Below are 56625 nucleotides of genomic sequence, written 5' to 3' on the forward strand. Positions count from 1 at the left end.
CGCCCGAGGGCGGCCCGCCCGGACCCGCTGCCGGTCCTGCGCCCGGGCCTGATGTCGAGCCCGCGGTCGGTCCTGCCGTCGTGGCCTCCGGGGAGCCCTGCCCCGGGCCCGAGGAGTGGGCACCCGGGGCGAACCCGGAAGGCGACGACGAGAGCGACGACGGGCCGGACGGCGGACCGGCCGGGGACCCGGACGGCGGGCCGGGCTGCGAACCGGGCGACGACGGCGGTGCCGTCATCGGCCCCGAGGGTGCCGCGGTGGGCGCCGACGAGGAGTCGGCGGCCGACTGGCGACGGCCCTCCCGCTCACGCCGGCGTCGGCGGACGACGTCGGCGATGAGCAGGGCGGCGGCCAGCACGCTGGCGATCACCGAGCCCCAGGCCCAGGTGGCCACCGAGGTGACCACCGCGACCACGAGGAGCCCGAAGGCCACCAGCACGCAGAGCAGGACGAGGAGCAGCACGATCGGACCCCTGTCTCAGGGCCACGAGCCCGGACCGCCCCCGCGGGGACGGCCGGGCCGCGCGGCGTCCGTCAGCTGCCGGCTTCGGCGCGCGAGCCGTAGCCGCTGGTCGCGTAGCCACCACCGCTGCCGTTGCGCCCGTTGTCCGACGGCGCGGCCGAGCCACGGCCCTCGAGGTCGCGGAGCTGCGACTCGAGGTACGTCTTCAGCCGGGTGCGGTACTCGCGCTCGAAGGTGCGCAGCTCGTCGATCTTCTTCTCGAGCCCGCCCTTCTGCTGCTCGATGAGGCTGATCGTCTCGTTGTGCTTGCGCTGGGCGTCGCGCTCGAGGGTGGAGGCCTTGTCACGGGCCTGCCGCTCGAGGGTCTCGGCGCGCGTCCGCGCGTCGTTCAGCATCGTCTCGGCGCGCGTGCGGGCCTCGTTGACCATGCTGTCGGACTTGGTGCGCGCCTCGGAGAGCAGCTGCTCGGACTTGGTGCGCGCGTCCGTCAGCATGCCGTCGGCCTCGGACTTGGCCTCGGCGGTGAGCCGGTCGGCCATCTCCTGCGCGAGGCCGAGGACCTTCGCGGCCTGCACGTGGTGGTCGCCGCCGTTGGCGCCGCCACCCTGGCCCTGCTCGGAGACCCCGAACGGCGGCGGCACGACGGCCTGCTGCGTCTGGGTCATCTGCGGCTGGGGCTGCTGCGGCGGCATCGGCTGCTGCACGGTGCGCGGGGCGTCCTCGACGGGCCGGCTCGGCGGCGGCGCCGAGACCTGCGTCGCGGGGCCGGAGCCCTGACTCTGCGCGGCAGCCTTGCTGCGCGCGTCGTCGAGGTCGGCGTGCGCCGTCGAGAGCTGCTGCTCGAGCTGCTCGACCTGCTCGCGGAGGTCGTTGTTCTCCTCCAGCAGGCGACCGAGCTCGGCTTCGACGAGGTCGAGGAACGCGTCGACCTCGTCCTCGTTGTAGCCCCTCTTACCGATCGGCGGCTTGCTGAACGCGACGTTGTGAACGTCGGCAGGGGTCAGCGGCATCGGATCTCCTCAAGCACTCCTCGGCTGCGGAACCCCAGGTACCTCGGGCTCTTCGAGCTCCGCCACCCGCAGAGTACGACCTCTGCGAGCGACAGAACCATAATGGACGGGTCCAGTGACGCGCTCCCCTCGACGCCCGAATGGTGACGCAGCGCCACATCCGGGCCTCGGGAAACCCACAGACCTACCGACCGTCGAGCCACACGGCGATCCGCCGGACGGGTCGTGACGGTCCGTGTCGCTCTACGTGCGGTGACAGGAGGGGATCCGGGGCTCGCCGGACCCTCGACACGCGCCACGGCACGTTCGGCGCACGGGGAGGGCCATCCGGCGCGCCGCAGCACGCATCGCCCGATCGGCCGCGTGGCGGAGCGTCGACGGGCCTTCTCGGACACCCCGCGTCCTCGCCCTCGTCCGAGCGAGCGCGCTGCGACACCCGGACGCCGGGCCACCACCGTACGGCCGTCCGGGACGCGCGTCAGGAGGTCTGGGCGAAGTTCTTCTCGGCCAGCTTCCGCCGGTCGTCGGCAGAGACCTCGACGTTCGGCGGTGAGAGCAGGAACACGCGGTTCGTGACCTTCTCGATGGAGCCGCGCAGGGCGAAGGCGAGCCCGGCGGCGAAGTCGACGAGGCGCTTGGCCCCCACGTCGTCCATCTCGGTCAAGTTCATGATCACCGGAATGCCGTCGCGGTAGCGCTCGCCGATCAGCCGCGCCTCGTTGTAGCTCTTCGGCTGCAGCGAGGTGATCTCGGCCGGCGCGCTCACCGGGTCGGGCTCGGGCGCGGCCTTCGGGGCGGTGGCGGGCGCGGCCGGGGCCGCGGTCGGCAGCGAGGACACCGAGGGGGCGGACGAGCCCGTGGACCCGCCAGCGCCCGACCCCGAGGACGCCGTGCTCGACAGCGACGGCGGCGTGCGCGGGGTGGTCGGGCGCACGGAGGTGTGGCTCGGCCCGGTGTTGGCCGCCCAGCTGCGGCCGCGGCCGGCGCGCGGCACGGTCTCGGTGGCGGGCTCGTCGTCGCGGCGGATCTCGGTGACCTCCGGGTCGCGCGGGCGCGGCGTGCGCCGGTCCCGGGGATCGTCGTAACGGTCGTGGCGGTCGCCACGGTCGTCGGTGCGCTCGTCGCTGCCGTACCGGCCACGCCGCTCGTCGGCGTCCCGCGTGTCGCGGGAGTCCCGGGCCGCCTCGTAGCGGTCCTGGCGACCCTCGTAGCGGCTCTCGTACCGGTCGTCGTACCGGTCGTAGCGGTAGCGGTCCGAGGAGTGCCGGTCGGCCGGGTGCCGGTCGCGCGCCTCGTAACGGTCGTCGTACCCGTCGTAGGAGTCCAGTTCGTCGGCCGGGACCATGCCGAAGTACGCCTTCACCCGGTGCAGAGTGGTCATGGCCTTCTCCCTGTCCGACGGTGGACCTCCGCACCATGCGGCACGTGAGTCACATCCGTGTCGTTCACTCACACGGAAGGTAGCCACCGCCGGCCCAGCAACGCCGTTCCGACACGCACGACCGTCGAGCCGTGTGCGACGGCCGCCTCGAGATCTCCGGACATGCCCGCCGACAGTGTCGTGGCGTGCGGGTGCGCGGCGCGTACCCCCGCCGCGACCTCCCACACCGTGGCGAAGGCCTCCTCCGGCGCGACGCCCTGCGGCGCCACCGTCATCACCCCGCCGAGGTGCAGATGGGCGCACCCGGCGACGCGGTCGGCCAGCGCGGGCACCTCGTCGACCGGGGCGCCGCCGCGGTCGGGGTCGGCGTCGACGCTCACCTGGAGCAGGACCGCGAGCGGGTCGGTGCGCTCCCCCGTGTCGACCGCCTTCGCGACGGCGGACTCCAACGCGTCGACCAGCCGTGCCGAGTCGACCGAGTCGACGGCGTGGGCCCAGCGCGCCAGCGAGCGCGCCTTGTTGCGCTGCAGGCGGCCGACGACGTGCCAGCGCGCCGGCACGTCGGGGCGCAGCGTCGCGAGCTCGGCGGCCTTGGCGGCGCCCTCCTGCTCCTTGTTCTCCCCGAAGGCGGTGAGCCCGAGGTCGGTGAGCAGGGCGACGTCGGCGGCGGGCCAGGTCTTGGTCACCGCGAGCAGGTCGACCTCGGCGGGGTCGCGGTCCGCGGCGCGGGCGGCGTCGGCCACGCGGGCACGCACCTCGGCGAGGGCCTCGGCCAGCTCGTCGCGGCGCGCGTCGGGGCCGGTCCGGTCGTGCTCCTCCTCGTGGGCCGTCACGGCCGGGCGTACTCCCACCACGTCACCGCGGCGAGGCGCCCGGTGGGCTGCGCGCGGCGGTGGCTGAAGAGCTGGTCGTCCTCGAAGGTGCACCGGCCGTCGGCGTCGACGCGGCTGAGCCCGAGGCCGATCAGCTGGCGGCGCAGCCCCGCCCGCAGGTCCAGCCCCGGGGTGCCGACGCGCGTGGTGGACGCGCTGCCGGGCAGCCGGGCCTCCACCTCGTCGCGCATCGCCGCCGGCACCTCGTAACAGAGCCCGCACACCGAGGGCCCGAGCAGCGCCTCGACGCGGGCCGGCTCGGCGCCCAGCTCCGTCATCGCCTCGAGCGTGCGGGGCAGGACACCATCGGCGGCGCCGCGCCGGCCCGCGTGGGCCGCCGCGACGACGCCGGCGTGGGGGTCGGCGAGCAGGACGGGGACGCAGTCGGCGACGACCACGGCCAGCGCGAGCCGGGGACGGTCGGTGACCAGCGCGTCGGCGGTCGGCGTCTCCTGCCCGGGCGACTCGACGACGGCGACGTCGGTGCCGTGCACCTGGTTCATCCACGCGACGCGGTCGGGGCCGAGCCCGATGCCCTCACCGAGCCGGCGCCGGTTGGCCGCGACGGCGGCGGGGTCGTCGCCGACGTGGTCGCCGAGGTTGAACGAGGCGTAGGGGGGCGCCGACCGCCCGCCGGCCCGCGTGGTCAGGACACGGCGGATGCGGGCGATCGGACGTCCCTCGTGCGGAACACCGGCAGCGGTCTCGCTGGGGGCAGGAGCCACTCCGACGGTCCGGCTCCGCTCCGCTGCGCGTCCCACGCCCTCAGCGTCTCATGAACGACGGGACGTCCACGTCGTCGTCGTCCCCGCTGCGGGCCGCGGGCGTCTCCTTGGTCGGCGCCGAGGCGCCGGACCCGTTGTCGCCGGCCGGCGGCGCCGCGGCGGCCGGGGCGGCCGGGGTCGACGGGGCGGACGGGCGGTCCACCGACGCCCGGTCGACCGCGGGGGCCTGGGGCACCGTCGGCGCCGCCGACACCGCGGGCGTGGGGCCGCCGACGTTCGCGGTGCCGTTGGCGGGCCGCTGGACCTGCCCGGCCTGGGCCGCGACCGTCGAGCTCGCCGACGTCGAGGCCAGGGCCTGGGGCTCGAGCTTCTTGTGGGTCGGCGAGCCGGAGTCGAAGCCCGCGGCGATGACGGTCACGCGGACCTCGTCGCCCAGCGAGTCGTCGATGACCGTCCCGAAGATGATGTTGGCCTCGGGGTGCGCGGCCTCCTGGACCAGCGACGCCGACTCGTTGATCTCGAACAGGCCGAGGTCCGAGCCGCCGGCGATCGAGAGCAGCACGCCGTACGCGCCGTCCATGCTCGCCTCGAGCAGGGGCGAGTTGATGGCCTTGCCCGCCGCCTCGACCGCGCGGTTCTCACCGCGCGCGGCGCCGATGCCCATCAGCGCGCTGCCCGCCCCGGACATGACGCTCTTGACGTCGGCGAAGTCGAGGTTGATCAGGCCGGGCGTGGTGATGAGGTCGGTGATGCCCTGGACACCGGAGAGCAGCACCTCGTCGGCGCTGCGGAAGGCGTCCATCAGGCTCAGGCCCACGTCGCCCAGCTGGAGCAGGCGGTCGTTGGGGATGACGATGAGCGTGTCGCACTCGTTGCGCAGCTCGGTGATGCCGTTCTCGGCCTGCGTCGCGCGGCGCTTGCCCTCGAAGTTGAACGGGCGGGTGACGACGCCGATGGTCAGGGCGCCGAGCTTGCGGGCGATGCCCGCGACGACCGGCGCGCCGCCGGTGCCCGTGCCGCCGCCCTCGCCGGCGGTCACGAAGACCATGTCGGCCCCCTTGAGGACCTCCTCGATCTCCTCGCGGTGGTCCTCGGCGGCGCGGCGGCCCACGTCGGGGGCCGCGCCGGCGCCGAGGCCGCGGGTGAGCTCGCGGCCGACGTCGAGCTTCACGTCGGCGTCGGACATGAGGAGGGCCTGGGCGTCGGTGTTCACCGCGATGAACTCGACCCCCTTGAGGCCGACCTCGATCATGCGGTTGACGGCGTTGACGCCGCCGCCACCGATGCCGACCACCTTGATCACGGCGAGGTAGTTGTGCGGGGGCGTCATGGATCCGCCTTTCGAGCTGGGGCTGGCGACGGTCGTCGTCCGGGTCCGGCGTGTCGCAACCCTCGACCTCACGTAGAGGTGTACGGTGAGGGACTGCTATCGACACGCGCACGGTAGGCAGTCGCGGTACGGCATTTCCACGAGGCGCGCCGGGCGTGTCCCCACCACACGACACCCACTCGGCGGACGGTCGTCACGCAGGCGCCGACCCTCGATCAGCACTCGAGGGTTCGGGCGAGCAGCGGTTGTTCCGAGCGGGCGGGCGCGCGCGGGGCGTCGCTCAGCGGACGACGGCGAGGTCCGGGGTCGAGACGTCGTACACCGAGCCCGGGCGGGTCAGCAGCGCGGCGAGCACGGCGGCCTTGCGCTCGTTGTCGGTGTCGGCGCCCCAGCGGACCTCGCGCGAGCCCGAGAGCACGAACGAGACGTCGAAGCGCCCGTTCGCCCGCACCTCCAGGACGTCCGCGCGCAGGGTCGCGGGCAGGGCGACGACGACGTCGGCGGCGGCGCGGGTCCCCGCCTCGTCCGGCGACGGGAGCACGCCGGGCGGCAGGGTCAGCGTGGGCACGCCCGCCGGGCGCTCGGGCAGCGTCCGGTAGCCGAACCCGGTGGCGTCGACCAGCAGGACGCCGCCCGGGGCCGGCGCGGCGAGCACCGGTTCGCGCTCAGCGACCGTGACCACGAGGGTGCCGGGCCAGTCGCGGGACACGTCGACGGCGGCGATGCGCGGGAGCGTGCGCACCCGTTCGGCCACCTCGTCCCCGTCGAGCCAGAGCAGCGAGGTGCCCGCGCCGACGCCGGCCGCGGTGCGGATCGGCTCGACCTGGTCGGGGGCGGCGCCGACGACCGCGACGTCGCGGACGTCGAGCAGCGGGGAGAACACCGTGAGCCAGACCAGGGCCGCGACGACGAGGACGCCGGCGGCGAGCCCGATCCACAGCGCCCGGCGCCGGCGTCCGGGACCCGGGCGCGTGACCCGGGCGGTGCGCCGAGCCCGGCCCGGCGAGCCCGCGGCGGCGCCCTCGGGGCGCGCGCCCGCACCGCCGGCGGGGCGGCCGCGCCGGTCGCGCTCGGGGCGCCCGGCCCGGTCGGCCTGCGCGCGGCCCGCCCGTCCCGACCGGCCCGCCCGCGCGGGGCGTCCGGTGGGCCGGGCGGGGCCGGTCACCGCGGGTCGGTCCCCACGGCACCCGGGCCGTCGGGCCCGGTGTGCTCGGCGTGCTCGGCGCGGCGCTCGAGCTCGGAGAGCACCTCGGGGCCGAGCACGGTGATGTCGCCCGCCCCCATGGTCACGACGAGGTCGCCCGGGCGCGCGAGGTCCGCGAGCAGCGCCGGGACCTGGCCCCACGAGGGCTCGTAGTGCACGTGCTCGGCGGGCAGGGTCAGCTGGCGGGCGATGAGCTCGCCGTTGACGCCGGGCTCGGGCTGCTCGCGGGCGCCGTAGACGTCGAGCACCACGACCTCGTCGGCCAGCGACAGCGCGGCGCCGAACTCGGCGGCGAAGTCGCGGGTGCGCGAGTACAGGTGCGGCTGGAACGCCACGATCAGGCGCCCGGACCCGCCCAGTACCGGGCGGGCGGCGCGCAGCTGGGCGGCGACCTTGGTGGGCGCGTGGGCGTAGTCGTCGTAGACCCGCACGCCGGCGGCCGTCCCGCGGTACTCGAAGCGCCGGCGCACCCCGTCGAACCCCGCGAGCCCGCCGAGCAGCCCGTCGAGCGGGGCGCCGAGGTCGAGGCCCGCGAGCAGGGCCCCGCAGGCGTTGAGGGCCTGGTGCTCGCCGGGCACGCCGAGGCGCAGCTCGAGCTCCTGACCGGCGACGTGCAGGCGCAGCACGCCGGTGGAGCCCTCGGCGCGGTAGTCGAGCACGCGCGCGTCGTCGGGGCCCTCGGCGGCGCGGCCGTAGCGGCGCACGCGGATCCCGGCCCGCTCGGCGCGGTCGCCCAGGGCGGCGGCGCCGAGGTCGTCGGCGCAGACCACGAGCGCTCCCCCGGCCTCGATGCGCGCGGCGAAGGCGTCGAACACCGCGACGTAGGCCTCGACGGTGCCGTGGTGGTCGAGGTGGTCGGGCTCGACGTTGGTCACGATCGCCACGGCCGGCGAGTAGGCGAGGAACGAGCCGTCGCTCTCGTCGGCCTCGGCCACGAAGACGTCGCCGAGGCCGTGGTGGGCGCTCGACCCCGAGGCCAGCAGGTCGCCACCGATCATGAACGACGGGTCCGTGCCGCAGGCCTGCAGGGCCACGACCAGCATCGACGTGGTCGACGTCTTGCCGGCGCTGCCCGAGACGCAGGCGGCGCGGTGGTCGGCCATGAGCTCGGCGAGCACCGACGAGCGGTGCAGCACCGGGATGCCGCGGGCAGCCGCCTCGAGCAGCTCGGGGTTGTCCGGGTCGGCCTGGTGCACAGCCTTCGTGGTGACGAGGCAGGTCGGGCCGCCGGGCAGCAGGTCGAGGTTGTGCGCGTCGTGGCCGACGGCGACCTCGGCCCCCAGCGTGCGCAGCGCGAGCACCGCGCGGGAGTCCTTCGCGTCGGACCCGGAGACCATCGCCCCGCGCGCGAGCAGGATGCGGGCGATCCCGCTCATCGCCGCGCCGCCGGCCCCGATGAAGTGCACCCGGGACAGCAGCCGTGGCAGGGGCGGCACGCCGGTGTCGGTGCCGGTGTCGATGGTCCGGCTCCGCTGCGCTTCGCGTCCCGCCTGCTCCTCGGTCTGCTGCGTCATCCCTCGGTCCTCCCCGTCGCGCCCGCCGTGCGCGCGCCGGCTCCCGCCGCCGCCTCCAGCACGATCCGCGCCAGTGTCTCGTCCGCCCCCGCGTGGCCCGAACGCCGGGCCGCCGCGGCCGTGGCGGCCAGCTGATCGGGGTCGCCGACGAGGTCGGTGACCAGCGTCGCGACCCGCTCGCCGGTGAGGTCGGCGTCGCGGACCAGCACCCCGCCGCCGGCGTCGACCACCGGCCGGGCGTTGAGCTCCTGCTCGCCGTTGCCGTGCGGCAGCGGCACGTACACCGCGGGCAGCCCCACCGTGGACACCTCGGCGACGGTCATCGCACCGGCGCGGCACAGCGCGACGTCGGCCGCGGCGTACGCCAGGTCCATGCGCTCGAGGTAGGGCACCGGCACGTAGCCGGGGGCCTCGACCCCGGTGATCCCTTCGGCTGGCGCGTTCTTCGGCCCGTGGGCGTGGAGCACCCACACCCCGGCCGCCGTGAGCGCCGGGACCGCGGCGGACACGGCCTCGTTGAGCGAGCGCGCGCCCTGGGAGCCGCCGAACACCAGCAGCACGGGGGCCTGCGGGTCGAGCCCGAAGTGCTCGCGCGCCTCCGCCCGCAGCCCCGCGCGGTCGAGCTCGGTGATCTGGCGGCGCAGCGGGATGCCGATGACCTCGGCCCCGGCCAGCCCGCTGCCCGGGACGGCGGCCAGCACGTCGCGGGCGAAGCGGGCGCCCACCTTGTTGGCCACCCCGGCGCGGGCGTTGGCCTCGTGGACGACGATCGGCAGGCGCAGCGACGCCGCCGCCAGGTAGGCGGGCAGCGCCACGTAGCCGCCGAACCCGACCACCACGTCGGCGCCGACCTCGCGCAGCACCTTCCGCGTGCGGTGCACCGAGCGCACGACGCGGTAGGGCAGCTTCGCGAGGTCCAGGTTGGGCTTGCGGGGCAGCGGCACCGGCGGGATCAGCTCGAGCGGGTAGCCGCGGGCCGGGATGAGGCGGGTGTCCAGGCCCCGCTCGGTGCCCAGCGCCGTGACGCGGGCGTCCGGGCGCATCCGGCGCACCGCGTCAGCGGTGGCCAGGGCGGGCTCGACGTGACCGGCGCTGCCGCCGCCGGCCACCACCACCGAGGGCGTGTCGTCGGTCATGCCCCCATCCTCCGGGGGCTCACCGGCCGCGTCCCCGGGGGGTGGGGCGGTCGGGCCCGGCGGACCGGTGGGGTGGGCTCGAGCGGACAGGACGGTCCGGCCGGTCGGTCGCCGCCGCGCGCGGCAGCGACGGCTCGGGCAGGCGCAGGGCCCGGGCGAGACGGCCCTGCCCGTGGGCGCGCAGCGCGGCGGCGGCGTCGGGCTCGTGGCGCGCGAAGTTCGCCAGCAGGCCGCCCGAGAGCAGCGCGAGCGCCAGCGACGTGCCGCCGGAGGACACCAGCGGCAGCGGGATGCCGGTGACGGGCAGCAGGCCGACGACGTAGCCGATGTTGATGCAGGCCTGCGCCACCAGCCACACGGTGAGCGTGGCCGCGACGACCCGCATCCAGGGGTCGGTGCTGCGGGCGGCGATGCGCAGGCCCACGTAGGCCAGCGTCGCGAACAGCGCGATCACCGCGCCCGCCCCGACGAACCCCAGCTCCTCGCCGATGATCGCGAAGATGAAGTCGTTGTCGGCGTTGGGCAGGTAGTCCCACTTCGCGCGGCCCTGGCCCAGCCCGGCGCCGAACAGGCCGCCGTCGGCGAGCGAGTACAGCGCCTGGCGCGCCTGGTAGGCGGGGCCGAGGGGGTCGGCGGCGTCGGGGTTGAGGAACGCGGTGATGCGGCTCTGCCGGTAGGTGGCGACGACGCCGAGCACCACCGAGGCCACGACGCCGCTGGACACGATGAACGCCATCAGCCCCAGCGGCGCGCACGCGAACCACAGCAGGGCGAACACGATGATCATCAGGGAGATCGTGGTGCCGAGGTCGGGCTGGGCGAGCACGAGCACCAGCACCAGCAGGGCCACCGGCAGCAGCGGCATGAGCGCGGCGCGCCAGGTCCGCGGGTGGGGGCGGTGGCGCACGAGGACGTGCGCGCCCCACAGCCCCAGCGCGATCTTGGTCAGCTCGGAGGGCTGCAGCGAGAGGCCGCCGACGCGGAACCAGCTGCGCGAACCGTTGATCGTCGACCCCAGGCCGGGCACGAGCACGAGCACCAGCAGCACCAGGCAGCCCGCCAGCAGCCACGGGCTCGCGGCGCGCAGGGTGCGCGGCGGGATCTTCAGGCCGAGCCAGAACAGGACCAGGCCGATCACCGCGAACACGGCCTGGCGCGCGAACACCCCGTACGACGACCCGCCCGCGGCGTAGGCCGACACCGCCGACGCCGAGAGCACCATGACCAGCCCGAGCGCGGTGAGCAGCCCGAACACCGCCAGCACGAGGTGCAGCGAGGTCAGCGGGCGCTCGAGCCACTGGTGCAGCGCCCCGCGCAGCGAGGACACCACCCCCGGACGGCCCGAGCGGGCGGGGCGACGGCCCCGGTCCCGCGCGGGCGCGCTCACGTCGTGCCGTCCGTCGTCACCTGGGGGTCGGGAGGCGAGGCGGCCCCGTCCGGCCCGACCCCGCCGGCCACGACGCGCGCCGCCGCGGCGAAGGCGTCACCGCGCGCGGCGTAGTCGCGGAACATGTCCATCGACGCCGCGGCCGGGGCGAGCAGCACGGTGTCGCCCGCGTGCGCCAGCGTCGCGGCCGCCCGGGCCGCGCGCAGCATGCCGTCATCGGTGTCGCTCACGGCGCCATCGTCGCCCCCGCCCACGTCGAGGACGGGGACCTCGGGGGCGTGTCGCGCGAGGGCGTCGCGCACACGGTCCCGGTCGCGGCCCAGCACGACGGCCCCGGCGAGGCGATCGCGGTGCTCGACGACGAGCTCGCCGACATCCGCCCCCTTGAGCAGCCCGCCGGCCACCCACACCACGCGCGGGTGCGCGGCCAGCGACGCGGCGGCGGCGTGCGGGTTGGTCGCCTTGGAGTCGTCGACCCAGCGGACCCCGCCGGCCTCCGCGACGACGGCCCCGCGGTGCGCGCCCGGCGCCACCGCACGCAGCCCCGCGGCCACGGCCTCCGGCGCCACCCCGTGGGCCCGCGCCAGGGCCGCGGCGGCCAGGGCGTTCAGCTCCCCCGGCGGGCCGGGCGGGACGACGTCGGTGGTCGCGGCGAGCGGGACGCCGTCACCGAACGCCCGGTCCACGAGCCACCCGTCGACGATCCCGAGCTGCCCCGCCTCCGGCGCCCCGCGGGTGAAGCCGACGTGCCGCGGGGCGGGCGCGGCGATGAGCAGGGCGGCCGCCTCGCGGTCGTCGAGGCCCCCGACCGCCACGTCGCCGCGCAGCACCCGGGCCTTCGCCGCGCCGTAGGCGGCCATCGAGCCGTGCCAGTCGAGGTGGTCCTCGGCGAGGTTGAGCACCGCGCCGGCGAACGGGCGCACCGACGGCGACCACTCCAGCTGGAAGCTCGACAGCTCCACCGCGAGCACCCGGTGCCCGGCGCGCAGCGCGTCCACGATCGGCAGGCCGATGTTGCCGCAGGCGACGGTGTCCTCCCCCGCCGCCCGCAGGATCGCCTCGAGCATCGTCGTGGTCGTCGTCTTGCCGTTGGTGCCGGTGACCGCGAGCCAGCGCGGCGGCCCGTCCGGGCACACCGCCGGGTCGTCGCCCAGCCACCACGCGAGCTCGGGCTCCCCGACCATCGGCACGCCGGCCTCGCGCGCGGCCAGCGCGAGCGGGGCGTCGGTGCGGAAGCCCGGGCTGGTGACGACGAGGTCGGCCCCGTCCGGGAGCGCGGCCAGCTCCCGGGTGCGGGCCACGGGCCGGTCGCCGAGGGCGTCGAGCTGGGCCTGGTCGCCGTCGGCGACCGTCACCCGCGCCCCGAGGTGGAGCAGCACGTCGACGACCGAGACCCCGGTGCGCCGGGCCCCCGCGACCAGCACGTGGCGGTCGGACCAGCTAGCCACCCGACGCGGCCAGCCACTCGCTGTAGAACAGGCCCAGCCCGAGCGCGCAGCAGATCGCCGCGAGCAGCCAGAACCGGATGATCACCGTCGTCTCGGCCCAGCCGGCGAGCTCGAAGTGGTGGTGGAACGGGGCCATGCGGAACGGTCGCCGTCGGGTCGTGCGGAAGACCGCGACCTGCAGCACCACCGACAGGGCCTCGACGACGAACACGCCGCCGAGCACCACGAGCAGCAGCTCGGTGCGCGTGACCATGCTCAGCCCGGCGAAGAGCCCGCCGAGCGCGAGCGACCCGGTGTCACCCATGAAGATCCTCGCCGGGGCGGCGTTCCACCACAGGAACCCGATGCACGCGCCCATCGCCGCGGCCGCCACGAGCGTGACGTCGAGGGGGTCGCGGACCTGGTAGCAGCCGGCCTCGATCTGCACGCCGCAGGCGTTGCGGAACTGCCAGAACGAGACGATGAGGTACGTCGCCAGCACCATCGCCGACGTCCCCGCCGCGAGGCCGTCGAGCCCGTCGGTGAGGTTCACGGCGTTCGACCAGGCCGTCACCACGAGGTAACAGAAGACGACGAACCCGACCGCGCCGAGGCTGACCACCGCGATGTCGCGGACGAAGGACAGGTTGGGCGACGCCGGGGTCAGCCCCTGCTCGTCGGGGAACTGCAGCGCGAGCACGCCGAAGAGCACGGCGGTGACGAACTGGCCGACCAGCTTCGCGGTCTTGTTCAGGCCCAGGTTGCGCTGTCGTCGGATCTTGATGAAGTCGTCGAGGAAGCCGACGACCCCCAGCGACGTCATCAGCATCAGCACCAGCAGGCCGGACGCGGAGATCGCGACATCGCCGACGAGGTGGGCCACGAGGTAGCCGGCCCACACCGCGGTGAGGATCGCGACGCCGCCCATGGTGGGAGTGCCGCGCTTGCCGCGGTGGCTCTGCGGCCCCTCCTCGCGGATCTCCTGGCCGAACCCCTGCTTGATGAACAGCCGGATCACGTACGGGGTCAGCAGGATCGACACGGCCAGCGCGACCCCCGCCGCGACCAGCACGCCCCTCATCGGGCCCCTGTCCCGTGCACGAGCGTCTCGGCCACCCGCTCGAGGCCGGCCGCCCGCGACGCCTTGATCAGCACCACGTCACCGGGCCCGACCCGCTCGGCCACCGCGACGGCGGCCGCCGCGGCGTCGGGCACGAGCTGGGCGTCGACGCCGGCCTGGGCCGCCGCCGCGTGCAGCCGCGCCACCGCGTCGTCGTCACCCACCACGACGAGCCGGTCGACGCCGGTGCGCGCGACCTCCCGCCCGATCTCGGTGTGGGCCTCGGGGGCGTCGTCGCCGAGCTCGGCCATGACGCCGAGGACCGCGGTGTGCCGCCCGCCCATCGCGCCCAGGGTGGCGAGCGCGGCGCGCATCGACTCCGGGTTCGCGTTGTAGGCGTCGTTGAGCACGCGGACCCCGTCGGGCCGCTCGGTGAGCTCCATGCGCCAGCGCGAGCGCGGCGCGGCGGAGCCCAGGCGGGCCGCGATCGTGGCGACGTCGAGCCCGGCCTCGAGCGCGACCGCGGCGGCGGCCAGGGCGTTGTCGACGTGGTGGGCGCCGTGGAGCCCGAGCGTCACCGCGGCCTCGCCGGCCGGCGTGATCAGCCGGAACGACGCGCGCCCGGCGTCGTCGAGCACGACGTCGGCGGCCCGCACCTGCGCCTCGGGCGCCCGGCCGGCGTGCACCACGCGGGCGTCGGTGCGCTGCGACATCGCGGCGACCACCGGGTCGTCGGCGCCGAGGACGGCCACACCGTCGGCCGGCAGCGCCTCGACCAGCTCGCCCTTGGCCTGCGCGATCGCCTCGCGGGACCCGAACTCGCCGAGGTGCGCCGAGCCGACGTTGAGCACGACGCCCACCCGCGGCGGGGCGACCCGGCACAGCGCGGCGACGTGGCCCGGCCCGCGGGCGGAGAGCTCGAGGACGAGGTGGCGGGTGGAGCGCGTGGCGCGCAGCGCCGTCCACGGGTGGCCCAGCTCGTTGTTGAACGACCCCGGCGGCGCGACGGTCTCCCCGAGCCCCTCGAGCAGGTGCGCGGTGAGGTCCTTGGTCGACGTCTTGCCCGACGAGCCCGTGATGCCGACGACGAGCAGCCCGTCGGCGACGAGGGTGTCGACGACGTGGCGGGTGAGCGCGGCCAGCGCGGCGAGGACCCCGGCGCCGGCGCCCTCGGTGTCGGCGGCGAGGACGTAGGAGCTCGACACAGCCTGCACGGGCGGGACGATGACGGCCGGCGCGTCGACCTCGCGGGCCGCGAGCACCCCGGCCGCGCCGGAGGCCATCGCGGCGGCCACGAAGTCGTGGCCGTCGACGCGCTCGCCGGGCAGGGCGACGAACAGCCCGCCCGGGGTCACCGCGCGGCTGTCGAACTCGACGGAGCCGGTGACGCGCTCGTCTCCCGTGGCGCCGTGCAGCCGCCCGCCGGTGAGGCGGGCGACGTCGGCGAGGGTCAGGTCGATCACGCGGGTCCGCCCTGGATCGCCCGCGTCAGCTCGTCGACGTCGGAGAACGGGATCTTCTGGTCGCCGACCTGCTGGCCGGTCTCGTGGCCCTTGCCGGCCACGACGACGACGTCGCCGGGACGCGCGGCGGCCACGGCGGCGGCGATCGCGGCGCGGCGGTCGCCGATCTCGCTGACCTCGGCGTCGTCGGCCTGCCGGGCGCCCGCCAGCACCTCCGCGCGGATGGCGGCCGGGTCCTCGCTGCGGGGGTTGTCGTCGGTGACCCACAGGTGGTCCGAGAGCTGGGCGGCCAGGCGGCCCATCACCGGGCGCTTGGCGCGGTCGCGGTCGCCGCCACAGCCCAGCACGGTGAGCAGCCGGCCCTCGGTCTGGGCGCGCAGCGTCTCGAGCAGCGCACCAACGGCGGCCGGCTTGTGCGCGTAGTCGACGACGGCGAGGAAGGGCTGGCCCGCCTCGACACGCTGCATGCGCCCGGGCACGCGGACCTCGGCGAGCCCGCGGACCAGGGCCGCCGGGTCGTGGCCCGCGGCGTGGCCGCAGGCCAGGGCGAGCAGCGCGTTGGTCACGTTGAAGGCGCCGGGCAGCCGCAGCGTCGCGGGCAGCTCCAGGCCGCCGGGGCCGTGGACGGTGAAGCGCTGGGTGCCGTCGGGCAGGGCGACGACGTCGGTGGCCGACCAGTCGGCGTCGGGCGTGCCGACGGTGACCGTGCCCTCGCGGACCAGGCGCAGGCCCCACGGCGAGTCGACGCAGACCACCTCGCGCGCGGCGCGCCCGTCGAAGAGCTGCGCCTTCGCCGCGAAGTAGTCCTCCATGTCGGCGTGGAAGTCGAGGTGCTCGGCGGAGAGGTTGGTGAACGCCCCGACCGCGAACCGGGTGCCGGCGACGCGGCCGAGCGCCAGCGCGTGGCTGGAGACCTCCATGGCCACGTGGGTGGCGCCGTCGTCGGCCATCCGCGCGAGCAGGGCCTGCAGGTCGGGGGCCTCGGGCGTCGTGAAGGCGCTGGGCAGCCGGCGTCCCGCGAGGCGGGTCTCGACGGTGCCGAGCAGCCCAGTGCGCGCGCCGGCGGCGGCCAGCGCGGCCTCGAGCAGGTAGACGGTGGTGGTCTTGCCGCTGGTGCCCGTGACGCCGAGGACGTCGAGGCGCGTGGAGGGGTCGCCGTAGATGCGCGCGGCGGCGGGGCCGAGCGCGGCGCGCGGATCGGCGTGCACGAGCACCGGCACGCCGGCCTCGAGCGCGGCCTCGCGCAGGGTCGCGCGCTCGGCGCCTGTGGGGTCGGTGAGCACGGCCGCGGCGCCGCGGGCCAGGGCGTCGGGGGCGAAGTCGACGCCGTGGGCCCGCACCCCGGGGAGCGCGCCGAACAGGTCGCCCGGGCGGACCTCGTGGGCGCGCAGCGTGGCCCCGGTGACCAGGGCGCTGTCGGGGCCGCGGAGCTCCACGGGGCCGTCGCCGGGCCGCGCCCCCTGGATGCGGGTGATCACCTCGGTGATCGTCACGGGGGTCACGTGGGCGGGCCGCAGGGGCCCGTCGCCGGCGTCACCCGACCCGCTCGCCGCGGCGTCCGGAGGGCCGACGGACACCCCGCTCCGGGTGGCTCCGGTGGCGGTCCCGTCCGAGCTGTCCTCGGTCCTCGGCGGTGCGGCTGGCACGGGGGCGAAGGCTACTCACCGTCTCCGCGGGCCTCGGCAGGCCCTGTGTCCTGCACATCGGCGATCACGGCCGGATCACGGCAGGGTCAGCGGGACGTGGCGCGGCGGCGCGGTCGACACCGGCACGGCCCCGTGCTGGGCGAGGTAGGCCCCGATCTCGTGGAACAGCGGCGCCGCGGAGTCCCCGCCCGGCGGGCGGTCGAGCATCAGCGCGACGACGTAGCGCGGGTCCTGCGCGGGGAACATGCCCGCGAAGGTGATCCAGTAGTTCGACTGGGAGTAGCAGCCGCATCCCGGGTCGACCTGCTGCGCGGTGCCCGTCTTGCCCGCCACCGGGTAGCCGGGGATCGCCGCCTGCGGGCCGGTGCCCCGGTCGGCGCCCCGCCCGTCCTGGGTCACCGACTGCAGCATGTCGCGCAGCGTCCGCGCCGTGTCCGGGCTCATCGCCCGCACGCCCTCGGGCGTCGGCGCCGGGGTGCGCACGCCGTCCGCGCCGACCTCGGCCTCGACCACCCGCGGCGGCACGCGCACGCCGTCGTTGGCCACGGCCTGGTACATGCTCGCCATCTGCAGCGTCGTCATCGACAGGCCCTGGCCGATGGGGAGGTTGCCGAACGTGCTGCCGGACCAGTCCTCGCGCGCCGGCACCGACCCGGGGCTCTCGCCCGGCAGCTCGACGCCGGTGCGGCTGCCGATGCCGAGCGCCTCGAGCATCGCGCCGAAGCGGTCGGGCCCGACGCGCTGGGCGGTCATCAGGGTGCCGACGTTGGACGAGCGCCCGAGCACGCCGTTGAGCGTCATCCGGACCGTCCCGTGCGACCAGGCGTCGCTGATCGTGCGGTCGGCGACGCGGATGTTGCCGGGCACCTCGAGCACGTCCTCGGGGCGGGCGAGGCCCGCCTCGATCGCCGCGGCCATCGTGACGACCTTGTTCACCGAGCCGGGCTCGAACGGCGACGTCACCGACGGGTTGCCCAGTTCCGCGCCCGCGGCGCCGGGGGCCGCCGGGTTGAACGACCCCGAGTTGGCCATCGAGAGGACCTGGCCGGTGTGCGCGTCGAGCACGACCGCGCTGCCGTTGCGGGCGCCGACGCGGGCGGTGTACTCGCGCAGGCGCTGCTCCACCGCGTACTGCAGGTCGGTGTCGAGGGTGAGCACGACGTCGCGGCCGGCCTGGGCAGGCAGCTCGGCGCGCGTGGTGCCGGGGATGACGGCGTCGCTGCCCTCGGCGGTGTCGACGACGCGGAAGCCGTCGGTGCCGGCGAGGGTGGAGTCGAGCGCACTCTCCAGCCCGATCGAGCCGCGGATCTTCGCGCGGTCCATGTTCCAGGACGCGCTGCCGACGACGGTGGCCGCGACCTCGCCCGCCGGGTACTGGCGGGACTCGCGGTCCTCCTCGGCGATCTCGGGGAACGCCTCGCGGACCTGGCGCGCGGCGCCCGGGTCGACGAGCGGCGCCAGCACGACGTAGCTGCGGTCGGCCATCAGCGACGCGAAGATCGGGCCGGGGTCGAGGCCCAGGAGCCGGCCCATGCCCAGGGCGATCGCCGACTTGCGCTGGTCCGGGGTCGGCGTGCCCGGGCGGTCGCGGATCGCGGGGTCGTTCCAGTCCTCGGTGATACGCCGCGGGTTGGCGACGAGCGCCTTGGCCTCGACGCTGAACGCCAGCGGGGTGCCGTAGCGGTCGAGGATCGCGCCGCGCTCGGCGGGCACGACGAGCTTGGTGGTGCGCTGGCGGGCGGCGTCGTCGGACAGCTCCCCCGCGCGCAGGCCCTGCACCTCGACGAGCTTCACCGTGCACAGGACGAGCACGGCCACGAGGATCACGCGCCCGACGCGCAGGCGCCGGCGCGGGTCCGGAGGGCGGGGCGCAGGACGGCGCGCCGGTCCCCGGGGCGGGGGCGGCGGGGGTGACGGGCGGCGGCCGCCGGGGCCGCGGACCCCGGGCGCCCGCGAGGGCGGACGGCTCAGGGTGGCCGCGGTCCGGGGCATCAGGGGGTCACCGGGGTGGCGTCGTCCGCGGTGGCGGCGGAGTCGGGGCTCGTCTCCGTGTCGGTCCCCGCGTCGGGCACCGCGACCAGCTGGTCCTCCGCGGCCGCGGCGCCGGCGGGCGCCGGGGCCGGCTGGCCGTCCGTGGCCGCCTGCGCGCCGGTGTTGGTCGTCGCGGCCGGGGCCGCGGGCGCCGCCGGGGCGGCGGGCGTGACCGGCGGGGCGATAGCCTGGGCCGGCCGCGCGTCGCCGATGACCTGCGTGGACCCGTCGGGCGCCACCAGCAGCACCGCGGGCTCCCCCGCCGGCACCATGCCCTGCGCACGGGCCGCGGCGGCGAGCGCGGGCGCCGACTGGGCGGCCTCGACGTCGCGGTGCAGGCGCTCGCTCTGCTCGGAGAGGTCGCGGGCGACCTGGCGGGCCTCGTCGAGCCGGTAAGAGTCGGCGGCCGCGGCCGTCGAGAGCCAGAGCGTCGCGACGAGCCCGCCGGTGAGCAGCACCATGATCAGCAGGACGAACGGCGCCGTGCCCTTGGCGTCCTCGGCCGGCTTCGTCGTGGTCGTGGGACGCGCGGCGGGACGGGTGCTCGCCGGGCGCCGCGTCGGGACGGCCTCGCGGGCCGGCGCGTGCCGGGTGCGCGTGCGGGGTTCGGTCAGGGTCGCGGTGCTCATGCCGCCCTCTCCCGCACTCGTTCCGCGGCACGCAGCCGCACCGACGCCGCCCTGGGGTTCGCGGCGATCTCGTCCTCGTTCGCCCGTTCCGCGCCGCGGGTCAGCATGCGCAGTTCGGGCTCGTCCTCCGGGCGCACCACCGGCATGTCCGGCGGCGCCTTCGAGCGGCTGTGCTCGGCGAGGACCCGCTTGGTGATGCGGTCCTCCAGCGACTGGTACGACAGGACGACCACCCGGCCGCCGACCGCCAGCGCGCGCACCGCGGCCGGCACGGCCTCGGCCACGGCGTCCAGCTCGCCGTTGACCTCCACCCGCAGCGCCTGGAACGTGCGCTTCGCGGGGTTCCCGCCGGTGCGGCGGGCGGCGGCCGGGATCGCGCCCTCGAGGAGGGCGACGAGCTCCGCGCTGGTGCGCAACGGAGCCCGCCGCCGGGCCCGCACGACGGCCTCGACGATGCGTCGGGCCGCGCGCTCCTCGCCGTAGTCGTGGAGCACCCGGATCAGGTCGCCGGGTGCGTAGGTGTTGAGGACGTCCGCGGCGGTCAGGCCCGTCGACGGGTCCATCCGCATGTCCAGCGGGGCGTCGCGGGCGTAGGAGAAGCCCCGCTCGTCCTCGTCGAGCTGCATCGACGAGACGCCGAGGTCGAACAGGACGCCCTGGACGCTGCGGTAGCCGAGGTCGTCGAGGACGTCGGGCAGCGCGTCGAAGACGGCGTGGACGAAGTGCGTGCGGTCGGCGTAGATGCTGAGCCGCTCGGACGCGAGTCGCAACGCCGCCTGGTCGCGGTCAACACCCACAAGAGTGAGTCGCGAGTGCCGAGAAAGGAGCGCGGCGGAGTGGCCGGCGGCCCCCAGGGTGGCGTCGACGAGCACGGCGTCGCGGTCGGCGAGGGCGGGCTCGAAGAGGGCGAGGACGCGGTCGAGGAGGACCGGGACGTGGCGCGGGCCCTGAGGGGCGTCGGCGGTGTCGTCCGCGTGCTGCTCGTCCACCCGACCCCCCTCCACCGACTCGTCGCCGGGCCGTTGCGGCCCGCCCCGTCCTGCGCAGCCCGATGCCGTCACGTCCCGGCCCGCAGAGCGACGGACCTGGCGCCGGGGAAGGTGCGCCAGGGCGGTCGCCCTGCGGACCGGGGCCTCACGGCACCCGGCAGGCGTCCCGGAGGACGCCCCGTCTGGAGTTGTCGGTGTGCGACGGCGTCAGAAGACGCCGGGCAGCACTTCCTGCTGGGCCTGCGCGTAGCCGGCCTCGTGCTCGTCCTGGTAGCGCGCCCAGGCCTCGCTGTCCCAGATCTCGAGGCGGTTGACCGCCCCGATCACCGTGCAGTCGCGCCCGAGCCCGGCGTAGCGCCGCAGCTCCGCCGCGATCGGGATGCGGCCCTGGGAGTCGGGGCGCTGCTCGTCGGTGCCGGCGAACAGGTAGCGCTGGTACGCGCGCACCCGCTCGTCGGTGAACGGCGCCTCGGCCACCTTGCGGGCCATCTGCTCGAACTCGTCACGGGGGAACACGTAGAGGCAGTGGTCCTGACCCTTCGTGATCATCAACCCCCCCGCGAGCTCGTCCCGGTACTTGGCGGGCAGGGTCAACCGGCCCTTGTCGTCCAATCGCGGGGTGTGGGTGCCGAGGAACACGGCGCCCACCTCCCCGGTGAGGCCCGTCCGCCCCACTGCTCACCACCATACCCCACCGTCCCCCACAACCAAACCGCGCCGCAGGTGTGGAGACCCCCGAATGGGGCAGTTGTCGCTGGTCAGAGCCGGTGGAGCGAAGTGGGGGGAGAGTGGCGGGCGCAGCCCCTCGTGAGCACGTCGACACGCCGCGAGGCGGGAATCGGCCGCTCCCCCACGCCGAGCCCGGGCCGCTGACCTGGGCGGGAGCCGGCGAGTGCGGGCGGGTGGGGGGCGGCGGGCCGTCCCGGGGGGCGGGTGGGGGCGCCGGTGGGGCGGGGTGGGGGTCGGCGTGATCGGGGAGCGTCCACGGTCGCCGAGGAGATCGACACCGACCGCACGGACTCCCTGATCACCCCGCATCCCGTGATCAGCAGGCCCTCGTGGTCGCGGATGAGATCGACATCGACCACCGGTGCCTGCTGATCGCCGCGGGCGCCCGTCTCGGGTGGGGCGCGGTGGGGGTCAGCATGATCAGCAGGCCGAAAGGCACGCCCAGGAGGCCTCGTAGCGACCCTTTCGACCTGCTGATCTCGGGCTCGCGCCCTGTGCGTGCTTGCCGTGCTCCAGCACGGGCAAGCGCGCACGAGCCGGAGGCAAAGCACGACGCGCCGCCGACCAGGAGGTCGGCGGCGCGTCGGGGAAATGCTGGCGGGAGGGCTACTCCTGCTCGAAGCGGCGGCGGAAGCGCTCCTCCATGCGGGAGGTGAAGCGGCTGCGCTCCTTCTCGGTCGGCGCACCGGGGTTCGCACCCTCGGCGGCGGCCTCCTTCTTGCGGGCCCCGAACGACGTGATCGCGAGGACGGCGCCGCTGAACATCACGAGGAAGCCGACGACGCTGATGATGATCCCGACGGTGGCCGTCGACGACATGAACACGACGCCCAGCACCAGCATCACGATGCCGATGACGAAGAGCGCGATGCCCTGGACACGGCGCCGGCGCGACGGGCGCCGGAGCTTGCCTCCCCGAACCGTGGACGCGAACTTCGGGTCCTCGTCGTAGAGAGCGCGCTCGATCTGCTCGAGCAGTCGCTGCTCGTGCTCGGAGAGCGGCATGGTTCTCCTCCGGCACCGGAATGGAATACGCCCGACCAGGGGAGGTCCGGCGGGCATCATCGTGATGGCCCAGGCTCCATCGTACGAGTCCGCCGTCGGTCCCACTACCCGGACCGGCGTGTTGCGCTGCCGATCATCCGTTCGGCTCCGGTGACGACGCCGCGCCGGAGGCACCCCGCTGCGCTCGGTGACCACGACGCGCCGGGTCGGCGGCCTCCACCGGCGATCGGGCGCGGGCCGGATCGCGATCACCGAGCAGGCTCGCCGGGCGCACCGCCGCCACGCCGAACCGCGAACGTGCCTGGTCAGCGGCCCGCTCGGCGTCCGACCACCCGTGCTCGGGCTCGCCGAGCAGGATCTGTTCGGGTGCCCGGTCGGCGGGGACGAGCCCCTCGCCGCGCACGCCGAGCAGGCGCACCGGGGCGAGGTCGCCCAGCGCGTCGAGGAGATCGGTCACGGTGGCGTGGAGATCGCGGGCGAGGTCGGTGGGCGCGGGGAGGGTCCGCGCGCGTGTCACGGTGGTGAAGTCCGCGAACCTGACCTTGAGCGCGACCGTGCGGGCCCGTACCCCGCGCTGGCGCAGCATGCGCGCCGTGCGGTCGGCGAGGCGCAGCAGCTCGCGGCGCAGCGCGGCCGGGTCGACGAGGTCGCGGGCGAAGGTCTCCTCCGCGCCGGCGGACTTCTCGCGGCCGTGCGGATCGACCCGCCGCTCGTCGACCCCGTGCGCGAGGGCGAACAGGTGGGTGGCGTGCGCCTCCCCCACCGCGCGGCGCAGTGTCGTCAGGCCGGCGGCGGCGACGTCGCCGACGGTGGCGATGCCGTGGCTCCCGAGCACCTCCTCGGTGCGCGCGCCGACACCCCACAGCGCGCCGACCGGCAGCGGGTCGAGGAAGGCCCGCACGCCGTCGGCGGGGACGAGGTGCACGCCGTCGGGCTTGGCCACCCGGGACGCGAGCTTGGCCACGAACATCGTCGACGCGACGCCGACCGAGCACGTGACGTCCTCGGCGGCGGCGACCTGCTCGCGGATCAACGCCGCGATCCCCAGCGGCGTGCTGCCCAGGCGCCGCAGCGCGCCCGACACGTCGAGGAACGCCTCGTCGAGGCTCAGCGGCTGCACCAGCGGCGTGACCGACCGGAAGATCCCCATCACCGCGCGGGAGACCTCGGCGTAGGTGGAGAAGTCGGGCGGCAGGAAGACGGCCTGCGGACAGAGGCGGTGCGCCCGCGCCGAGGGCATGGCCGAGCGGACGCCGAAGGCCCGGGCCTCGTAGCTCGCCGAGAGCACCACGCCGCGCTCGGGGCCGCCGCCGACCACCACGGGGCGCCCGCGCAGCTCGGGCCGCGACCGGATCTCCACGGCCGCGTAGAACGCGTCCATGTCGACGTGCAGGATGCCGCAGCCGGCGTCGGCCCCCGCCCTGGACCCGACAGCGGGACGAGACGTCGTGCTCAGGCGGGCCGCCGCGCGAGGACGTGCAGCCGCGAGGCCATGTCGCGCAGCGGCGGCGTACCGGCCGCGATGTCCTCGAGCTCGGCGAGCGCCTCGGGCGGCGTGCCGCCGGGCTCGAGCACCCCGTCGGGCACGAGGTCGGCGAGCACCCGGTGCCCCTGCACCCGCTCGACCGTGAGCTGCCCGTCGGCCTCGACGAGCGTGCGGATCTCCTCGACGTCCATGCGCCGGCGCAGCGGGTCGTCGGGACCCCAGCGGCCCGAGGGGTCGACGAGCACCCGGTGCGCCTCGACGAGACGGCCCGCGACCACCCGGGAGAGCACGGCGGCGAAGCGCCCGGTGACCAGCAGCGACACCGCCGCCCCGGGCGCCGCGGACGCGGCGAGGGCGCGGCACGCCTCGGGCGGGTCGTCGACGTACTCGAGCAGGCCGTGGCCGAGCACGAGGTCGGCCTCCGCGTCGGCGACCGCGTCGGCGAGCGCGTCGACGTCGCCCTGCACCGCGCGGACGCCCTCGGCCACCCCGGCGTCTCGGGCGCGGTTGCGCAGCACCGCGAGGGCGTTGGCGCTGGAGTCGACGACCGTGACCTCGCACCCGTCGGCGGCCAGCGGCACGGCCCACGTCCCGCTGCCGCCCCCGACGTCGAGGACACGGGGCGGCGCGCCACCCCGGCGCGCGCGGGCGGCAGTGATCTCGACCCGCAGCGTGCGCGCGACGACGTCGACCGGGGCGAACGACGGCGCACGGCTCACCGCGACACCGTAGAGCGTGCGGCGGGTGCGCGGGAGCACGGACTCCGTCGCTCTCTCCGTCCGTGTGGGTCCGCCGTCCGGCTCCGGCACGGTGCCCGCCCGGCCGGTACGTTCCCCCCGTGCACGTCACCGCGGTCCTCAGCCTCAAGGGCGGGGTGGGGAAGACGACCGTCGTGCTGGGCCTGGCCGGCTCGGCCCTCAAGGCCGGTCTGCGCACCCTCGTGATCGACCTCGATCCGCAGGGCAACGCGACCACCGCCCTGGAGCCCGAGCCCACCGAGACCACGATCGCGCAGGCGATGGAGCGGCCCTCGGCGGCGATCCTGGCCTCGTCGATCTCGCAGAGCTCGTGGGGCGAGGAGGTCGACGTCCTGGTGGGCTCCGAGGACATCGAGCGCCACAACCACCCCGACCCCACCTCGCAGCGGCTCGGCCGCCTCGCGCAGCTGCTGTCCGCACTCCCCCGCGACGACGACGCCGTGAGCGCGACGGGCCTGGCCAAGTACGACCTGGTGCTCATCGACTGCCCGCCCTCGCTGGGCCAGCTCACCCGCTCCGCGCTCGTCGCGGTGGACCGCGCGGTGCTGGTGACCGAGCCGACGATCTTCGCCGTCTCGGGCGTGCAGCGCGCCTTCGAGGCGGTGCAGGCCGAGCGGGAGCACAACCCGGACCTGCAGCCGCTGGGCGTGCTCATCAACCGCTACCGCACCCGCTCGGCCGAGCACGAGTTCCGGGTGAGCGAGCTGCGCGAGCTGTTCGGGCCCCTGGTGCTCAACGCCCTGCTGCCCGACCGCACCGCCGTGCAGCAGGCGCAGGGCGCCGGCGTGCCCATCCAGCGCTGGGACACCCCGGGCGCCCGGGAGATCTCCAGCCAGTTCGACGCGCTGCTCGGGCGGATCGTGCGGGCGCGCAACACCCGGCCGCACCGCCCGCGGGCCCGCCAGGCGCCCGAGGCCTGAGGACCGGCAGCGGGGTCAGGAGCGCCCCCGTCCCGCCACCGTGCGCGTGACGAGCGCGAGGAACAGGTCGGCCTGGCGGACCATGTCGTCGGCGTCGCGCTGCGACACGCGCCCGCGCACGCCGGCCTCGACCGCCGAGCGCGTGGCCGAGTGGGCCGCGAAGAACGCCGCCCACTCGCCGTACTCCGGCGCCACGGACGCCAGCAGCGTCCAGGCGTCGGTGGGGCGGGACGAGCGCTTCGAGCGGGCCCGCAGGGCGAGCACCGCCGCGGCCGCCCGCAGCGCGCCGAGGTGGGCGGAGCGGAAGCGCTCCGCCGGGTCGCCCTCGGCCTGGGCGGCGCGCAGCTCGTCGCGGGCGGCGCCGAGCAGCTGGACCACGGTGCGCGAGGGCGGCGGCGCCGGCGGGGCGGGCGGGGCCGCGCCGCGCGGTGTGGCCCCGCGCGTGGCCGACCTCCGGGCGGCCGGCACGTGCCGGGCGGCGTCGCGGGCGTCATCGGCGCGGGACGGGCCGGCCGGCTCGACGGGCGTGGTGTCGAACAGTCCGGGCATGGCGAGGGCACTGGTCACGGTGATCTCTCCTCGGGTCGCGTCACGGTCGGGGTCAGGCGTCGGACCAGCGCAGGTCCCACACACCGGGGCCGGAACGCATGCGCAGGACGAACTCGCCGGCGGGCAGGTGCGGCTCGTCGGTGCGGCGGGCGAGCACCCGCCAGCAGCGGCACCGGTCGCCCCCGACGGGCATGGCCGACAGGAACGGCCACCGGGACTCCTCGATCCAGCGTTCGCGCACCTCTTCGACCAGGTAGTGGCTGTCGCGCCGGTTGGGGCGGCGATGGAACTCGACCGGGTCGCCGTCCGCGCAGCGGACCTGGACCGGCGAGGGAGTGCGGACCACGATGCGTCCTCCACGGCGGGCTCGTGCTCCTCGACCCGGGACCCGGGCCGAGCGGATGCCAGCCACCGTGGGGAGCCGGCGGCGTGCCGGGCGGCGGGGCGCTTCCCCCGCCCCGCCACCCGGGGCTATCGAACACGTGTTCGATGCGGACCAGTGAACCCGCTCGGGCCGGGGGTCGTCAAGTCGGTCCGGGCGGGACACTCCCGACGGGCGCATCGCCCCTCCGGAAGGCGGTGACGACGTGGTGAGATGGCTGCGTGCCGCCCGCGTCCGACGCCTCCGCCCGCGGCGCGGGAGCGGGACCGTGACCGCCGCGCCCGCCCGGGCCTCGATCGTCGACCTGTCCCCCGACGACCTCGCGGGGCGGCTCGACGAGGCGCTGACCGTCTACGTCCGCGCGATGGGCTACCCCCCGGGCACGGTCCGCCAGCGGCGCCCGATGTGGATCGAGCACTCGCGCCGCGCCGGCTGGCACGCCGTGGGGGCGTTCGGTCCGGACCGCTCGCTCTGGGGGATCGCCTACGGCTACCCGGGGGCGCGCGGGCAGTGGTGGTTCGAGGAGGTGCGCCGCGGCCTGCTCGGGGCCGGCGCGCCGGGCCGGGACCTGGCCGCGACCGTCCTCGAGGAGTACTTCGAGCTCACCGAGCTCCACGTCCGTCCCGACGTCCAGGGCGACGGCGTCGGCGAGGCCCTCGCGCGGCGCCTGCTCGCCCGCCCCACCGACCGCCACGTGCTGCTCTCGACCCCCGAGGCCGAGCAGCCGACGCGCGCCTGGTCGCTGTACCGCCGCCTGGGGTTCCGCGACCTGCTGCGCCACCACCGCTTCACCAGCGACCCCCGGCCCTTCGCCGTCCTGGGCCGCGAGCTGCCGCTCGACCCGCCCGGGCGCCCGGTCCCGCTGCCGGACCGCGACGGCGCGGTCCCGTGGGGCCGCACCTGACCGGCGTCGTCGGGGGTGCCTGGCACCATGCGCGGGTGCCCGCGCCCGCGCCCCACCCCGTCTCCCCCGCGGCCGCCGACGCCGTGCCCGCTCATGCCGTGCCCGCCCGGCCCGGTCCGGCCCGCTCGCGCCGCGGCCTCGTCCTCCTCGCGGTCCTGCTGATGCTGGTGGGCGTCCTCGGTGCGGGGTGCGTGCGGGTGCGCGCCGGTATGGCGGTCTCGCCGGAGGACCGGGTGTCCGGCGTGGTCGACATCGCCACCCCGGACGGCTCGCCGGCCGGGCAGGGCCCGCCGCTGCAGGTGCCCGACGACCTCAGCGGCGACGTCAGCGTCGAGCGCTACGAGCAGGACGGCTACATCGGCTCGCGCGTGCGCTTCGACGACCTCTCGTTCGACGAGGTCACGCGCGTGCTGCCGGCCATCAGCCCCACGAGCACGCAGGCGATCCGCGTGCAGATGCGCCGGGCCGGCGACCGGGTGGTGGTCAGCGGGCAGGTCGACCTCACCCGGGTCGCGCCCGAGAGCTCCGACGTGCAGCTCAAGATCGCGTTCCCGGGCTCGATCCGCCAGACCGACGGCACCGCGTCGCAGGGCGTCATCAGCTGGACGTTCCAGCCCGGCACGGTCACCGACGTCAACGCCGTGGTCGAGTACCCCGACCCCGACGCCCCGTCGTGGATCGGCTGGTCGCTGCTGCTGTTCCTGGTGGTCGGGGCGGCCGTGGCGATCGTCTACGTGCTCGCCGCGTCGTCCCGCACCCAGTCGCGCAGCCGCGCCCGCCGCTGAGGGGAGAACCCGTCAGGTCTGCGCCGGCGCCAGGCCCAGCCGCTGCACCACGTCCACCACGGCGGGCGAGCGGTTCATGCTGATGTAGTGGATGTTCTCGACGCCTTCGTCGAACATCCGCTGCGACAGCTCGACGCACAGGTCGATGCCGGCCTCGCGGTAGCCCGACGCGTCCTCGGCCAGCGGCTCGAGCTTCTCGAGCATCGCCGCGGGCAGCGGGGCGCCCGAGAAGTCCGCGCCCCGCTCGGCCGACTTCGGCGTCGTCAGCGGCATCAGCCCCGGCATGATCGGGATGTCGCAGCCGGCGGCCGCGATGCGGTCACGCATCCGGAGGAACTGGTCGGCGTCGTAGAACATCTGCGTGATGGCGAACTCCGCGCCGGCCTTCACCTTCTGGATGAAGTACCGGGTGTCGGTGTCCTCGTCGATCGACCGCGGGTGCAGGTACGGGAAGGCCGCGACGCCGACGCAGAAGTCGCCGAGGCGGCGCACCATGTGCACGAGCTCCTCGGTGTAGCTCAGGCCCGCGGGGTGCGGCACCCAGTCGGCGTCCTTGTCCCCGGGAGGGTCGCCCCGGATCGCGAGCACGTTGCTGATGCCCGCCGCGAGGTACGAGCCGATCACCTGGCGCAGGTCCTCCAGCGAGGCGTCCACCGCGGTGAGGTGGGCCATCGCCGTCAGCGTGGTGTCGGTGGCGATGCGGCCGGTCGTCCGGATGGTGCGGTCGCGGCTGGAGCCGCCCGCGCCGTAGGTGACCGACACGAACGCCGGGTCGAGCGGCTCGAGCTGGCGGATCGTGCGCCAGAGGGTGGCCTCGCCCTCGTCGTTCTTGGGCGGGAAGAACTCCACCGAGAACGTGGGCACCCCGCGCTGGATGCGCTCCGTCACAGTAGCCATCCGGCGACCCTACGGTGACCGGAGGTGTGCGCGGGGGTCCGTTGTGACCGGGACCGCCCGATCAGCCGGGTACGCCGAGCGGCCCTACCCTCGGTGTCGACGGCACCCGCCCGGAGGGACAGAACGCGTATGACGGTCGGCGGAGCCTCGACGACGGCGGACCTCGGGCCCCCCGACCCGTTCGACGAGCCCACGCAGGACGGCACCCCGGCGACCCTGGCCGCCCTCGAGCGCGACCTCCCGACCGCGGTCACGGCCGACCTCGCGGACTACCTCGCCGACCGTCGCCACGCCTGCGCGGAGATCGCCGAGGAGTACGCCGGCGCCGTCGACGACCTCACCCGCTTCGTGCTCGCCGGCGGCAAGCGCCTGCGCCCGACGTTCGCGTGGTGGGGCTGGCGTGCCGCCGGCGGCGTCGACGCCCCGGCCGCGGTGCTGCGGGCCGTGAGCGCGCTCGAGCTGATCCAGGCCTGCGCGCTGGTGCACGACGACCTCATCGACGACTCGGCCACCCGCCGGAGCGAGCCGACCGTGCACGCCCGCTGGGCGGCCCGGCACGCCGACGCCGCGTGGGCGGGCGACCCCACCCGCTTCGGCGCGGCGGTGGCCATCCTGCTGGGCGACGTGGCGCTGGCCTGGGCCGACGACATGCTCCACGAGTCCGGCCTCGACCTCGCCGCCCTCGCCCGCGTCCGTCCGCCGTGGCGGGCGATGCGCACCGAGGTGCTGGGCGGGCAGTTCCTGGACGTCCAGGGCCACGCGTCGTCGGACTCGTCGCCCGAGACCGCGCTGCGCATCAGCCGCTACAAGACCGCCGCCTACACCGTCGAGCGCCCGCTGCACCTGGGCGCCGCCCTGGCCGGCGCGGACGACCGCACGGTGTCCGCGCTGCGCCGCTACGGCACCGACCTCGGCGTCGCCTTCCAGCTGCGCGACGACCTGCTCGGCGTGTTCGGCGACCCGGCCGTCACCGGCAAGCCCGCCGGCGACGACCTGCGCGAGGGCAAGCTGACCCTGCTCGTCGCGCTGTCCCGCGCGCACCCCGACCGGCGCACCGCCGCTGTCGTCGAGCGCGCCGTCGGCGACCCCGACCTCGACGTCGCGGGGGTCGACGCGGCCCGCGAGGCCCTCGTCGCGCTCGGTGTCGTCGACGACGTCGAGCGCCGCATCACCGAGCTGACCGCGTCCGCGGTCGACGCCGTGCGGGGCGCCGACGCCCCGACCCTGACCGCGCCCGCCCCGGAGCGGCTCGCCGACCTGGCCATCGCGGCCACCCGGCGGGCCCGCTGACCGGCTCATCCCACCAGGCCCACCCAGGAGCCCCGTGACCCGCACCGTCCAGTCCCCCACCGACCACGTCGTCGTCGTGGGCGCCGGCCTCGCCGGCCTCGCCACCGCCCTGCACCTGCTCGGCGCCGGGCGCCGCGTCACGGTGGTCGAGCGTGACCCCACCCCGGGCGGGCGCGCCGGGCGCCTCGACCTCCCTGGGAAAGGGCAGCACGCCGATAGGGGCTTCCACCTCGACACCGGCCCGACCGTCATCACGATGCCGGAGCTGATCGAGGAGGCCCTGGCCGCGGTCGGCGAGAAGCTCGGCGACCGCCTCGAGCTCGTCGACCTGCACCCCGCGTACCACGCGCGCTTCGCCGACGGCAGCGCGATCGACGTGCACACCGACCCCGGCGCCATGGAGCAGGAGATCCGGGACAAGGTCTCGGCGGCCGACGCCGAGGGCTACCGCCGCCTGCGGGCGTGGCTCACCCAGCTCTACCAGGTGCAGATGGCGACGTTCATCGACGCCAACTTCGACTCCCCGCTCGACGTGCTCTCCCCCGACCTCGCGCGGCTGGGCACCCTCGGCGGCTTCGGCCGGCTCGGGCCGAAGATCGGCAAGTTCCTCGGCGACGAGCGCCTCAAGCGGATCTTCTCCTTCCAGGCGCTCTACGCGGGGGTGCCGCCGGCCAAGGCGCTGGCGGCCTACGCCGTCATCGCCTACATGGACACGATCGCCGGGGTCTCGTTCCCGAAGGGCGGGGTGCGCGCGCTGCCCCAGGCCCTCGCCGACGCCGCGGCCGACGCGGGCGCCGAGTTCCGCTACGGCACCACGGTCACCGGGCTCGAGCGCTCGGGCGGGCGGGTGCGCGCGCTGCGCACCGTCCCCACCGACGACCCGACCGCCGACGGCGACCGGATCGTCGCCGACGCCGTCGTCCTGTCCGTGGACCTCCCCGCCGCGCACGCCCTGCTCGGCCGCGCGCCGAAGCGGGCGGTGCCGCTGCGCTGGTCGCCCTCGGCGTTCGTGTGGCACGCCGGTGTCCCCGCCGGCACCGGGCTCGGGCACCACACCATCTCCTTCGGCGACGCCTGGGCCGGTACGTTCGACGAGATCCTCCACCGGGGCCGGCTGATGTCCGACCCGTCGCTGCTGATCACCCACCCGACGGCCACCGACCCCTCGCTCGCCCCGGACGGCCACGAGCTGGTCAGCGTCCTGGCGCCGTGCCCGAACACCGAGGTCGCGCCCCTGGACTGGGAACGCGTCGGGCCGCGCTACCGCGACGAGCTGCGCGGCGTGCTCGCCGGGCGCGGGTTCTCCCTCGGCGAGCCGGTGGTCCAGCACACGATCACCCCCGCCGACTGGTCCGCCCAGGGCCTCGCCGCGGGCACCCCGTTCTCCGCGGCGCACACGTTCGCCCAGACCGGCCCGTTCCGGTCGGGCAACCTCGTGCGCGGCGAGGGCAACGTGGTGCTCGCCGGGTGCGGGACGACGCCGGGCGTCGGGGTCCCCACCGTCCTCGTGTCGGGCAAGCTCGCGGCGCAGCGGATCACCGGGTGAGCCAGACCGAGCTCGACGCCGCCGGCATCACCGACCCCGCCCTGCGCGAGGCCTACACCCGGTGCCGCGCGCTCAACGCCGCGCACGGACGGACGTACTTCCTGGCCACCCGCCTGCTCGCGCCCGCCCAGCGGCCCGCGATCCACGCGCTGTACGGGTTCGCCCGCATGGCCGACGACGTCGTCGACGACCCGGACGCCGACGCCTCGCCGGCGGCGATCGCGGGCCGGCTCGAGGAGGTCCGGGCCCGGATGCGCCGCGGGCTCGCCGGCACCGACCCGCGCACGCTGGTGTCCGAGGGCGAGCCGGTGGTGGCGGCGCTGGCGGACACCGTCGCCCGCCACGAGATCGCCCACCGGCACCTCGAGGACTTCATGGACGCCATGGCCATGGACCTCACGGTCACCGACTACCCGACCTTCGACGACCTGGCCCGCTACGTGCACGGCTCGGCGGCGGTGATCGGGCTGCAGGTGCTGCCGGTGCTCGGGACGGTCGGGCCGCGCGAGGAGGCCGAGCCCTACGCCGCGGACCTGGGCGTCGCCTTCCAGGTCACGAACTTCCTGCGCGACGTCGGCGAGGACCTCGACCGCGGCCGCGTCTACCTGCCCCGCGCCGAGCTCGCCGCGTTCGGCGTCGACCGCGACCTGCTCGCCTGGTGCCGGGACACCGGCCGGACCGACGCGCGCGTCCGGCGGGCGCTGGCCCACCTCGTCGCCCGCACCCGCGCCGTCTACCGGCGCGCCGACCGCGGGATCGCGATGCTGCACCCGGTGTCGCGGCCCTGCGTGCGCACCGCGCGCGTGCTCTACGGCGGCATCCTCGACGAGATCGTCGCCGCCGACTACGACGTCCTGCGCCGCCGCGTCGCGGTCGGCAACGGGCGGCGGGCCGCGGTCGCGCTCCCGCACCTGGCCCGCGCCGTCGGCACGCGGTGGCGGCGCCGTCTCGACCCCGCCCTCTCCCGCGCGGCGTGACCCTCGTCCTGGCCGTCGACGCCGCCTGCGCGCGCTGCCGCGCGGTGGGCGCGACGGTCGGGGCGACGGGGGGCGCCGACCTCGAGGTCCTGCCCCTCGGCGACTACCGCGTCGCCGGCTGGTGCGCCGACGCGGGGGTGGCCGGCGACGCACCGACCCTGCTGGAGATCGTCCCCACCGATGACGACGACCGAGTCCGGGCCTGGACCGGCCCGGCGATGGCGGCGGCGCTCGTGGCGCGGCTGGGCCCGCGGCGCACGGCGCGGCTCGTCGCGGCCCTGCGCGCGCACGGCGTGCTGGGCGCCGCGGCGAGCGGTGTGCTCAGAAGGCCATCGCCTGGGCGCGGCGCTTGACCTCGCGACCCCGGTCGGAGCGCAGCGCCTCGATCGGGGCGCCGGGCAGCGACTCGTCGTGCGCGAAGAGCCAGCGCAGGATCTCCGCGTCGCTGTAGCCGCCGTCGCGCAGCACCTGGATGGTGCCGGGGAGGCCCTTGACCACCCCCTCGTCGGTGAGGAAGGCGGCGGGCACGCTCCAGCGCTCGCCCTCGCGGACGCCCAGGAGCTGCCCCTGCTTGATCATCTGGCTGACGCGCGTGCGGGGCACGTCGAGGCGCTCGGCGACCTGGGCGAGCGAGACGACCTCGACGTCGTGGCCCACGAGCGCCGCGATACCTGACTCGGACACGGGGGTCACTGTGCCAGAGGAGGGGGTCCCGGGGGCACGTCCAGCCCCTCGCGCACCAGGACGTCGGGCTGCGCGAGCGCGAGGAGGTGGCCGCCGGGAAGGACGACCGGCTCGACGCCCGCGCGCTCGCGGGCCAGGCGCACCTGGAAGTCGGCGGGGAAGAAGCGGTCGTCGCGGCCCACCACCACGGTGACGGGCACGTCGGGCCATGCGGGCAGCGACCAGCCGTCGGCGAACGGGCCGTCGGACTGGTCACGCTGGTGCTCGGCGCCGGCGGCGACGACCTCGGGCGGGACGTCGTGGAGGAACTCGTACTCCGGGTCGAAGCCGGCGTCCTCCCGGCCGGCGGCGCGGACGGCGGCCTCCTTGGCCGCCCGGTGTCCGGAGTCGGTCCACCACTGCCCTGGCGTCTCGCCGACGGCGGGGACGGTGGCGTTGACCAGCACGAGTCGTTGCACGGGGACACGCCGCGCGACCTCCGCGGCCGTGAACCCGCCCAGCGACTGGCCCACGACGACGGCGTCGGAGCGGTCGCCCAGGGCGGCGAGGGCGACCTCGACGTACTGCGGGATCCCGGCGGAGGGGTCGTCGGCGGGCAGGTCGACGGCGATCGCCTCGTCGCCGCGCGCGGCGAGGATCGCCACGACCCGGTGCCAGTACCACGCGGCCCCGCCGGCGCCGGGGAGGAGGAGCCAGGTGGTCACGCGGCGCAGCCTAGGACCCTCACCCGACCGGGGCGCCGCGCGTCGCACGCGGGGATCCCCGCAGGTCACCGCGGTCCTCGTAGCATCGGGCGCATGGCCGCGCCGACCGCCCACCCCGCGGGGACGGTGCTGGAGGGGCGCTACCGGGTCGACGGGCTGCTGGCGCGCGGCGGCATGTCGGTGGTGTACCGCGGCTCGGACCTGCGCCTCGACCGCCCCGTGGCGATCAAGGTGCTCGACCGGACGCTCGCCCGCGACCCGGCGTTCGTGCGGCGCTTCGAGCGGGAGGCCCGGGCCGCCGCGCGGCTCGCGCACCCGGGCGTCGTCGCCGTCCACGACCAGGGGCGGGACCCGGACGGCACCGTCTTCCTCGTCCTCGAGCTCGTCGAGGGCGGCACGCTGCGCGACGTGCTGCGCGACGAGGGCCGCCTGCACCCGGCGACGGCGCTGACGGTCGCCGAGCAGGTGGTCACGGCGCTGCAGGTCGCCCACGACCGCGGCCTCGTGCACCGCGACGTCAAGCCCGAGAACGTGCTCGTGGGCAGCGACGGGTCGGTCAAGGTCGCCGACTTCGGCCTCGTCGCCGCCGCGTGGGAGACCGACGGTGCCGACGATCTCGAGAGCAGCGGCGAGATGGTGCTCGGCACCGTCGCGTACCTGGCGCCCGAGCAGGTCACCGAGGGCCGGGCGGACGCGCGCAGCGACCTCTACGCGGCCGGGATCGTGCTGTTCGAGCTGCTCACGGGCGCGCCGCCGCACGGTGGGGACGACGCGGTCACCATCGCCCGGCGCCACGTGCACCACGACGTGCCGCCGCCGTCGTCGCTGGTGGGCGGCGTCCCGCGGGCCCTGGACCGGCTGGTGCTCGCCGCCACCCGCCGCGACCCGGAGGAGCGGCTCGCCGACGCCCGCGCGTTCCTGGCCGCCGCGCGGGGCGTGCGCATCGACGCCGACCTGCCGTTCCACCCCGTGCCGCCGCCCCGGCGCCGGGCCGCGACCGGGGCGTCGCAGCCGTTGCGGGGCACGCGGCTGCTCGACCTCGACACCGGGCCGGGCGACCGGCCGCCCCGGGGCGGCGCGGCGTGGGACGAGGACGACGACCTCGACGACCGCTGGGACGACGACGACTGGGACGCCGACCCGGACGAGGAGGACGACGAGGTCCCTGCCGGGCGGCGGAGCCCCGACGCGCCCGTGGACGACGTCGACGTGGCCATCGAGAGCATCGAGCGCCGGCGTGCCCGTGCCCGCTCGCGACGCCTGCTCAGCGCCTGGCTGGTGCTGATCAGCGTCGCGACGGTGGCCGCGGGCGCCGCCGGCTGGGGCCTGGGCCTGCCGGGGTGACTAGCCCCGGAGCATCTCCGCCACGAGGAACGCGAGCTCGAGCGACTGCTGGGTGTTCAGGCGGGGGTCGCAGGCCGTCTCGTACCGGCCGGCGAGGTCGGTGTCGGAGATGTCCTGGGCGCCGCCGAGGCACTCGGTGACGTTCTCGCCGGTGAGCTCGACGTGGATGCCGCCCGGGTGGGTGCCGAGGCGCTGGTGGACCTCGAAGAAGCCCTGGACCTCGTCGACGACCTGGTCGAAGTGCCGGGTCTTGTAGCCGGTGGTGGCCTCGACGGTGTTGCCGTGCATCGGGTCGCACTGCCAGATGACCTGGTGCCCGGACGCCGTGACCTTCTCGACGATGCCGGGCAGCACGTCGCGCACCTTGCCCGCGCCCATCCGCGAGATCAGCGTCAGCCGGCCCGGCTGGTGGTGGGGGTCGAGGCGCTCGACGTACTCGACGGCCTGCTCGGGCGTGGTGCCCGGGCCGATCTTGATGCCGATCGGGTTGGCCAGCAGCTCGGCGAACGCGATGTGGGCGCCGTCGAGGTCGCGGGTGCGCTCGCCGATCCACAGGAAGTGCGCGCCGAGCGAGAACAGGCGGGTGTCCTCGGTGCTCGTCGCCTCCACCCGCGAGTCCAGCCGCAGCAGCGCGCGCTCGTAGTCGAGCACCAGCGCCTCGTGGCTGGCGAAGATCTCGGTGCCGCGCAGCGAGTGGTCGGTGACGCCGGCGGCGTTCATGAACCGCAGCGCCCGGTCGATCTCGGCGGCGACGGCCTCGTAGCGCTCCCCCGCGGCGGAGGTGCGCACGAACTCGCGGTTCCAGTCGTGGACCTCGTGCAGGTCGGCCATGCCGCCGGAGGTCAGCGCGCGGACCAGGTTCATCGCCGCGCCCGCGTTGGCGTAGGCGCGGATCATGCGGCCCGGGTCGGGGATGCGGCGCTCGGCGTGCGCGGCCAGGGAGTTGACCATGTCGCCGCGGTAGCTGGGCAGCCCGAGCGCGTCGGTGGGCGACGAGCGCGGCTTGGCGTACTGCCCCGCGATGCGCCCGATCTTGACCACGGGCATCGAGGCGCCGTAGGTCAGCACCACCGCCATCTGCAGCAGGGTGCGGATGTTGCCCCGCAGGTGGGGCTCGGTGTTGTCGGCGAAGGTCTCGGCGCAGTCGCCGCCCTGGAGCAGGAACGCCTCCCCGCGCGCGACGGCCGCCAGCTGCGTCTGCAGCCGGTCGACCTCGGCGGGCACGGTGATCGGCGGCACGTGCTCGAGGACCTTGCGGACGTCGGCGACCGCGTCCGGGTCGGGCCAGTCCGGTTGCTGCACCGCCGGGCGCGCGAGTGCCGCGTCCAGGCGCTCGCGCAGGTGGCCCGGCAGCGGGGGCAGGCCGGGCAGGGCATCCACGGGCAGGTCGACGGACCACACAGGACCGAGCGTAACCGTGCCCCGGCGGCCCCGGACGTGTTCCCCACGACGCGGGCCGGTCGCCCGTGTGCTCAGGCCCCGCCGACCCGCTCGCCCTCGTGCAGCCGGCGCCACCGTTCGTCGATCACGGCCCAGCGCGCGAGGTTGTGCCGGGCGTCCGCGAGCGCGTCGTGCGCGTCGTCCGGGGGCGGCGGCAGGTCGGGCCGGCCGACGTCCTCCCACCGCTGGCGCAGGTCGTGGGTGAAGCGCGGCAGGGCGCGGGGCAGCTCCGGCATCGCGCCCCAGAGCTGGGCGATCGTGACGTGGTCGTAGGCGGCGTACCAGGCCCACAGCTCGACCGGGCCCTCGCCCGCGCTGACGAACTCGAGGAACGCCTCGCGGATCGCCAGCCGGCTGCGCCACGCCGGGTTCGACATCGGCGGCAGCTTGTCGAGGACGTTGCGCCGCACCCAGGGGCCGGCGCGCATCGGGTCGAACTGGGTGGAGATCGCGTAGAACTCGCGGCCCTGCTCGTCGACCACGCCCACCGAGACCAGCTCGATGGTGGTCCCGTCCTCGATGAACTCGCAGTCGTAGAAGTACCGGGCCACGACGGTCATTGTCGCGAACGAGGGGTCAGGCCGCCTCCGGGGCCTCCTGCTCCTTCTTGGCGGTGCTCGCGTAGACGTCCACGTACTCCTGCTCGGAGAGCACCCGCACCGCGTCCATGATCTCGTCGGTCATGGCCCGCTCGACCTGCCGGTCGTCGGTGATGCCGTGGTAGCGGGAGAAGTCCAGCGGCTCGCCGATGCGGATCCCGATCCGGACCGGGCGCCAGTAGCGGGACCCGACGGGGTTCGCCCGATCGGTGCCGATCATGGCGACCGGCACGACGGGCACGCCCGCCTCGAGCGCCATCCGCGCGACGCCGGTGCGGCCCTTGTAGAGCCGTCCGTCGGGCGAGCGCGTGCCCTCGGGGTAGATGCCGAAGAGCCGACCCTCGCGCAGGATGCCGATGCCGGTCTCGAGTGCTGCCCGCGCGGCGCGCCCGCTGCCGCGCTCGATGGGCACCTGGCCCATGCCCGTGAAGAACCAGCGCTTGAGGGTGCCGACGAGTCCGGGCTGGGTGAAGTACTCCGACTTGGCCGGGAAGGCCATGCGCCGGGGCACCATCAGCGGCAGGACGAACGAGTCGAGCACCGCGAGGTGGTTCGAGGCGACGAGCGCCCCGCCGTGGCGCGGCAGGTGGTCGGCCCCCTCCACCCGCGGGCGGAACGCCAGCCGCATGAGCGGTCCCAGCAGGACGTACTTCATCACCCAGTACAGCACCGCGCTCCCGCCCCGAGGTCGTGCTCCGCCGCCGGGAGCAGGGTAGGCGGCGCGGGCCGCCCCGCGCACCGCCGTGGGCCGCCGGACACCCCGGCCGCGCGCCCGTCACGCACCCGCCCGGGGACCCGCGCCGACGGGCCCGCGCCCGTCCGGACCAGCGCGCGGACCGCCCGGCGCGTCGGGCCCCCCGCGACGTGACCCGACCGTGTGGGACATGCCACGATGGGGTTCCCCTCACCGCTCCCCGCCCCCCTCGCCCTCGCTCGAGGTGCGACGCGCCGTCCGGAGGACCACGTGCCCGTCATGCCCGGCGCCGAGCCGTTCGCCGCCGATCCCGGCGACGGGTCCCGGGAGATCGGGGTCGTGCTCAGCCACGGCCTCACGGGCACGCCCCAGAGCATGCGGGCGTGGGGCGAGCACCTCGCCGCCGAGGGCATCGGGGTGCGCGGCCCGCGGCTGCCCGGGCACGGCACCCGGTGGCAGGACCTCAGCCGCACCCGCTGGCCCGACTGGTACGCGACGGTCGAGCGCGCCGTCGACGAGCTGCGGGCGGAGTACCGCTCCGTGTTCGTCTTCGGGCAGTCGATGGGCGGCACGCTCACGCTGCGCCTCGCCCAGGAGCGGGCGGACGACGTCGCGGGCATCGCGCTGGTCAACCCGTCGGTCACCACGCTGCGCCGCGACGCCGCGATCGCCCCGTACATCCAGTGGCTGGTGCCGTGGGTGCCCGGCGTGGCCAACGACATCAAGAAGCCCGGGGTCACCGAGCTCGCCTACGACCGGATGCCCACGCGGGCCGCGGTCTCGCTGACCCAGCTCTGGAAGCTCGTCCGCGCGGACCTCGAGCGCGTCCGCTGCCCGGTCCTGCTGTTCCACTCCCCCACCGACCACGTCGTCGAGCCGCTGAGCAGCGACATCGTGCGGCTCGAGGTCGGCACCGACGACCTCACCGACGTGCCGCTCACCGACAGCCACCATGTCGCGACGCTCGACAACGACGCCCCGCTGATCTTCGACGAGAGCGTGGCGTTCGTCCGCCGCGTGCACGCCGCCCGCACCGCCGGACCCGCCGCCAGCACCCCAGGGATCCACGCATGACGTCGCCCGACCCGGACGAGATCCACCCCGACCCCACCCGTCCCGAGTCCGCGCGCCCCGACACGGCCAGCTCGCAGGACGGCGCCGACCCCGCCGGCCACGAGCCGGAGCACCCCGGGCTCCCCGACGACGTCGACGCCGCCTTCGCCGCGATCGTCGCCGACTGGGCGGCCGCCGGCGCACCCCGCTGGCCCGACGAGCTGCCCGACCTCCTGGCGCCCGGGCACGAGGACGGGCCGTCGTCCGGGCTGGGCACGGCCACGCCGCCCGGTGGTCAGCCCGACCTCGCCCCGGGCCGCACCGACGGCCCGATCGCCCGGCCCACGCCGCCGACCCCGCCCTCGCCGCGGCCCGAGAGCCGGACCTCGCGCACCGAGCGCCCGACGCCTCCGCGGGCGCACACGCCGCCGCCCGAGGACGAGCACTACGTGCCCCCGGAGCCGCCCCCGCTGCCGCGCCTGGGCCTGAGCAGCCTGCTCGGGCTCGCGCTGCTGGTGGTCGGCGTCGTGCTGCTCGCCGTGCCCGGCCTGCTGGGCGGCCCGGTGGGCCTGGGCATCGTGCCGGGGCTGCTGGCGATGACCGCGGGCCTCGGCTGGCTCGTGTTCGGCCTGCGGCGCGGCCGTGACGAGGGCCCGGCCACCGACCCGGACGACGGCGCCGTCCTCTAGCCCGCGCGCTCCCGGGCGTCGAGCGCCGCGCCCACCATGCCGGCGCGCCCGCCCAGCAGGGCCGGGCGCACGTCGGCGAGCCGCCGGTGGCGCCCGCCGGTGACCTCCTCGGCGTAGCGGGTGCGGGCCCGCGGCAGGTAGAGCGGCGCCGACGCCGACACCTCACCGCCCACGACGATCACGTCGGGGTCGAGGACGTCGGCGACCAGGGACAGGGCCTGGCCCAGCCAGTCGGCGAACTCGTCGACCACCCGGCACGCCAGGTCGTCGCCCCGCTCGGCGGCGTGCGCGACGTCGCGGCCGGTGATCGGCTGCGCCCGCTCCCAGTCCGCCCGCAGCAGCGAGAAGTCGTCGGTGCCGTCGAGCCGCTCCTCGGCGCCGCGGCCCAGCGCGGTGCCGCTGCAGTAGCGCTCGAGGCAGCCGCGCTTGCCGCACGGGCACGGGCGGCCGCCGCGGACGACCGTCAGGTGACCGAGCTCCGGGGCCACCCCGTACGCGCCGCGGAACAGGGCCCCGTCGACGAGCAGCGCCGCGCCGATCCCGGTGCCCAGCGCCACGAGCACGGCCACCGCCGCGCCCGCGGCCGCGCCCACGCGGTGCTCGGCCAGGCCCGCGGCGTTGGCGTCGTGCTCGAGGGTCACCGGCAGCCCGAGGCGCGCGCCGAGCCGGTCGACCACCGCGTCGTCGCGCCACGGCAGGTGCGCGCCGAAGGTGACGGTGCGCCGGTCGGGGTCGACGAACCCGGCCACCGCCAGCCCGACCGCGCCCACCGCGTGGTCGGCGGCGAGGCGCCCGACGAGGTCGGCGACGGTGTCGTCGAGGGCGTCGGGGCGGTCCGCGGTCGCCGCCGAGGCCTCGGCCAGGACCGTCCCGTCGGGGTCGACCACGCCGGCGCGCACCGAGGTCCCCCCGATGTCGACGCCGACGGTCAGCACGAGGCGCTGCTGTCGGGGCCGTCGCTGCCGGCGGCCCCGTCGTGGCGCGCGGGGCGCCGGATCGCGATCCGCTGCACCGACGGGCGCGCGCTGCCGCTCGCGGCGGGCGGCGTCGCGGCCCGGGCGCTGCGGACCGGGCGCGCGGGGGCCGGCTCGGGGGCCGGCGTGTCCTGCGCGGTGGTGGCCGCGTCGCCGTCGGTGGTGGGCACGCCCATCCCGCGGAACGCCGCGGAGCGCGGCGAGGCCCGGCGGACCGGCGGGCGACGGCGCCCGGGGACGCCGGTGGGACCGGGCGGGGTGGCGGGCTCGGCGGGATCCGGGGCTCCGGCGGACGACGGCTCGGGCTCGTGCGACGCACCGGATCCCCACCCGTCGAACGCCCCCCACTCGGCGGGCCAGCCGGGCGGCGCCGGCCGGGTCGCCGTGGACGGCGTCGCCACGGGCTCGCCCGGCGGGGGTGGCCAGGCGTGCTGGTGACCGTGGTCGTGACCGTGCCCCGGCTCCTGGTGCGCCTGCACCATGAGCCGCAGCAGCGTCATGAGACCCGAGGCCTGCTCGGCAAGGCGGGCGGTCAGCTCCGGCTGCTCCCCGCGCAGGGCGGCGACGAGCGCGCAGACCGGGCACCACGTGCAGGGTCCGGCGCTCTGCGCGGGACGGGTCGGCGCGCCGTCGGCCGGCGCGCCGCGGTCCACGCGGGTGCCGAGCCAGTCGAGCAGGGCGGACGCCGTGGCGCGCGCCTCCTGCGTCAGGCGCTCCTGCGCGGCGCGGGCGGCGTCGGACGCGGCTCCGGGGCCGTCCCCGTGCGGCGCGCTCACCGCATCCACACGGTGGGGTCGGGGCGGAAGACCACCGAGAGCACGTCCTCGTCCATGTCGGCGCCCGTGACCTCGCACCGGCGCAGCACGGGCGGGAGGGCGACCGAGCGCCGGCGCCCGTCGACGGTCACGGCGAGCTCGTCGCCGATGCGGGCGAGGTCCACCGCGGCCTCCCCGATGCCGGCGACGTGCAGGTCCAGGACGAACTCGCTCTCCGGGGCCGTCCCCGTGCCGGCCGTGCGGCGCACCGCCACGAGGGCGCGCCCGATCGGGCCGTCGAGGGGGTCGTCGTCGCCGTAGATCACCTCGGCCAGGTCGGCGAGGGCGTCGACGCCCACCGGCTCGCCCGCCTCGTGGGGCACGCGGCGCACGGGGACGTCGCCGCCGGCGCCGGCGAGGTCGGCGAGCACCGCCTCCTGCTCAGCGCGGCGCGCCCGCACCCAGGCGGCGGCCTCGCCGCGTCCCTGGCCCGCGTCGGGCACCAGGCGGTTGGCGACCATCCCGTCGACGTGCAGGCCGTGCAGCGCCAGCGCGGTGAGCGTGCGCCGGGTCTCGGCCGCGACGACCCGCTCGGGGGTCAGGACCAGGCGGATCGTGGTGGTCCGGTGGTCGGAGAGCAGGTCGCGCAGGCCCGCGAGCTGCTCGGCGAGCCGCGAGAGCGACGCCGCGGCCGCGTCCCACTTCGCGACCGTCGCGCTGCTGCCGGCGAGGCCCGCGAGGACACCCCGCACGGCGCGGCGGTGGGCGGGGAACAGCTTCTCGAGGTACGAGCCGAGGGCCTCGGGCAGGGAGAGCAGGCGCAGGGTCTCGGCGGTCGGCCCGCAGTCGACGACCACGACCTCCCACGGCCCGTCGATCGTCGCGCGCCGCACGTCCTCGAGGGCGAGCAGCTCCTCGACGCCGGGCAGGACGGTCAGCTCGTCGGCGACCATCTCGTCGACCCCGGCGCCGGCGAGGAGCGTGCGGAGCTGGGTGCGCAGGGGCTCCCAGGCGTCGTCGACGAGCGCGCGGGTGTCGATGTGCGCGGCGAACAGCCCGGGGTACGCCCGCGGCGCCACCTCGGCGGGGGTGCCGTCGAGGCGCGCGTCGAAGGCGTCACCGAGGGAGTGCGCGGGGTCCGCCGACAGGACGAGCACCTTGCGCCCCCCGCGGGCCAGCGCCACCGCGGTCGCCGCCGCCGTGGTGGTCTTCCCGACGCCACCCTTGCCCGTGAACAGCAGGACCCGCACTCAGCCCTCCACGCGCCGCTTCAGTCCCGTGAGCGCTTGGTCCATGATCCGCTTCTCGGCCCGGCGCTTGAGGAGGCCCGGCAGGGGCACCGCGAGATCCACCGAGAGCGTATAGGTCACCTCGGTGGCCGTGCCGTCCTCGGCCAGGCGGTAGCGGCCGCGCTGGGAGCGCTGCACCTGCCCGGACACGAGGTCCCACGTCACGCCGTCGGTCTGCCAGTCGTAGGCCAGGACGTAGGTGTCCTTGATCGGACCCGCGTCCAGGGAGAACTTGACCTGCTCGGGGCGGCCCTCGTCGTCGTGGGTCAGCACGGTGGCCGAGGTGATCGCGTCCGCCCACTCGGGATAGCGGTCGAAATCGGCGATGACCCCGAGCACGTCGGACGCCGGCGCCGCGATCGTGATGGATTGGGTCGACTCGTCGGCCATGGCGGGAGAGGCTACCGCTCGCGACGACGGCGATCGGCACGGGCGGGGGCGGGGTGGGGTCGTCACCGTGACGCGGACCTCACCGCTCAGCCGGACGTGACCGTGCCCTCGTCCCCCACGTGCGCGGGCGGGACGCCCGGGGGGCGGCCGGCCTCGAGGCGGTCCTTGAGCGCGAACGCGAGGACCTTGGCGCCACGCTGGCGGCGCACCACCTCACGGGTGGCGGCGCGGCGGCCCAGCGTCGCGCCGACCGGGTCGACGCGCAGGAACCAGTGCAGCACCGTGCCGTCGCCGACGGCCTCGAGCCAGACCTCCATGCTGCCGCGCCACGCGTCGCCCACGACGCTCCACCGCAGGCCCTGGGCACCGCGGTCGGCGAAGACCCGCAGGTCGAGGTCGGGCCACAGCAGCCGCCAGCGGGCCGGGTCGGCGAACTCCGCGGCCAGGCGCGCGGGGGGCACCGCGAGGAAGGTCTCGTCCACCACGTCGACGGCCGCCACGTTCCCAGCGTCGCAGGGTCCCCGGTGGGGGCCTGCGTCGGCCGTGTGGGCGATTCGTCCGGCTACTTGGAGGTAGAGGACGGGGGTGGGCGCCACTAGGGTCACGGGTCGACGACGCGACGAGGCGCGCGGGGCAGGAGTGGAACGAGATGCAGCAGTACGCGGAGCCGGCGGTCGCGAAGGTGGCCGACGACGACAACCTCACCGCGGCGCCGTGGGGCAACGCGGAGAGCCACGGGAACGACGTCGCGTACCGACACCTCGTCGACGACCAGTGGCGAGACATCACCTTCGCCGCCTTCCGCGACGACGTGGCGACGGCCGCGAAGGGCTTCATCGCGGCCGGCCTGCAGCCCGGCGACCGCGTCGGGCTGATCTCGCCGACCCGCTACGAGTGGACGCTGCTCGACTACGCGCTCTGGGCCGCGGGCGCGGTCACCCTCCCGATCTACGAGACCTCGTCGTCGGACCAGGTCGAGTGGTGCCTGTCCGACTCCGGCGCCAAGGCCGTGATCGTCGAGTCCGACGAGCACCGCGCGATCGTGGAGAACCTGCGCGAGAAGCTCCCCGAGCTGGAGCACGTCTGGCAGATCGACGGTGCCGACGGTGCCGTGGCCGCCCTGCGCGACGGCGGGGCGGACGTGGACGACGCGACGCTCGAGCAGCGCCGCACGGGCGTGCACGCCGACGACCTCGCGACGCTGATCTACACCTCGGGCACCACCGGGCGGCCCAAGGGCTGCGAGATCACCCACCGCAACCTGCTCTTCGAGGTCCGCGCGGTGGCCGACACGTTCTCCGACCTCATGCAGCCGGGCCACTCCACGCTGCTGTTCCTGCCGCTCGCGCACATCTTCGCCCGCGTCATCCAGTGCGCGGCGATGGAGTACCGCTACACGATCGGCCACTTCGCCGACACGAAGAAGCTGACCACCGAGCTGCCGCGCTTCCAGCCCGACTTCCTGCTCTCGGTGCCGCGCGTGTTCGAGAAGGTCTACAACGGCGCCAAGGTCAAGGCCCACAACGACGGCAAGGGCCGGATCTTCGACATGGCCGAGGCCACGGCCGTCGCCTACAGCGAGGCCCTCGACGCCGGCGGCCCCGGGGTCGCGCTGCGCCTGCGCCACGCGCTGTTCGACAAGCTCGTCTACGGCAAGCTCCGCGCCGCGCTCGGCGGGAAGTGCCAGGGCGCGGTGTCCGGCGGCTCGGCGCTCGGCGCCCGCATCGGGCACTTCTTCCGCGGCATCGGCGTGCCGATCCACGAGGGCTACGGGCTCACCGAGACCAGCGCGGCGATCACCGCCAACCCGAACCGGGCGATCAGGGTCGGCACCGTCGGCAAGGCGATCCCGGGCGTCACCATCGCCATCGCCGAGGACGGCGAGGTGCTGGCCAAGGGCGACGTCGTGTTCCGCGGGTACTGGAACAACCCCGACGCCACCAGCGAGGCGCTCGCCGACGGCTGGTTCCACACCGGCGACCTCGGCGGCCTCGACGACGACGGCTACCTCTCGATCACCGGGCGCAAGAAGGAGCTCATCGTCACCGCCGGCGGCAAGAACGTCGCCCCCGCGGTGCTCGAGGACCGGGTCCGCGCCCACCGCCTCGTCAGCCAGGCCCTGGTGGTCGGCGACAACCGGCCCTACATCGGCGCGCTGATCACCCTCGACGCCGAGGCCCTGCCCGGCTGGAGCTCGGAGCACGGCAAGCAGGGCTCGGACGCCGAGTCGCTCGCCGAGGACCCCGACCTCCAGGCCGAGATCGCCGGCGCCGTCGAGGAGGCCAACAAGGCGGTGTCCAAGGCCGAGGCGATCAAGCAGTGGCGCATCCTCACCAGCGACTTCACCGAGGACAGCGGCGAGCTCACCCCGACGATGAAGCTCAAGCGCAACGTCATCACCGAGCAGCGCGCCGCCGACATCGAGGCGGTCTACGAGCGCTGAGCCGCGCTTCGCGGACGAACGAACGGCGCTCTCGCTGCTTCGGAAGCAGCGAGAGCGCCGTTCGTTCTTTCAGGGTCTCCGCCGAACGGCTCAGCCGGCCGCGAGCGCGCGCAGGCGCGCGGCCCGGGCCTCCCAGGTCCAGTCCGCACGCATCCACCGGCGCCCGGCCTCGCCCATCGCTCGCGCGGCGTCGGGGTCGGCGAGCAGGCCCGCGAGGGTGTCGGCGACGTCGGCGGGGTCGCGGCCGTCGACGAGGCGCCCGGTCTCCCCCGGCTGCACCGTCTCGGGCGCACCGCCCGACCGCCCGGCGACGACGGGCACCCCGGCGGCCTGGGCCTCGAGCAGGACGATGCCGAGGCCCTCGACGTCGAGGCCCCCGCCGAGCGTGCGGCACGGCAGCGCCGAGACGTCGGCGGCCGCGTGGTGCGCGGGCACCTCGTCCGGGGTCATCGGGCCGGTGAACACCACGTCGTCGGCGACGCCGTGGGTGCGGGCGAGGCGGCGGAGGCGGTCGCGGTCCGGGCCGTCGCCGGCGATCACCAGCGCTGCCCCGGGCACCGCCGCCCGCAGCCGCGGCAGCGCGGCGACGAGGACGTCCTGGCCCTTGCGCCGCACGAGCCGCGACACGCAGACCACCAGGGGCCGCTCCCCCAGCCCGTGGCGGCGCCGGATCGCCTCGCGGGCGCCGGGGTCGGGGCGGAACCGGGCGGTGTCGATGCCCGAGGGCAGCGGCTCGAGGGCGGCGTCGGGCCCGAGGGCCGGCGCGATCCGCCCGCGCGTGTAGCGGCTGACGGTGGTGACGACGTCGCAGTCACGCCCGATGCGCCGCAGCGCCTGGCGGCTCCCGGGCAGCATCGACCAGCCGACCTCGTGCCCGTGGGTGCTGGCGAGCACCCGGTCGGCGCCCGCCCGGCGCAGCCCCGGCGCCATGAGCCCCAGCGGCGCGGCCGCCCCGAACCACACCGTCCGGACGTCGTGGGCGCGCACGAGCTCCGCGGCTCGCCGGGTCGCGTCCGGGGTGGGCAGCATCATCGTGGTCGGCAGGCGGTGCACCTCGAAGGGCTGCGCGGCGTCGAAGGCGCGGCACGCGGCGACGGCCTCGTCCGAGCGGGCCCAGGTCGACGCGAGCACGACGAGCTCGTCGGCGGGCAGGTGCGTGGTGAGCGCGTGCAGGTAGGACTGGATGCCGCCGGGCCGGGGCGGGAAGTCGTTGGTGACCAGCAGCGTGCGCGGCACGGGCCGGAGCCTCGCACGCGGTGCGGCGGGCCCCCGCCACCGGCCGTCAGGACCAGCGGCGCAGGAACTCGACCGCCGCGGCGTCCACCTCGGCGGGGTGCGAGGCGCTCAGGAAGTGCTGCCCGCCCTCGACGATCCGGAGCTCGGCGGAGTACGCGTTGACGAAGCGCCCGATCTCGTCCTCGGCGTTCGCCACCGAGTAGACCTGGTCGGCCGTGCCCTGCAGCCACAGCACCGGGCAGTGCACGCCGTCGAGGCGCCCGTGCAGGCCGTCGCGGTCGCGCAGGTTGACCGAGCTCGTCCGCAGCCGGCGACGCCCGTCGTCGCCGGTGTAGTTCTGCTGGTGCGCGGAGTGCCAGAAGGCCCGGGTGTCCGCGTCGACGTCGGCGTCGAACCCCGCCTCGAGCACGGCGTCGACGAGGTCGGTGGGGACGACCCAGTCGTCGTCGACCGGCGCGGCGAGGGTGTCGATGGCCGGCGTGCAGAACGCGACGCCGTCCCAGCACCCGAGCTCGCGGCTGCGCGGGCTCTCGGAGTCCATCGAGGTGCCGAGCGGGATGACGCCCCGGACGACCGCGGGCGCGAGCATCGCCATGCGGGTCGCGATCCAGCCGCCCTGCGACGTGCCCACCACGAACGCCTGGGAGATGTCGAGGGCCTCGAGCACCTGCAGCGCCGCGACCGCGCTGTCCCAGTAGGTGAAGTCCTCGTACCCGGCGCGCGTGCTGCCGTGGCCGTAGGGCTCGATCGCCAGGAGGTTGGCGGTCTCGTTCAGCTCCTCGTCGTCGAACTGCGGCCGATAGAGCTCCACCGACGTGCTGAACGAGTTGATCATCACGAGGGTCGGCCGCGACGCCTCGAGGCGACCGCCGAGCGCGTAGCCGATGCTCGAGGTGCCGAGATGGGGCACGGAGATGGTGTGGGCGGTGCTCACGGGCCCTCCTCGACAGGCCTCCGCCGGCGGGCGGGCGGCCGCGACGGAGCATGTGGCGTCCGGAAGGGGCTGTCAACGCGGGGGCAGGACCCCGGAGCGGCTACAGGACGACCCGGCGGACCCCGGACAGGCTGTTGCGCACGTTCGACACCTTGACCACGTCGCCGGACTGCGGGGCCTCGAGGAACTTCCCGCCGCCGACGTAGATGCCGACGTGGGTGACGGGGCTGTTGAAGAACAGCAGGTCGCCGGGCTGGGCGTCCTTCGGGGCGACCGGGATGCCGATGAGCGCCTGCTGGCGCGACACCCGCGGCAGCCCGACGCCGACCTGGCGGTAGGCCCACTGCACGAGCCCCGAGCAGTCGTAGGTGCTCGGGCCGGTGGCGCCCCAGACGTAGGGCTTGCCCTGCTGGGTGAGCGCCATCCGCAGCGCGTCCATCGCGATGCCCGTGCCGGGGAGGTCGGTGGGGTAGGCCGTGGTGCCGCCGCTGCGCAGCGCGGCCAGGGTGTCCGGCGACGCCTGGGCCAGCGCCTGCTCGGCGGCCGCGACCTCCCGGTCGGCGTCGGCCTGACGGCGAGTGGCGTCGTCGGCGGTGCGCTGCGCGTCCGCGCTCGAGCGCTCGGCGTCCAGCGCGCGGGCGCCGGCGTCGCGCTCGGCGCCCTCCGCGGCGGCCGTGGCGTCGAGGAAGCGCTGGACGATGACCCGGTTGTCCTCGGAGATGCTGTCGAGCAGCGCGGTGCGGTCGAGGTAGGCCTGCGGGGACTCGCTGCCCAGCAGCGCGCCCAGCGGGTCGAGCTGGCCGCCCTGGTAGGCCGCGCGCGAGACCTGGTCGACCTCGACGAACGCGCGGTCGCGCTCGGCGCGGGCGCCGTCGGCGACGACCCGGGCGGCGTCGGACTCGCGCCGCGTGCGGTCGGCCTCCTCCCGCCGGACCGTGAGCTGCTCCTGCGCGTCCAGCGACGCCTCCGTGGCGTCGGCCGCGCGGGCGTTGGCCTGGGCGAGGGCCGCGACGGCGTCGGAGGCTCCGGGCGGGACGATGGGGTCGGCCGCGGCGGGCGCGGCGCCGACACCCACGCCGGTGCCGAGCAGCACGGCGACGAGCACGGCCAGCAGGCCGCGCGCGGACGCCGTCGCACGGCGCGTGCGTCGGCCACCCGGCTCGGTGGCGAGCGGGGTGTGGTCAACCGCGGGACGGGGGGACGCCACGGTCTCGTCGGGTCCTCTCTGCGCTGCGCGGCACAGCCCTGCGCCCGAACCGGGGGACGGCCCTCGCGGAGCGCCCCCGGGCCGGACGGCACGGCCCCCGACGGCCTCCATCCGGGATTCACCCCGCCGTACCCGGCGGTAGGTGAGCGAGCGCACTGTAGCTGACGGGCTACCGGATGCGCCGACCGACGGCGCCGAACGGCGGGCGTCCGGGCGGCGGGCGGTCGGTCCCGGCCGGGACGCCGCGGGCTCACCCCACGCCCCGCGCCCGCCGCGGCGCCGTGCCGTCGCCGCGGGCGGGCGGCGGGGCAGGGGCCGGCGGCACCAGCCGCAGCCGCGGGATCAGCCCGTGGTCGGCCAGGACCTCGAGCGCGCGCTGCTCGACCGGCCCGAACTCCAGCGGCAGCGGGCCCCCGGGCGGGGCGTCGGACGGCGCGACGTGGTCCGTCGCGTCGGCGCCCGGCACGCTCGGCGTGCCGAGGAGCACCCCGACCACGCAGTCGTGGCACGCCACGTCGCGGGCGGCGCAGGTGTCGCAGTCGATGAGCACGGTGGCCTCCCGGCCTGGGCCCCCGGCAGGTCCGGGGTCGTGGTGCGCACGCTAGGAGCGACCCCCGACAACGCCGGATCAGAAGCCGGCTCGATGCCGCTCAGATGCGGGCGAGCCGGTGCAGCAGCACGCTCGAGGGCACCGGGTGCGCGCCCCGGCGGCGCACCGAATCGACCACCGCGCGGTCCGACGTCACGACCACCAGCGGGCGGCCCGCCGGCTCGGCCCCCACCAGCGAGCGGATCAGGTCGTCGGCCAGCACGCCCGGGTCGCTGAACAGCACCCGCACCCCGCGCACCGAGTGCGTCGGCACCCCGGTGATCCCCGCGCCGTCGAAGACGAGCGTGGTCTCGGCGCCCGTCCGCGCGGCGAGGGGCGCGACGGCGGCGACCAGCCGCTCGCGCTGCGAGGCCAGCGACAGGTCCGGCCACCCCGTCTTCGTGACGTTGTAACCGTCGACGAGCAGGTGCACCTCGGGCAGCGCGAGCAGCCGGTCGAGCGCCGCGGGGTCGGTGACCCGGGCCTTCGGCATCGTGCCGGACCCCGCCCCGACCAGCTCCGCGGGCCGCGCCCCGTTCTCCCCCGCCCGCAGCCCCAGCTCGCGGCGCAGTCCCTCGGCGGCGCCGGCCACCGTGTCGACCAGCAGCGCCAGGCGCGCGTCGTCGGCCTGGCGCGCGTCGAGGGCCGCCCGCCGGACCCCGGCCAGCTCCTCCACGGCCCGGCCGGCCCGGGCCTCGGCCGCGGCGACGGCCTCGCGGCCCCGGTCGCGCTCGCGGCGCAGCTCGTCGAGCTCGGCGCGGAGCCCGCCCTCGCCCCGCTCCCGCGCGGCCCGCAGCTCGGCCGCCTCGTCCTCCGCGCGGCGCACGCGGACGCCCTGCTCGCGCAGCCGGGTGCGCAGCTTCGCGATCTCGTCCCGGCTCTCCTGCCCCGCCGACCCGACGGCGGCGCGGGCCTCGTCGCGCTCGGCGGTCAGCCGCCGGACCTCGGCCTCGAGCTTCTCGACGCGCGCCAGCGCCGCGTCGCGCTCCGCCCGCGCGCGCCCGGCGTCGGCGCGCTCGGTGACGTCGCGGACCAGCCCGGAGCCCTCCTCGCGGCCCTCGAGCACCGCGACCGCGGCGGCGTGCACCGGCTCCGCGTCGTCGGGGCGCCAGCGGTCGGGCTGCTCCTCGGTCCACCACGTGACGACCCGGGCGGCGAAACCCTCGGCCGACCCCACCGCCGCGAGCAGCGGCCCCGCCCCGACGCGCGCCCGCTTGGCCGGCGCGAAGCGGGCCACGGGACGGACCGGGGGCGGCAGCTCGATCACCGGCAGGTGCCCGACGGCGATCGCGACCAGCTCCGCCACCTTGGCCCGCACGGGGTCCGGCGCCCGCTCGAGCAGGCGCGCACGGACGGCGGCCCGGGCGGAGTCGTCCTCGGCGTCATCCCCGGTCCCGGGAGCGTCGCCCGGTGGATCCGGGTCGCCGCTCTCGTCCGCCATGACCGAGCAGGCTAGCCCCGGTCCCGGGCACCCGGCCGATCACGGAGGGCGGGACTGTCGGGGGTCCGCCCTAGCGTCCACCGCGATGGACGCTCCCGCCCGTCCGGTCACCGGTCCGGACCCCCAGCTCTCGTTCGGCGAGCTCGGCACGCCGCTGTCGCAGGTGACGTTCGTCGTGCTCGACCTGGAGACCACGGGCGGTCCCCCCGACGGCGACGCGATCACCGAGATCGGCGCGGTCAAGGTCCGCGGCGGGCAGATCGTGGGCGAGTTCGCGACGCTGGTCGACCCCGGTGTCGCGGTCCCGCCGCAGATCGTGTCGCTCACGGGGATCACCACGGCGATGGTGCGCGCCGCCCCGCGCCTGCCCCTCGTGCTGCCGAGCCTGCTGGAGTTCCTGGCCGGGGCGGTCCTCGTCGCGCACAACGCCCCCTTCGACGTGGGACACCTGCGGGCCGCGTGCCGGCGCCACGGCCCGTCCTGGCCGCGCCCCGCCGTCGTCTGCACCGCCCGGCTCGGACGCCGCGTGCTCACCCGGGACGAGGCGCCGTCGTGCCGCCTCTCGGCCCTGGCCGCACTGTTCCGTGCCGGGACGCGGCCGATCCACCGCGCCCTCGACGACGCGCGGGCCACCGTCGACGTCCTGCACGGCCTGCTCGAACGGGTCGGCGGGCGTGGGGTCTCGACGCTGGAGGACCTGCTGGCCCTGCAGGTGGAGGTCAGCCCGGCCCAGCGGGCCAAGCGGCACCTCGCCGACGCCGTGCCCGAGGCGCCGGGGGTCTACCTGTTCCGGGGCCCGGGCGACGAGGTGCTCTACGTCGGCACCAGCGGCGACCTGCGACGACGCGTCCGCTCCTACTTCACCGGCGGTGACAAGCGGGCGCGCATCAAGGAGATGGTCGGCCTCGCCGAGCGGGTCGACTGGGTCGTCTGCGCGCACGCGCTCGAGGCCGAGGTCCGCGAGCTGCGCCTGCTCGCCGGGCACGCGCCGCGCTACAACCGGCGATCCCGCTTCCCCCACCGCGGCTGGTGGGTCGCGCTCACCGACGAGCCGTTCCCCCGGCTCTCGGTGGTCCGCACGCCGCGGGCCGACGCCATCGGGCCGTTCGGGCGCCGACCCGACGCCGTGCGGGCGGTCGAGGCCCTGCAGGACGCGGTGCCGCTGCGCCCGTGCACCCAGCGCATCCCCGCCCGCGGCGCCGCGGGCACCCCCTGCGCGCTGCACGAGATGCGCCGCTGCGACGCACCCTGCGCGGGGCACGTGGACGTCGAGGCCTACCGGCCGGTGGTCGACGACGCGCGGGCCCTGGTCCGGGGCGCCGACGACGCGGGCCTGCGCCGGCTGTCCCTCACGGTCACCGACCTCGCCGCGGCCCAGCGGTTCGAGGACGCCGCGGCCCACCGCGACCGCCTGGCCGACCTCGCCACCGCGCTCGGGCGCGTGCAGCGCCTGTCCGCCGTGGCCGCCGCGCCGGAGATGATCGCCGCGCGGCCGGACGGCGAGCGCGGGTGGGACCTCGCGGTCGTGCGCCACGGCCGCCTCGCCGCCGCGGGCCGCGCCCGCCGCGGGGTGCCGCCGATGCCCGTGGTCGAGGCGCTGGTGGCGTCGGCCGAGACGGTGCGCCCGGGCGACGGCCCGCTGCGCGGCGCCCCGCCCGAGGAGGTCGCCGTCGTCACCCGCTGGCTCGAGCGTCCGGGCACGCGCATGGTGCGCACCACGACGCCCTGGGCCATGCCGGTGGCCGGCGCCGGGGCCTGGCGCGAGTGGGTGGGCCGCGCCCGCGAGGCGCGCCACGCCGAGCACGTGGGTGCGCCCGACGAGCCGCCCTAGACTCCCCGGCCACGCGGGGCGCCCGGCCCCGCCCCCGAGGAGGAGGGCCCGTGATCACGGCCTTCGTGCTGGTCCACGCCGACGCCGACCGCATCCCCGAGACCGCGCAGGCCATCGCGGACCTCGAGGGCGTCGCCGAGGTCTACTCCTGCGCCGGCGACGTCGACCTCGTGGCCGTCGTGCGCGTCCGCGAGCACGAGGAGCTGGCCGACGTCATCGCGGGTGGGCTGAGCAAGGTCGAGGGCGTGCACAGCACCACCACGCACATCGCCTTCCGCTCGTACTCCTCGCGCGACGAGGCGACGGCGTTCTCCTTCGGGCTCGACTAGCGGGCTCGATTAGCCCTCGGCGGCCCGGGCCTCGCGGGCGACGGCCGACCAGCGCTCGAGCAGGTCGGTGGCCGCCCCGGAGTCGACGGCCTCGGCCGCGCGCCGGCGCCCGGCGGCCACGGCCTCGTGCAGGTCGGCGACCGCGCGCCCGGTGACGGCCTCCTCGTGGGCGGCCAGGGCGGCGCCGGCGTTGAGCAGCACCGCCTCGCGCACCGCGCCCGGCTCGCCCGCGAACACCGCGCGGGCCACCGCGGCGTTGTGGGCCGCGTCGCCGCCGCGCAGCGCGTCGACCCCCGAGCGGGGCACGCCCAGCGCGTCCGGGTCCAGCGTCTCCACGCGCACGCCGGCGGGGCCTGCGTGCCAGACGGTGGTCGTGCTCGCGGTGGTGACCTCGTCGAGCCCGTCGTCGCCGCGCACCACCACTGCGCGGTCGCCCCGGGCGGCGAGCACCTCGGCGAGGATCGGCGCGAATCGCACGTCGGCGCAGCCGATGAGCGCCGCCCCCGGGCGAGCCGGGTTGGTCAGCGGGCCGAGCAGGTTGAACGCCGTGGGCACGCCGAGCTGACCGCGCACCGGGCCGGCGTGGCGCATGGCCGGGTGGAAGACCTGGGCGAAGCAGAAGCCGATGCCGACCTCGGCGACGCAGCGGGCGACGGCCTCGGGCCCGAGGTCCACGGGCACGCCCAGGGCCTCGAGCACGTCCACCGAGCCGCTGCGCGACGACGCCGCACGCCCCCCGTGCTTGACCACCCGCGCGCCGGCCGCCGCCATGACCACCGCGGACATGGTGGAGATGTTGACCGTGTGCGCCCCGTCGCCGCCGGTGCCGACGATGTCGACGGTGGGCCCGGGGACGTGGACCGGGCGCGCGTGGGCGAGCATCGTGCGCGCCAGCCCGGCGATCTCCGGCGCCGTCTCGCCCTTGGCCCGCAGCGCCACGACGAACCCCGCGACCTGCGCCGGCGAGGCCTCCCCGGACATCACCTGGTCCATCGCCCAGGCGGTGTCCTCGGTCGCGAGGTCCTCCCCCGCCAGCAGCCGCCCGAGCAGGCCGGGCCAGCTCGGCGGCGCCCCGGCCTGCTCGCCCGCCCGCCCGGTCACCCGCGGACGGCCGGGCGGGCCCGCTCGCGCAGCACGGTGGCCACGGTCTCGGCGGCCGTCACCGGGTCCAGCGGCTGCACGAGCACCGCGTCGGCCTGCGACCAGGTGGCCAGCCAGTGGTCGTCGCGGCGACGCACGACGACGATCACCGGCGGCGGGTCATCGCTCTCGTTCTTCAGCTGCCGGCAGACCCCCATGCCGCCGGTGGGCTGCGCCTCGCCGTCGAGCACCGCGAGGTCGATCTCGCCGGCGTCGGCCGCGCCGAGCACCTCGGCGACGCTGGACGCCTCGACGAAGCGCAGGCGGGGCAGGTCGGGCGCGGGCCGGCGCCCGACCGCGGAGGAGATGGCCTCGCGCACCTCGGGGCGGTGGCTCATCACCACGACGGTGAGGGTGGGCGTCGGGCCGGTCACCGCGAGGCCTCGGCACCGCGTCGCTGGGCGTCCGTCATGCGCCGGATGCTAGCGGTCTCCTCCGTCACCCTCGACCGGCCGCCGGAGCGGTACGACGGCCCGACGTACGACGGCTGGTAGGAGAACCCGCAGGTGAGGGCGGTGTGACCCGACGGCGCTGCGCACGGCGCCGCCGGAGGCGCTGCGGGGGCGACACATCGGCGGCTCGCCCCAGCGGGTGGGTGTCGGGCGGAAGTGTCATCATGACCGGCGTGACGACCGCTCAGGGTGCGCCGGCGCCTTCCTTCAGCGCGAGGATTCACTCCCTCAACCGGCCCAACGTCGTGAGCGTGGGGACGATCATCTGGCTCTCCAGCGAGCTGATGTTCTTCGCCGGGCTGTTCGCCATGTACTTCGTCGCGCGCGCGAACGCCGAGGAGTGGCCGCCCCCGCCCACCGAGCTCGACGTCCCCTTCGCCCTGGTCAACACGATCGTCCTCGTGGCGTCGTCGTTCACCTGCCAGTACGGGGTGTTCGCGGCGGAGCGCGGCGACGTGTTCGGCCTGCGGCGCTGGTACGCGGTCACGTTCGTCATGGGGACGATCTTCGTGCTCGGCCAGATGGTCGAGTACCACACGCTGGTCACCGAGCACGCCACCACGATCGCCAGCAGCTCGTACGGCTCGGTCTTCTACATCACCACCGGGTTCCACGCGCTGCACGTCACGGGCGGTCTCATCGCGTTCGTGCTGCTGGTGTCCCGCACCTTCCTCAGCCGGTTCACGCCGGCGCAGGCGACGGCGGCCATCGTCGTCTCGTACTACTGGCACTTCGTGGACGTGGTCTGGATCGGCCTGTTCGCGGTCATCTACTTCATCCGCTGACCTGTGACCACCACACCGCAGGACCCACAGGACACCCAGCGAGGAGACCTCGAGGTTGGGCACCCGATGAGTGACGAGAAGCCCCGCACCGCCCGCACCCGGGCGCGCCGCGGGACGAAGCTGCGCCGACGCCTGTCCGGGCTGCTCGCCCTGGGCGTCGCCCTGGTCGCCGTCGGCGGCCTGTACACGGTGTTCACCCCGACCCCCGACCAGGCGATCGCCGCCGACCCGGCGATCGTGCGCGAGGGCCAGCAGATCTACGACAACTCCTGCATCACCTGCCACGGCACCAACCTGCAGGGCGTGCAGGGCCGCGGGCCGAGCCTCATCGGCGTCGGCGAGGCCTCGGTCTACTACCAGGTCTCCACCGGCCGCATGCCGCTGGCGGCGCAGGGCGCGGCGGCGGAGCGCAAGCCCCCGCGGTTCGACGAGGCCCAGATCGACGCGCTGGGCGCGTTCGTGGAGGCCAACGGCGGCGGCCCGACGACGCCGGTGGTCGCCAGCGGCGAGCAGCTGCGCGGCGAGGACCTCGGCCGCGGCGGCGAGCTCTTCCGCCTCAACTGCGCCTCGTGCCACAACTTCACCGGCCGCGGTGGCGCGCTGTCGCAGGGCAAGTTCGCGCCGAACATGGACCCGGCGAGCGAGGAGCAGATCTACGCGGCGATGCTGTCGGGCCCGGCGAACATGCCGACCTTCGCCGACTCCCAGCTCTCCCCCGAGGAGAAGCGCGACATCATCGGCTACATCAAGTCCGTCGGGAGCGCGAACCCCGCGAAGAACCCCGGCGGCGCAGAGCTCGGTGGCTTCGGCCCGGTCCCGGAGGGCGCGCTCGCGTTCTTCGTCGGCCTCGCCGCCCTCATCGGTATCTCCCTCTGGATCGGATCGCGCCAGTGAGCACCCGTCCCGCCGACCACGGCGCCAACGCCCCTTCGCAGCCGGACCCGAACGAGGCCACGCCGCGCATCCCGAGCGACGACGAGCTCGCGCAGATGAGCACCGACGACCTCGTCCGCCTGGGCAACCGGATCGACGACCTCGAGGTCGTCTCGGACCGCGAGCGCTTCCCCGTGCCCGGCACCCGCGCCGAGAAGCGCGCCGAGCGCCAGGTGACCCTCTGGTTCGTCTGGG

General features: G+C 76.2%; 57 protein-coding genes (2 of these 57 running past the window's edge). 16 read left to right on the forward strand and 41 right to left on the reverse strand.

Translation table 11 applies throughout. The annotated features are described in order from the left end of the window. The 21 genes from ACQPX6_RS18170 to ACQPX6_RS18270 form a co-directional block, all read right to left on the reverse strand. On the reverse strand, positions 1–463 hold the beginning of the coding sequence (locus ACQPX6_RS18170) for a hypothetical protein (protein WP_433781723.1). 947 nt of this gene lie to the left of the window's left edge; the window shows 463 of its 1410 coding nt (coding positions 1–463); it begins with the start codon at positions 461–463; its stop codon lies beyond the left edge, outside the window. Positions 464–534: 71 nt separating this feature from the next. Further along, positions 535–1473 (reverse strand): DivIVA-like cell division protein Wag31, encoded by a 939-nt coding sequence (wag31, locus tag ACQPX6_RS18175; protein WP_433781724.1) that lies wholly within the window; start codon positions 1471–1473, stop codon positions 535–537. Between the two features lie 478 nt (positions 1474–1951). Beyond that, positions 1952–2854 carry a cell division protein SepF gene (locus tag ACQPX6_RS18180; protein ID WP_433781725.1) on the reverse strand — a complete coding sequence of 301 codons (903 nt, stop codon included), beginning with the start codon at positions 2852–2854 and terminating at the stop codon, positions 1952–1954. A 68-nt stretch (positions 2855–2922) separates the two neighbouring features. Further along, a complete protein-coding gene (locus ACQPX6_RS18185) occupies positions 2923–3687 on the reverse strand; it encodes a YggS family pyridoxal phosphate-dependent enzyme (RefSeq protein WP_433781726.1) in 765 nt (254 codons plus the stop codon). Continuing rightward, complete coding sequence (gene pgeF / locus ACQPX6_RS18190; RefSeq protein WP_433781727.1) at positions 3684–4451, reverse strand: peptidoglycan editing factor PgeF; 768 nt, start codon at positions 4449–4451, stop codon at positions 3684–3686. The genes ACQPX6_RS18185 and pgeF overlap by 4 nt, the downstream gene beginning before the upstream one ends. 40 nt (positions 4452–4491) lie before the next feature. Further along, entirely contained in the window at positions 4492–5781 is a 1290-nt protein-coding gene (ftsZ, locus tag ACQPX6_RS18195) for a cell division protein FtsZ (RefSeq protein WP_433781728.1), read from the reverse strand. Positions 5782–6061: 280 nt separating this feature from the next. Then, the gene (locus ACQPX6_RS18200) at positions 6062–6946 is read right to left on the reverse strand and encodes a cell division protein FtsQ/DivIB (RefSeq protein WP_433781729.1); all 885 of its coding nucleotides are present in this window, start codon (positions 6944–6946) and stop codon (positions 6062–6064) included. Next, positions 6943–8499, reverse strand: a complete 1557-nt coding sequence (murC, locus tag ACQPX6_RS18205) for a UDP-N-acetylmuramate--L-alanine ligase (protein ID WP_433781731.1) — start codon at positions 8497–8499, stop codon at positions 6943–6945. The genes ACQPX6_RS18200 and murC overlap by 4 nt, the downstream gene beginning before the upstream one ends. Beyond that, positions 8496–9635 carry an undecaprenyldiphospho-muramoylpentapeptide beta-N-acetylglucosaminyltransferase gene (gene murG / locus ACQPX6_RS18210; protein WP_433781732.1) on the reverse strand — a complete coding sequence of 380 codons (1140 nt, stop codon included), beginning with the start codon at positions 9633–9635 and terminating at the stop codon, positions 8496–8498. The genes murC and murG overlap by 4 nt, the downstream gene beginning before the upstream one ends. A 19-nt stretch (positions 9636–9654) precedes the next feature. Then, positions 9655–11022: a putative lipid II flippase FtsW gene (gene ftsW, locus ACQPX6_RS18215; RefSeq protein ID WP_433781734.1), complete on the reverse strand. Its 1368-nt coding sequence runs from the start codon at positions 11020–11022 to the stop codon at positions 9655–9657. Continuing rightward, positions 11019–12470, reverse strand: coding sequence for a UDP-N-acetylmuramoyl-L-alanine--D-glutamate ligase (gene murD / locus ACQPX6_RS18220; protein ID WP_433781735.1), 1452 nt, complete (start codon positions 12468–12470; stop codon positions 11019–11021). Before murD ends, ftsW begins: the two co-directional genes overlap by 4 nt. Continuing rightward, on the reverse strand, positions 12463–13530 hold the full coding sequence (mraY, locus tag ACQPX6_RS18225; protein WP_433781737.1) for a phospho-N-acetylmuramoyl-pentapeptide-transferase: 1068 nt from the start codon (positions 13528–13530) through the stop codon (positions 12463–12465). Before mraY ends, murD begins: the two co-directional genes overlap by 8 nt. Beyond that, positions 13527–14972: a UDP-N-acetylmuramoyl-tripeptide--D-alanyl-D-alanine ligase gene (locus ACQPX6_RS18230; protein WP_433781738.1), complete on the reverse strand. Its 1446-nt coding sequence runs from the start codon at positions 14970–14972 to the stop codon at positions 13527–13529. The genes mraY and ACQPX6_RS18230 overlap by 4 nt, the downstream gene beginning before the upstream one ends. Beyond that, the gene (locus ACQPX6_RS18235) at positions 14969–16474 is read right to left on the reverse strand and encodes a UDP-N-acetylmuramoyl-L-alanyl-D-glutamate--2,6-diaminopimelate ligase (RefSeq protein WP_433788297.1); all 1506 of its coding nucleotides are present in this window, start codon (positions 16472–16474) and stop codon (positions 14969–14971) included. Before ACQPX6_RS18235 ends, ACQPX6_RS18230 begins: the two co-directional genes overlap by 4 nt. A 219-nt stretch (positions 16475–16693) precedes the next feature. Further along, positions 16694–18610: a peptidoglycan D,D-transpeptidase FtsI family protein gene (locus ACQPX6_RS18240; RefSeq protein WP_433781739.1), complete on the reverse strand. Its 1917-nt coding sequence runs from the start codon at positions 18608–18610 to the stop codon at positions 16694–16696. Beyond that, complete coding sequence (locus ACQPX6_RS18245; protein WP_433781740.1) at positions 18610–19278, reverse strand: hypothetical protein; 669 nt, start codon at positions 19276–19278, stop codon at positions 18610–18612. The genes ACQPX6_RS18240 and ACQPX6_RS18245 overlap by 1 nt, the downstream gene beginning before the upstream one ends. Beyond that, positions 19275–20267 carry a 16S rRNA (cytosine(1402)-N(4))-methyltransferase RsmH gene (gene rsmH / locus ACQPX6_RS18250; RefSeq protein ID WP_433781741.1) on the reverse strand — a complete coding sequence of 331 codons (993 nt, stop codon included), beginning with the start codon at positions 20265–20267 and terminating at the stop codon, positions 19275–19277. The genes ACQPX6_RS18245 and rsmH overlap by 4 nt, the downstream gene beginning before the upstream one ends. 207 nt (positions 20268–20474) lie before the next feature. Then, on the reverse strand, positions 20475–20906 hold the full coding sequence (mraZ, locus tag ACQPX6_RS18255) for a division/cell wall cluster transcriptional repressor MraZ (protein WP_433788298.1): 432 nt from the start codon (positions 20904–20906) through the stop codon (positions 20475–20477). Positions 20907–21602: 696 nt separating this feature from the next. Continuing rightward, complete coding sequence (locus tag ACQPX6_RS18260) at positions 21603–22001, reverse strand: DUF3040 domain-containing protein (RefSeq protein WP_433781743.1); 399 nt, start codon at positions 21999–22001, stop codon at positions 21603–21605. A gap of 133 nt (positions 22002–22134) precedes the next feature. After that, on the reverse strand, positions 22135–23457 hold the full coding sequence (gene dinB / locus ACQPX6_RS18265) for a DNA polymerase IV (RefSeq protein ID WP_433788299.1): 1323 nt from the start codon (positions 23455–23457) through the stop codon (positions 22135–22137). After that, entirely contained in the window at positions 23454–24206 is a 753-nt protein-coding gene (locus tag ACQPX6_RS18270; protein ID WP_433781745.1) for a class I SAM-dependent methyltransferase, read from the reverse strand. The genes dinB and ACQPX6_RS18270 overlap by 4 nt, the downstream gene beginning before the upstream one ends. A gap of 119 nt (positions 24207–24325) precedes the next feature. Here ACQPX6_RS18270 and ACQPX6_RS18275 point away from each other — a divergent pair, with 119 nt between their 5' ends. Then, positions 24326–25165, forward strand: coding sequence for a ParA family protein (locus ACQPX6_RS18275; RefSeq protein WP_433781746.1), 840 nt, complete (start codon positions 24326–24328; stop codon positions 25163–25165). Positions 25166–25180: 15 nt separating this feature from the next. Here ACQPX6_RS18275 and ACQPX6_RS18280 read toward each other — a convergent pair whose 3' ends face one another. Together ACQPX6_RS18280 and ACQPX6_RS18285 are read right to left on the reverse strand one after the other, a co-directional pair. Continuing rightward, a complete protein-coding gene (locus ACQPX6_RS18280; RefSeq protein ID WP_433781748.1) occupies positions 25181–25732 on the reverse strand; it encodes an SAV_6107 family HEPN domain-containing protein in 552 nt (183 codons plus the stop codon). Positions 25733–25766: 34 nt separating this feature from the next. Continuing rightward, on the reverse strand, positions 25767–26060 hold the full coding sequence (locus tag ACQPX6_RS18285; RefSeq protein ID WP_433781750.1) for a hypothetical protein: 294 nt from the start codon (positions 26058–26060) through the stop codon (positions 25767–25769). 304 nt (positions 26061–26364) lie between these two features. On the opposite strand from ACQPX6_RS18285, the gene ACQPX6_RS18290 reads away from it, so the two are divergent. Both ACQPX6_RS18290 and ACQPX6_RS18295 read left to right on the forward strand, forming a co-directional pair. Next, the gene (locus tag ACQPX6_RS18290; RefSeq protein ID WP_433781751.1) at positions 26365–27000 is read left to right on the forward strand and encodes a GNAT family N-acetyltransferase; all 636 of its coding nucleotides are present in this window, start codon (positions 26365–26367) and stop codon (positions 26998–27000) included. A 35-nt stretch (positions 27001–27035) separates the two neighbouring features. Continuing rightward, positions 27036–27785 carry an LppM family (lipo)protein gene (locus tag ACQPX6_RS18295; protein ID WP_433781753.1) on the forward strand — a complete coding sequence of 250 codons (750 nt, stop codon included), beginning with the start codon at positions 27036–27038 and terminating at the stop codon, positions 27783–27785. A gap of 12 nt (positions 27786–27797) precedes the next feature. Here the strand turns inward: ACQPX6_RS18295 and ACQPX6_RS18300 are convergent, their stop codons facing one another. Next, a complete protein-coding gene (locus ACQPX6_RS18300; protein WP_433781755.1) occupies positions 27798–28682 on the reverse strand; it encodes a methylenetetrahydrofolate reductase in 885 nt (294 codons plus the stop codon). A gap of 129 nt (positions 28683–28811) precedes the next feature. Between ACQPX6_RS18300 and ACQPX6_RS18305 the strand changes: the two genes are divergently transcribed. Genes ACQPX6_RS18305 through ACQPX6_RS18320 form a run of 4 tightly spaced genes read left to right on the forward strand, consistent with a single transcriptional unit; the run spans position 28812 to position 32848 of the window. Then, complete coding sequence (locus tag ACQPX6_RS18305; protein WP_433781757.1) at positions 28812–29972, forward strand: polyprenyl synthetase family protein; 1161 nt, start codon at positions 28812–28814, stop codon at positions 29970–29972. A 34-nt stretch (positions 29973–30006) separates the two neighbouring features. After that, positions 30007–31518: a phytoene desaturase family protein gene (crtI, locus tag ACQPX6_RS18310; RefSeq protein WP_433781759.1), complete on the forward strand. Its 1512-nt coding sequence runs from the start codon at positions 30007–30009 to the stop codon at positions 31516–31518. Beyond that, positions 31515–32495 (forward strand): phytoene/squalene synthase family protein, encoded by a 981-nt coding sequence (locus ACQPX6_RS18315; protein WP_433781761.1) that lies wholly within the window; start codon positions 31515–31517, stop codon positions 32493–32495. Before crtI ends, ACQPX6_RS18315 begins: the two co-directional genes overlap by 4 nt. Next, positions 32492–32848, forward strand: a complete 357-nt coding sequence (locus ACQPX6_RS18320; protein WP_433781763.1) for a hypothetical protein — start codon at positions 32492–32494, stop codon at positions 32846–32848. The genes ACQPX6_RS18315 and ACQPX6_RS18320 overlap by 4 nt, the downstream gene beginning before the upstream one ends. Here the strand turns inward: ACQPX6_RS18320 and ACQPX6_RS18325 are convergent. Next, positions 32817–33179 carry an Rv2175c family DNA-binding protein gene (locus ACQPX6_RS18325; protein WP_433781765.1) on the reverse strand — a complete coding sequence of 121 codons (363 nt, stop codon included), beginning with the start codon at positions 33177–33179 and terminating at the stop codon, positions 32817–32819. The genes ACQPX6_RS18320 and ACQPX6_RS18325 overlap by 32 nt on opposite strands. 5 nt (positions 33180–33184) lie before the next feature. Continuing rightward, positions 33185–33883 carry an alpha/beta fold hydrolase gene (locus tag ACQPX6_RS18330; RefSeq protein WP_433781767.1) on the reverse strand — a complete coding sequence of 233 codons (699 nt, stop codon included), beginning with the start codon at positions 33881–33883 and terminating at the stop codon, positions 33185–33187. Between the two features lie 93 nt (positions 33884–33976). Between ACQPX6_RS18330 and ACQPX6_RS18335 the strand changes: the two genes are divergently transcribed. Then, on the forward strand, positions 33977–35227 hold the full coding sequence (locus ACQPX6_RS18335) for a protein kinase domain-containing protein (protein WP_433781769.1): 1251 nt from the start codon (positions 33977–33979) through the stop codon (positions 35225–35227). Here ACQPX6_RS18335 and ACQPX6_RS18340 read toward each other — a convergent pair whose 3' ends face one another. The 3 genes from ACQPX6_RS18340 to ACQPX6_RS18350 all read right to left on the reverse strand — a co-directional run bounded on the left by ACQPX6_RS18340 (position 35228) and on the right by ACQPX6_RS18350 (position 37936). Further along, positions 35228–36628 (reverse strand): class II 3-deoxy-7-phosphoheptulonate synthase, encoded by a 1401-nt coding sequence (locus tag ACQPX6_RS18340; RefSeq protein ID WP_433781771.1) that lies wholly within the window; start codon positions 36626–36628, stop codon positions 35228–35230. Positions 36629–36699: 71 nt separating this feature from the next. Further along, positions 36700–37218 carry a polyadenylate-specific 3'-exoribonuclease AS gene (locus tag ACQPX6_RS18345; RefSeq protein ID WP_433781773.1) on the reverse strand — a complete coding sequence of 173 codons (519 nt, stop codon included), beginning with the start codon at positions 37216–37218 and terminating at the stop codon, positions 36700–36702. Between the two features lie 25 nt (positions 37219–37243). Continuing rightward, positions 37244–37936 (reverse strand): lysophospholipid acyltransferase family protein, encoded by a 693-nt coding sequence (locus ACQPX6_RS18350; RefSeq protein ID WP_433781775.1) that lies wholly within the window; start codon positions 37934–37936, stop codon positions 37244–37246. Between the two features lie 294 nt (positions 37937–38230). Between ACQPX6_RS18350 and ACQPX6_RS18355 the strand changes: the two genes are divergently transcribed. Together ACQPX6_RS18355 and ACQPX6_RS18360 are read left to right on the forward strand one after the other, a co-directional pair. Beyond that, the gene (locus tag ACQPX6_RS18355; RefSeq protein ID WP_433781777.1) at positions 38231–39034 is read left to right on the forward strand and encodes an alpha/beta hydrolase; all 804 of its coding nucleotides are present in this window, start codon (positions 38231–38233) and stop codon (positions 39032–39034) included. Beyond that, positions 39031–39702: a hypothetical protein gene (locus tag ACQPX6_RS18360; protein WP_433781779.1), complete on the forward strand. Its 672-nt coding sequence runs from the start codon at positions 39031–39033 to the stop codon at positions 39700–39702. The genes ACQPX6_RS18355 and ACQPX6_RS18360 overlap by 4 nt, the downstream gene beginning before the upstream one ends. Here the strand turns inward: ACQPX6_RS18360 and ACQPX6_RS18365 are convergent. The 5 genes from ACQPX6_RS18365 to ACQPX6_RS18385 form a co-directional block, all read right to left on the reverse strand. Continuing rightward, the gene (locus tag ACQPX6_RS18365; RefSeq protein WP_433781781.1) at positions 39699–40637 is read right to left on the reverse strand and encodes an ROK family protein; all 939 of its coding nucleotides are present in this window, start codon (positions 40635–40637) and stop codon (positions 39699–39701) included. The two genes, ACQPX6_RS18360 and ACQPX6_RS18365, sit on opposite strands and share 4 nt — an antisense overlap. After that, positions 40631–41452 (reverse strand): hypothetical protein, encoded by an 822-nt coding sequence (locus ACQPX6_RS18370; protein ID WP_433781783.1) that lies wholly within the window; start codon positions 41450–41452, stop codon positions 40631–40633. Before ACQPX6_RS18370 ends, ACQPX6_RS18365 begins: the two co-directional genes overlap by 7 nt. Further along, complete coding sequence (locus ACQPX6_RS18375; RefSeq protein WP_433781785.1) at positions 41449–42681, reverse strand: ArsA family ATPase; 1233 nt, start codon at positions 42679–42681, stop codon at positions 41449–41451. Before ACQPX6_RS18375 ends, ACQPX6_RS18370 begins: the two co-directional genes overlap by 4 nt. Further along, positions 42682–43110 (reverse strand): SRPBCC family protein, encoded by a 429-nt coding sequence (locus ACQPX6_RS18380; protein ID WP_433781786.1) that lies wholly within the window; start codon positions 43108–43110, stop codon positions 42682–42684. Between the two features lie 86 nt (positions 43111–43196). Then, positions 43197–43610 carry a polyketide cyclase / dehydrase and lipid transport gene (locus tag ACQPX6_RS18385; protein WP_433781787.1) on the reverse strand — a complete coding sequence of 138 codons (414 nt, stop codon included), beginning with the start codon at positions 43608–43610 and terminating at the stop codon, positions 43197–43199. Positions 43611–43759: 149 nt separating this feature from the next. Here ACQPX6_RS18385 and ACQPX6_RS18390 point away from each other — a divergent pair, with 149 nt between their 5' ends. Continuing rightward, the gene (locus ACQPX6_RS18390; protein WP_433781789.1) at positions 43760–45553 is read left to right on the forward strand and encodes an AMP-dependent synthetase/ligase; all 1794 of its coding nucleotides are present in this window, start codon (positions 43760–43762) and stop codon (positions 45551–45553) included. A gap of 90 nt (positions 45554–45643) precedes the next feature. On the opposite strand, the gene ACQPX6_RS18395 is transcribed toward ACQPX6_RS18390, so the two are convergent. The 5 genes from ACQPX6_RS18395 to ACQPX6_RS18415 form a co-directional block, all read right to left on the reverse strand. Beyond that, the gene (locus tag ACQPX6_RS18395) at positions 45644–46789 is read right to left on the reverse strand and encodes a glycosyltransferase family 4 protein (RefSeq protein WP_433781790.1); all 1146 of its coding nucleotides are present in this window, start codon (positions 46787–46789) and stop codon (positions 45644–45646) included. A gap of 46 nt (positions 46790–46835) precedes the next feature. Further along, positions 46836–47723, reverse strand: a complete 888-nt coding sequence (locus tag ACQPX6_RS18400; RefSeq protein WP_433781791.1) for an alpha/beta fold hydrolase — start codon at positions 47721–47723, stop codon at positions 46836–46838. Between the two features lie 100 nt (positions 47724–47823). Continuing rightward, the gene (locus ACQPX6_RS18405; protein ID WP_433781792.1) at positions 47824–48930 is read right to left on the reverse strand and encodes an NlpC/P60 family protein; all 1107 of its coding nucleotides are present in this window, start codon (positions 48928–48930) and stop codon (positions 47824–47826) included. Between the two features lie 250 nt (positions 48931–49180). Beyond that, complete coding sequence (locus tag ACQPX6_RS18410) at positions 49181–49480, reverse strand: hypothetical protein (protein ID WP_433781793.1); 300 nt, start codon at positions 49478–49480, stop codon at positions 49181–49183. Between the two features lie 100 nt (positions 49481–49580). Beyond that, entirely contained in the window at positions 49581–50960 is a 1380-nt protein-coding gene (locus tag ACQPX6_RS18415) for an NYN domain-containing protein (RefSeq protein WP_433781794.1), read from the reverse strand. Positions 50961–51045: 85 nt separating this feature from the next. Here ACQPX6_RS18415 and ACQPX6_RS18420 point away from each other — a divergent pair, with 85 nt between their 5' ends. After that, a complete protein-coding gene (locus ACQPX6_RS18420) occupies positions 51046–52791 on the forward strand; it encodes a DEDD exonuclease domain-containing protein (protein ID WP_433781795.1) in 1746 nt (581 codons plus the stop codon). A 50-nt stretch (positions 52792–52841) separates the two neighbouring features. Beyond that, the gene (locus ACQPX6_RS18425) at positions 52842–53120 is read left to right on the forward strand and encodes an Lrp/AsnC family transcriptional regulator (RefSeq protein ID WP_433781796.1); all 279 of its coding nucleotides are present in this window, start codon (positions 52842–52844) and stop codon (positions 53118–53120) included. A gap of 9 nt (positions 53121–53129) precedes the next feature. On the opposite strand, the gene trpD is transcribed toward ACQPX6_RS18425, so the two are convergent. Beyond that, a complete protein-coding gene (gene trpD / locus ACQPX6_RS18430; protein WP_433781798.1) occupies positions 53130–54221 on the reverse strand; it encodes an anthranilate phosphoribosyltransferase in 1092 nt (363 codons plus the stop codon). Continuing rightward, a complete protein-coding gene (locus ACQPX6_RS18435) occupies positions 54218–54598 on the reverse strand; it encodes a hypothetical protein (RefSeq protein WP_433788300.1) in 381 nt (126 codons plus the stop codon). Before ACQPX6_RS18435 ends, trpD begins: the two co-directional genes overlap by 4 nt. A gap of 278 nt (positions 54599–54876) precedes the next feature. Here ACQPX6_RS18435 and ctaE point away from each other — a divergent pair, with 278 nt between their 5' ends. The 3 genes from ctaE to qcrA all read left to right on the forward strand — a co-directional run. Next, entirely contained in the window at positions 54877–55497 is a 621-nt protein-coding gene (ctaE, locus tag ACQPX6_RS18440) for an aa3-type cytochrome oxidase subunit III (protein ID WP_433781799.1), read from the forward strand. Between the two features lie 66 nt (positions 55498–55563). Continuing rightward, positions 55564–56391 carry a cytochrome bc1 complex diheme cytochrome c subunit gene (qcrC, locus tag ACQPX6_RS18445; protein ID WP_433781800.1) on the forward strand — a complete coding sequence of 276 codons (828 nt, stop codon included), beginning with the start codon at positions 55564–55566 and terminating at the stop codon, positions 56389–56391. After that, positions 56388–56625: the beginning of a cytochrome bc1 complex Rieske iron-sulfur subunit gene (qcrA, locus tag ACQPX6_RS18450; RefSeq protein WP_433781801.1), read on the forward strand. Its footprint extends 932 nt past the window's final position; only the first 238 of its 1170 coding nucleotides appear in the window; the start codon lies at positions 56388–56390; the stop codon falls past the right edge of the window. The genes qcrC and qcrA overlap by 4 nt, the downstream gene beginning before the upstream one ends.

This window comes from Actinomycetospora sp. CA-101289 (assembly GCF_050955895.1).
Lineage (GTDB): Bacteria > Actinomycetota > Actinomycetes > Mycobacteriales > Pseudonocardiaceae > Actinomycetospora.

Excerpts from the sequence above, each read along its gene's own strand:
- ACQPX6_RS18390 (WP_433781789.1), top strand. The coding sequence starts at position 43,760 with ATGCAGCAGTACGCGGAGCCGGCGGTCGCGAAGGTGGCCGACGACGAC.
- mraY (WP_433781737.1), bottom strand. The coding sequence starts at position 13,530 with ATGAGGGGCGTGCTGGTCGCGGCGGGGGTCGCGCTGGCCGTGTCGATC.
- ACQPX6_RS18420 (WP_433781795.1), top strand. The coding sequence starts at position 51,046 with ATGGACGCTCCCGCCCGTCCGGTCACCGGTCCGGACCCCCAGCTCTCG.
- ACQPX6_RS18260 (WP_433781743.1), bottom strand. The coding sequence starts at position 22,001 with ATGCCGCTCTCCGAGCACGAGCAGCGACTGCTCGAGCAGATCGAGCGC.
- ctaE (WP_433781799.1), top strand. The coding sequence starts at position 54,877 with ATGACCGGCGTGACGACCGCTCAGGGTGCGCCGGCGCCTTCCTTCAGC.
- ACQPX6_RS18415 (WP_433781794.1), bottom strand. The coding sequence starts at position 50,960 with ATGGCGGACGAGAGCGGCGACCCGGATCCACCGGGCGACGCTCCCGGG.
- ACQPX6_RS18380 (WP_433781786.1), bottom strand. The coding sequence starts at position 43,110 with ATGGCCGACGAGTCGACCCAATCCATCACGATCGCGGCGCCGGCGTCC.
- ACQPX6_RS18245 (WP_433781740.1), bottom strand. The coding sequence starts at position 19,278 with ATGAGCACCGCGACCCTGACCGAACCCCGCACGCGCACCCGGCACGCG.
- ACQPX6_RS18300 (WP_433781755.1), bottom strand. The coding sequence starts at position 28,682 with ATGGCTACTGTGACGGAGCGCATCCAGCGCGGGGTGCCCACGTTCTCG.
- murG (WP_433781732.1), bottom strand. The coding sequence starts at position 9,635 with ATGACCGACGACACGCCCTCGGTGGTGGTGGCCGGCGGCGGCAGCGCC.
- ACQPX6_RS18240 (WP_433781739.1), bottom strand. The coding sequence starts at position 18,610 with ATGCCCCGGACCGCGGCCACCCTGAGCCGTCCGCCCTCGCGGGCGCCC.
- ACQPX6_RS18360 (WP_433781779.1), top strand. The coding sequence starts at position 39,031 with ATGACGTCGCCCGACCCGGACGAGATCCACCCCGACCCCACCCGTCCC.
- ftsZ (WP_433781728.1), bottom strand. The coding sequence starts at position 5,781 with ATGACGCCCCCGCACAACTACCTCGCCGTGATCAAGGTGGTCGGCATC.
- ACQPX6_RS18435 (WP_433788300.1), bottom strand. The coding sequence starts at position 54,598 with ATGAGCCACCGCCCCGAGGTGCGCGAGGCCATCTCCTCCGCGGTCGGG.
- qcrC (WP_433781800.1), top strand. The coding sequence starts at position 55,564 with ATGAGTGACGAGAAGCCCCGCACCGCCCGCACCCGGGCGCGCCGCGGG.
- ACQPX6_RS18335 (WP_433781769.1), top strand. The coding sequence starts at position 33,977 with ATGGCCGCGCCGACCGCCCACCCCGCGGGGACGGTGCTGGAGGGGCGC.
- wag31 (WP_433781724.1), bottom strand. The coding sequence starts at position 1,473 with ATGCCGCTGACCCCTGCCGACGTTCACAACGTCGCGTTCAGCAAGCCG.
- murC (WP_433781731.1), bottom strand. The coding sequence starts at position 8,499 with ATGACGCAGCAGACCGAGGAGCAGGCGGGACGCGAAGCGCAGCGGAGC.
- ACQPX6_RS18180 (WP_433781725.1), bottom strand. The coding sequence starts at position 2,854 with ATGACCACTCTGCACCGGGTGAAGGCGTACTTCGGCATGGTCCCGGCC.
- ACQPX6_RS18305 (WP_433781757.1), top strand. The coding sequence starts at position 28,812 with ATGACGGTCGGCGGAGCCTCGACGACGGCGGACCTCGGGCCCCCCGAC.